The organism is Enemella evansiae, from assembly GCF_002250705.1.
Lineage (GTDB): Bacteria > Actinomycetota > Actinomycetes > Propionibacteriales > Propionibacteriaceae > Enemella > Enemella evansiae.
Genome location: NZ_NMVP01000035.1, coordinates 56,382 through 114,052 on the forward strand (window position 1 = coordinate 56,382; position 57,671 = coordinate 114,052).

The 57,671-nt window shown below is 69.1% G+C and carries 47 protein-coding genes and 2 pseudogenes (1 of these 49 only partly in view); 26 read left to right on the top strand and 23 right to left on the bottom strand.

Annotated features, from left to right (window positions below; translation table 11 throughout):
• Positions 1-9: 9 nt before the first annotated feature.
• From BI335_RS17210 to BI335_RS17225, 4 genes are all read right to left on the bottom strand, one after another.
• Positions 10-1,266, bottom strand: a complete 1,257-nt coding sequence (locus BI335_RS17210) for a hypothetical protein (RefSeq protein WP_094432487.1) — start codon at positions 1,264-1,266, stop codon at positions 10-12.
• Entirely contained in the window at positions 1,263-2,474 is a 1,212-nt protein-coding gene (locus tag BI335_RS17215) for a hypothetical protein (RefSeq protein ID WP_094432489.1), read from the bottom strand. The genes BI335_RS17210 and BI335_RS17215 overlap by 4 nt, the downstream gene beginning before the upstream one ends.
• Before the next feature lie 105 nt (positions 2,475-2,579).
• The gene (locus BI335_RS17220; RefSeq protein ID WP_094359932.1) at positions 2,580-2,852 is read right to left on the bottom strand and encodes a GlsB/YeaQ/YmgE family stress response membrane protein; all 273 of its coding nucleotides are present in this window, start codon (positions 2,850-2,852) and stop codon (positions 2,580-2,582) included.
• A 72-nt stretch (positions 2,853-2,924) separates the two neighbouring features.
• Positions 2,925-4,160, bottom strand: a complete 1,236-nt coding sequence (locus tag BI335_RS17225) for a phospholipase D-like domain-containing protein (RefSeq protein ID WP_094359934.1) — start codon at positions 4,158-4,160, stop codon at positions 2,925-2,927.
• Between the two features lie 78 nt (positions 4,161-4,238).
• Between BI335_RS17225 and BI335_RS17230 the strand changes: the two genes are divergently transcribed.
• The 5 genes from BI335_RS17230 (at position 4,239) to pcrA (ending at position 10,426) form a co-directional block, all read left to right on the top strand.
• Positions 4,239-4,823: a TetR/AcrR family transcriptional regulator gene (locus BI335_RS17230; protein WP_094359936.1), complete on the top strand. Its 585-nt coding sequence runs from the start codon at positions 4,239-4,241 to the stop codon at positions 4,821-4,823.
• A 96-nt stretch (positions 4,824-4,919) separates the two neighbouring features.
• Entirely contained in the window at positions 4,920-6,152 is a 1,233-nt protein-coding gene (locus BI335_RS17235; RefSeq protein ID WP_094432492.1) for an MFS transporter, read from the top strand.
• Complete coding sequence (locus BI335_RS17240; protein WP_094432494.1) at positions 6,145-6,924, top strand: cyclase family protein; 780 nt, start codon at positions 6,145-6,147, stop codon at positions 6,922-6,924. Before BI335_RS17235 ends, BI335_RS17240 begins: the two co-directional genes overlap by 8 nt.
• Positions 6,924-7,871, top strand: a complete 948-nt coding sequence (locus BI335_RS17245) for a fumarylacetoacetate hydrolase family protein (RefSeq protein ID WP_094432498.1) — start codon at positions 6,924-6,926, stop codon at positions 7,869-7,871. Before BI335_RS17240 ends, BI335_RS17245 begins: the two co-directional genes overlap by 1 nt.
• A 68-nt stretch (positions 7,872-7,939) precedes the next feature.
• Complete coding sequence (gene pcrA / locus BI335_RS17250; RefSeq protein ID WP_094432500.1) at positions 7,940-10,426, top strand: DNA helicase PcrA; 2,487 nt, start codon at positions 7,940-7,942, stop codon at positions 10,424-10,426.
• Positions 10,427-10,541: 115 nt separating this feature from the next.
• On the opposite strand, the gene BI335_RS17255 is transcribed toward pcrA, so the two are convergent.
• Together BI335_RS17255 and BI335_RS17260 are read right to left on the bottom strand one after the other, a co-directional pair.
• Entirely contained in the window at positions 10,542-11,270 is a 729-nt protein-coding gene (locus BI335_RS17255) for a YceI family protein (protein ID WP_094432502.1), read from the bottom strand.
• 143 nt (positions 11,271-11,413) lie between these two features.
• Positions 11,414-12,574 carry a M23 family metallopeptidase gene (locus tag BI335_RS17260; protein WP_094359948.1) on the bottom strand — a complete coding sequence of 387 codons (1,161 nt, stop codon included), beginning with the start codon at positions 12,572-12,574 and terminating at the stop codon, positions 11,414-11,416.
• A 276-nt stretch (positions 12,575-12,850) separates the two neighbouring features.
• Here BI335_RS17260 and BI335_RS17265 point away from each other — a divergent pair, with 276 nt between their 5' ends.
• The 3 genes from BI335_RS17265 to sucD all read left to right on the top strand — a co-directional run bounded on the left by BI335_RS17265 (position 12,851) and on the right by sucD (position 15,599).
• Positions 12,851-13,261, top strand: coding sequence for a cobalamin B12-binding domain-containing protein (locus tag BI335_RS17265; protein ID WP_094359950.1), 411 nt, complete (start codon positions 12,851-12,853; stop codon positions 13,259-13,261).
• A gap of 228 nt (positions 13,262-13,489) precedes the next feature.
• Positions 13,490-14,695 carry an ADP-forming succinate--CoA ligase subunit beta gene (gene sucC / locus BI335_RS17270; RefSeq protein ID WP_094359952.1) on the top strand — a complete coding sequence of 402 codons (1,206 nt, stop codon included), beginning with the start codon at positions 13,490-13,492 and terminating at the stop codon, positions 14,693-14,695.
• A gap of 16 nt (positions 14,696-14,711) precedes the next feature.
• Positions 14,712-15,599, top strand: a complete 888-nt coding sequence (gene sucD / locus BI335_RS17275) for a succinate--CoA ligase subunit alpha (protein ID WP_094359954.1) — start codon at positions 14,712-14,714, stop codon at positions 15,597-15,599.
• A 93-nt stretch (positions 15,600-15,692) separates the two neighbouring features.
• Here sucD and BI335_RS17280 read toward each other — a convergent pair whose 3' ends face one another.
• The 3 genes from BI335_RS17280 to BI335_RS17290 all read right to left on the bottom strand — a co-directional run bounded on the left by BI335_RS17280 (position 15,693) and on the right by BI335_RS17290 (position 18,431).
• Complete coding sequence (locus BI335_RS17280) at positions 15,693-16,199, bottom strand: VOC family protein (protein ID WP_229117868.1); 507 nt, start codon at positions 16,197-16,199, stop codon at positions 15,693-15,695.
• 60 nt (positions 16,200-16,259) lie between these two features.
• Entirely contained in the window at positions 16,260-16,649 is a 390-nt protein-coding gene (locus BI335_RS17285; RefSeq protein WP_094359956.1) for a helix-turn-helix transcriptional regulator, read from the bottom strand.
• A gap of 96 nt (positions 16,650-16,745) precedes the next feature.
• On the bottom strand, positions 16,746-18,431 hold the full coding sequence (locus tag BI335_RS17290; protein WP_094432504.1) for a hypothetical protein: 1,686 nt from the start codon (positions 18,429-18,431) through the stop codon (positions 16,746-16,748).
• 130 nt (positions 18,432-18,561) lie between these two features.
• Here BI335_RS17290 and BI335_RS17295 point away from each other — a divergent pair, with 130 nt between their 5' ends.
• Positions 18,562-20,079 (top strand): cell division protein PerM, encoded by a 1,518-nt coding sequence (locus BI335_RS17295; RefSeq protein WP_144009138.1) that lies wholly within the window; start codon positions 18,562-18,564, stop codon positions 20,077-20,079.
• On the opposite strand, the gene BI335_RS17300 is transcribed toward BI335_RS17295, so the two are convergent.
• Both BI335_RS17300 and BI335_RS17305 read right to left on the bottom strand, forming a co-directional pair.
• Positions 20,036-21,283 carry an MFS transporter gene (locus tag BI335_RS17300; protein ID WP_094432508.1) on the bottom strand — a complete coding sequence of 416 codons (1,248 nt, stop codon included), beginning with the start codon at positions 21,281-21,283 and terminating at the stop codon, positions 20,036-20,038. The genes BI335_RS17295 and BI335_RS17300 overlap by 44 nt on opposite strands.
• 4 nt (positions 21,284-21,287) lie before the next feature.
• A complete protein-coding gene (locus tag BI335_RS17305; RefSeq protein ID WP_094432511.1) occupies positions 21,288-21,884 on the bottom strand; it encodes an ArsR/SmtB family transcription factor in 597 nt (198 codons plus the stop codon).
• 161 nt (positions 21,885-22,045) lie between these two features.
• Here BI335_RS17305 and purN point away from each other — a divergent pair, with 161 nt between their 5' ends.
• The 7 genes from purN (at position 22,046) to BI335_RS17340 (ending at position 26,901) form a co-directional block, all read left to right on the top strand.
• The gene (purN, locus tag BI335_RS17310; protein ID WP_229117869.1) at positions 22,046-22,624 is read left to right on the top strand and encodes a phosphoribosylglycinamide formyltransferase; all 579 of its coding nucleotides are present in this window, start codon (positions 22,046-22,048) and stop codon (positions 22,622-22,624) included.
• Positions 22,621-24,177 carry a bifunctional phosphoribosylaminoimidazolecarboxamide formyltransferase/IMP cyclohydrolase gene (purH, locus tag BI335_RS17315; protein ID WP_094432513.1) on the top strand — a complete coding sequence of 519 codons (1,557 nt, stop codon included), beginning with the start codon at positions 22,621-22,623 and terminating at the stop codon, positions 24,175-24,177. The genes purN and purH overlap by 4 nt, the downstream gene beginning before the upstream one ends.
• A 51-nt stretch (positions 24,178-24,228) precedes the next feature.
• Entirely contained in the window at positions 24,229-24,432 is a 204-nt protein-coding gene (locus BI335_RS17320) for a DUF6290 family protein (RefSeq protein WP_172421935.1), read from the top strand.
• Complete coding sequence (locus BI335_RS17325) at positions 24,429-24,803, top strand: type II toxin-antitoxin system death-on-curing family toxin (protein WP_094427455.1); 375 nt, start codon at positions 24,429-24,431, stop codon at positions 24,801-24,803. Before BI335_RS17320 ends, BI335_RS17325 begins: the two co-directional genes overlap by 4 nt.
• Positions 24,804-24,915: 112 nt before the next feature.
• Complete coding sequence (locus BI335_RS17330) at positions 24,916-25,815, top strand: bifunctional methylenetetrahydrofolate dehydrogenase/methenyltetrahydrofolate cyclohydrolase (RefSeq protein WP_094432516.1); 900 nt, start codon at positions 24,916-24,918, stop codon at positions 25,813-25,815.
• Positions 25,816-25,825: 10 nt separating this feature from the next.
• Positions 25,826-26,131, top strand: a complete 306-nt coding sequence (locus BI335_RS17335) for a DUF3017 domain-containing protein (RefSeq protein ID WP_208109368.1) — start codon at positions 25,826-25,828, stop codon at positions 26,129-26,131.
• A gap of 20 nt (positions 26,132-26,151) precedes the next feature.
• Positions 26,152-26,901, top strand: a complete 750-nt coding sequence (locus BI335_RS17340) for a PIG-L deacetylase family protein (RefSeq protein ID WP_229117870.1) — start codon at positions 26,152-26,154, stop codon at positions 26,899-26,901.
• A gap of 30 nt (positions 26,902-26,931) precedes the next feature.
• Here BI335_RS17340 and BI335_RS17345 read toward each other — a convergent pair whose 3' ends face one another.
• The 6 genes from BI335_RS17345 to BI335_RS17370 form a co-directional block, all read right to left on the bottom strand.
• Entirely contained in the window at positions 26,932-27,531 is a 600-nt protein-coding gene (locus BI335_RS17345) for a DUF4190 domain-containing protein (RefSeq protein ID WP_133626476.1), read from the bottom strand.
• A gap of 96 nt (positions 27,532-27,627) precedes the next feature.
• A complete protein-coding gene (locus BI335_RS17350) occupies positions 27,628-29,814 on the bottom strand; it encodes a sialidase family protein (RefSeq protein ID WP_166646869.1) in 2,187 nt (728 codons plus the stop codon).
• Between the two features lie 139 nt (positions 29,815-29,953).
• Positions 29,954-30,943 (bottom strand): malate dehydrogenase, encoded by a 990-nt coding sequence (locus BI335_RS17355; protein WP_094432522.1) that lies wholly within the window; start codon positions 30,941-30,943, stop codon positions 29,954-29,956.
• Between the two features lie 143 nt (positions 30,944-31,086).
• Positions 31,087-32,709, bottom strand: a complete 1,623-nt coding sequence (locus BI335_RS17360; protein WP_094359981.1) for a solute symporter family protein — start codon at positions 32,707-32,709, stop codon at positions 31,087-31,089.
• Entirely contained in the window at positions 32,706-33,032 is a 327-nt protein-coding gene (locus BI335_RS17365) for a DUF485 domain-containing protein (RefSeq protein WP_229119677.1), read from the bottom strand. The genes BI335_RS17360 and BI335_RS17365 overlap by 4 nt, the downstream gene beginning before the upstream one ends.
• A gap of 153 nt (positions 33,033-33,185) precedes the next feature.
• On the bottom strand, positions 33,186-34,463 hold the full coding sequence (locus tag BI335_RS17370) for an MFS transporter (RefSeq protein WP_094405630.1): 1,278 nt from the start codon (positions 34,461-34,463) through the stop codon (positions 33,186-33,188).
• A 98-nt stretch (positions 34,464-34,561) separates the two neighbouring features.
• Here BI335_RS17370 and BI335_RS17375 point away from each other — a divergent pair, with 98 nt between their 5' ends.
• Entirely contained in the window at positions 34,562-34,870 is a 309-nt protein-coding gene (locus BI335_RS17375; protein WP_094359987.1) for an ArsR/SmtB family transcription factor, read from the top strand.
• Positions 34,871-34,880: 10 nt separating this feature from the next.
• On the opposite strand, the gene purU is transcribed toward BI335_RS17375, so the two are convergent.
• Entirely contained in the window at positions 34,881-35,759 is an 879-nt protein-coding gene (gene purU, locus BI335_RS17380) for a formyltetrahydrofolate deformylase (RefSeq protein WP_094405631.1), read from the bottom strand.
• Positions 35,760-35,864: 105 nt separating this feature from the next.
• On the opposite strand from purU, the gene BI335_RS21595 reads away from it, so the two are divergent.
• The gene (locus tag BI335_RS21595; RefSeq protein WP_094432524.1) at positions 35,865-36,680 is read left to right on the top strand and encodes a hypothetical protein; all 816 of its coding nucleotides are present in this window, start codon (positions 35,865-35,867) and stop codon (positions 36,678-36,680) included.
• A 9-nt stretch (positions 36,681-36,689) separates the two neighbouring features.
• Here BI335_RS21595 and BI335_RS17390 read toward each other — a convergent pair whose 3' ends face one another.
• The 3 genes from BI335_RS17390 to BI335_RS17400 all read right to left on the bottom strand — a co-directional run bounded on the left by BI335_RS17390 (position 36,690) and on the right by BI335_RS17400 (position 40,928).
• A complete protein-coding gene (locus BI335_RS17390) occupies positions 36,690-37,277 on the bottom strand; it encodes a hypothetical protein (RefSeq protein ID WP_094359993.1) in 588 nt (195 codons plus the stop codon).
• 138 nt (positions 37,278-37,415) lie between these two features.
• On the bottom strand, positions 37,416-38,606 hold the full coding sequence (locus tag BI335_RS17395) for a nucleotide sugar dehydrogenase (RefSeq protein WP_094432526.1): 1,191 nt from the start codon (positions 38,604-38,606) through the stop codon (positions 37,416-37,418).
• Positions 38,607-39,794: 1,188 nt separating this feature from the next.
• Positions 39,795-40,928 (bottom strand): GNAT family N-acetyltransferase, encoded by a 1,134-nt coding sequence (locus BI335_RS17400; protein ID WP_133626477.1) that lies wholly within the window; start codon positions 40,926-40,928, stop codon positions 39,795-39,797.
• A 117-nt stretch (positions 40,929-41,045) separates the two neighbouring features.
• Here BI335_RS17400 and BI335_RS17405 point away from each other — a divergent pair.
• The 3 genes and pseudogenes from BI335_RS17405 to BI335_RS17415 form a co-directional block, all read left to right on the top strand.
• A pseudogene (locus BI335_RS17405) lies at positions 41,046-42,408 on the top strand (hemolysin family protein); the annotation flags it as partial.
• A 46-nt stretch (positions 42,409-42,454) separates the two neighbouring features.
• Positions 42,455-43,474 carry a tryptophan--tRNA ligase gene (gene trpS, locus BI335_RS17410; RefSeq protein ID WP_324252526.1) on the top strand — a complete coding sequence of 340 codons (1,020 nt, stop codon included), beginning with the start codon at positions 42,455-42,457 and terminating at the stop codon, positions 43,472-43,474.
• Between the two features lie 16 nt (positions 43,475-43,490).
• Positions 43,491-44,729 carry a phosphotransferase gene (locus tag BI335_RS17415; protein ID WP_094405635.1) on the top strand — a complete coding sequence of 413 codons (1,239 nt, stop codon included), beginning with the start codon at positions 43,491-43,493 and terminating at the stop codon, positions 44,727-44,729.
• Positions 44,730-44,919: 190 nt separating this feature from the next.
• On the opposite strand, the gene BI335_RS17420 is transcribed toward BI335_RS17415, so the two are convergent.
• Both BI335_RS17420 and BI335_RS22515 read right to left on the bottom strand, forming a co-directional pair.
• Positions 44,920-45,858: a type IV toxin-antitoxin system AbiEi family antitoxin domain-containing protein gene (locus BI335_RS17420; RefSeq protein WP_094432530.1), complete on the bottom strand. Its 939-nt coding sequence runs from the start codon at positions 45,856-45,858 to the stop codon at positions 44,920-44,922.
• Positions 45,859-46,068: 210 nt separating this feature from the next.
• Positions 46,069-49,512: an ExeM/NucH family extracellular endonuclease gene (locus tag BI335_RS22515; protein WP_094432532.1), complete on the bottom strand. Its 3,444-nt coding sequence runs from the start codon at positions 49,510-49,512 to the stop codon at positions 46,069-46,071.
• Positions 49,513-49,678: 166 nt separating this feature from the next.
• Here BI335_RS22515 and BI335_RS17430 point away from each other — a divergent pair, with 166 nt between their 5' ends.
• The 5 genes and pseudogenes from BI335_RS17430 to BI335_RS17450 all read left to right on the top strand — a co-directional run.
• Positions 49,679-51,259, top strand: coding sequence for an acyl-CoA mutase large subunit family protein (locus BI335_RS17430; protein ID WP_094360007.1), 1,581 nt, complete (start codon positions 49,679-49,681; stop codon positions 51,257-51,259).
• Positions 51,249-52,559 (top strand): amidohydrolase, encoded by a 1,311-nt coding sequence (locus BI335_RS17435; protein WP_094432534.1) that lies wholly within the window; start codon positions 51,249-51,251, stop codon positions 52,557-52,559. Before BI335_RS17430 ends, BI335_RS17435 begins: the two co-directional genes overlap by 11 nt.
• A gap of 1,188 nt (positions 52,560-53,747) precedes the next feature.
• Positions 53,748-55,070, top strand: a pseudogene (locus BI335_RS22160) (LGFP repeat-containing protein); the annotation flags it as partial.
• Positions 55,071-55,272: 202 nt separating this feature from the next.
• Entirely contained in the window at positions 55,273-56,520 is a 1,248-nt protein-coding gene (locus BI335_RS22165) for a hypothetical protein (protein WP_144009139.1), read from the top strand.
• Positions 56,521-56,756: 236 nt separating this feature from the next.
• Positions 56,757-57,671: the 5' portion of a TerC family protein gene (locus BI335_RS17450; RefSeq protein WP_094360015.1), read on the top strand. The gene runs 285 nt beyond the window's last position; only the first 915 of its 1,200 coding nucleotides appear in the window; the start codon lies at positions 56,757-56,759; its stop codon lies beyond the right edge, outside the window.

The window sequence follows — 57,671 nt, forward strand, 5'->3', positions numbered from 1 at the left end:
GCGGGCTGCTCACGACCGCGGCGCGTCCAGCAACTCGGCGATGGTGACGGCCTCCGGCAGCGTCCAGGTCGCTGCCTCGTCGGTGAGCAACTCCTGCCACGACGGGGCGCCGTCGACCGCGCGGGCCCGATCCGCGCGGACCTGCAGCGCCAGCATCCCGATCCGGAGCAGCACCGGCAGGTTGAGATGCCTGATGGCGAAAGCGGTTTCGCCACCCACCGCCGCGGCGGCGGTCCGGGAGACGCTGACCGCGCCAGCGGCGGCATGTGCGGCCAGGAGCATCTCGGTACGCCGGGCCACGCCGGCAGCGCTGAGACGTGCGTTCCCGGTGCTGCGGTACCCCGACAGCTGCGCATGGGTGCGGACGATCACCTCGGTCGCGACCATCCCGAGACCAGGGGTGAGGGCACCCGAGCGCAGGTTCAGACCGTCACCGGGCTTCGTACCGGCATATGCGGCGTGGGCGAACTTCCGCAGTTCGCGGTCGGGCAGTTCGTAGAGCAACGACCAGCCCGGAAGCGGGAGCCCCATCGGAGTGACGAAGTCGGCGGCCCAGTGCTTGAGCAGCAGGGCGATCGCGAGGTGCGGATCGGGAGCCCGGGCGAACGGTGCCCCGCTGCGGGTGGTCGACACCCGCTCGATCATCCGCTGACCGTCCTCCCACCAGGTCCCCTCGAACGTACCGGTTCGGACCTGCTGCAGGGCGGCGAAGAAGCGGCCGATGTCGTGGCCTGGGGAGCGCAGCCGGTGGGCGGGACCGCCGAACTTCGGGCCGGTGGAGTCGATCGACAGGCGCGCCGCGTCCCTCTCCCAACCGCGCAGCAACTCGCTCGTCTTCAACCAGGACAGGCCCTGCAACACGGCCGTGTCGACCTGCGAATCGAAGATCGTCGCGACCGCGCCGAGCGTTCCAGCGAGGCCCACCACCAGGAGATCGGTGCGCTCCCACGGGATCCGCTGGGCCGTCCGCCAGCCGTCCAACTGGCTCAGCGCGCCAGGGTCGAGCAGGTCCGCGAGCTGGGTTTCACTCCACCCCTCGGCCACCCGCCGTTGCCGATGGTGGTCGGTGAGTTCGGCATGGTCGAGCCCACCCGGGGTGTTCGCGATGCGCTCCAGCACCGTCTGGTCCACCGGTTCGCCCGCGAGAGCCGCATCGGCCAATGACTCGATGTCGGTCAGATCGCGGGACAGTGCGTCCAGATTGGTCACGAGGTCATCGTCGACCGGGGAATCTCGCTCGCTGCGATCCTCCCCAGGTCGGGTCATGCCGCCTTCTCCAGGTCGTCCGCCAACCCGGTGACGCCCTTGGCCAGGGTCTCGAAGGTTTCTTTCTCACCCTCCAGCTCGTCCAACTCCGCGAGCAGTTCCTTGACCGCATCGTTGTCGGGACCGGTGACCCGCTGCTTGAGCCGGTCGGTCGCGGCCCGCAACCGGGTGACCCGAGCCTCGGTGTCCAACCGCAGCGCGCGTTCGGCCTCCAGTTCGGCCTGCGTGCTCGCCAACTCCGCCCGCAACCCGTCGATCCGCGCGGCCAGCGTTGCAACAGTTCGGCCGAGGGTGGTCACCCGTTCCCGGAGGCTGACGATGACCGCCTTGGCCGCCTCCTCGTTGCCGTCCACATCCCGCAGCACCAGCTGGGTCACGACATGCAGCTCGATGGCGTCGGCCGCCACTCGAGCCGCGGTGAAACCAGCGAGCCGGCCGCCCAGGGTTGCGGCACCGATACCGGCGGCTCCGCCGACACCGGTGATCAGGGCGGCCCCGCCGGCCATCCCCAGACCCCCGGCGGCGATCGAACCGCCGCCGAGTGCGGCCATCCCGGCCGAGGTGGCGACCGCTCCCGAATAACCGAGAACCAGAGTTCCGTACGCTCCCGCTATGGCTGGTGCCGCCAACCCACCGGTCAGTACTCCGAGACCCAGACCGGCCCCGGCCAGGATGGCGTACCTCGTCCAGCGGCGGGATCGGGCAGTCAGCGACCGGGAAAGTTTCTTGCGGGCGTCCCGATAGGCCCTGTCGACCGCGTCCAGATCCTCCGGGTGCAGCTGATCCAGCGCGCGGTGAGCCTCGGCAAGTGTGTCGGCGCGGGCCGACTTGTCCCACTTGCCCTCGATCCACGGCTCGAAACCGTAGAGGTCGATCAGCAGCAGGAGCGCTCGGGAGCGCTTCCCCACGACCGCGGAGATCTCGGGGCCGGAGTTCTCCAGTTCTTCCAGATCCGGTGGCCCGTCGGCCGGGACGATCCGGCGTACCCGCTCGGCCACAACCGGGGATGACCACTCGGTGCCGGTGCGTGCGGCGAGTGCGGACACCGCGGCGGTCCGGAACGCGTCTCGGACTTCGCGCTTCGCCAGCAGGTGCCGAGTCTTCGACGCGGCGATATCGCGCTGCATCATCCGGTATTCCCAGGCGGTGAGTACGAAATCCTCGTCCGCGGAGAGTTCGAGCTTCTTCTGGATCTGCGCACCGTCCACGCGCCTGACGCTAGCGCCAAACAGCGGTCGGTGGGTGGGAACGGGAATGCGAAAAGGGGCCCGACTCCCGCAGGAGTCAGGCCCTTTTCCGGGTCGGGGGACCGATCAGGCAGCGGTTCCACGCCGCTTGGTGACCAGCCCGTAGATGATCAGGATGATGAGCGCGCCGATGATGGAGGTGATCAGGCCCTGCCAGGAGAAGACACTGGAGTAGCTGACCCCGAACAGGGCGCCGCCAATGAAGCCACCCAACAGGGCACCGACGATGCCCAGGATCATGGTGACGACGATGCCGCCACCCTGCTTGCCCGGCAGGATCGCCTTGGCGATTGCGCCACCGAGGAGTCCGATAACGATGTAAGCGATGATGGTACCCATGTCTCAAATGGTACCCAATGTCGATCTGGACATACGGAGACCACGCGGTGGCCACTGCCCTCAAAAATATGGTCAGAAGAGCGGACCGAGGGGTTTCAGCAGGGCCTCGGAGAACTTCACCATCAGCGGCCGGCGCACCCATTCCTCGAGCGTCAGTTCGCGGCAGTTGGTGAGGTCCAGTTCGAACACCTCGGCCATCTTGGAGTTCATGTCGGCGTCGGTCACCTCGAGGTTGACCTCGTAGTTGCCGATCAACGACAGGTTGTCCAGGTTCGCGGTGCCGACGGTCGACCAGGCGTCATCGATCAGGGCGGTCTTCGCGTGCACCATCGCACCCTGGTAGAGGAACAGGCGTACCCCTCCGGACAGCAGCGCGCGGTAGTAGCCCCGGCTGATCCAGTCGGCGACGATGTGGTTGGAGCGTTCGGGCACGATGATCCGGACATCGACCCCCCGCCGGGCCGCCTCCGTGAGCGCATGCACCATGTCCTCGTCCGGGATCAGGTACGCGTGGGTCATCCAGATCCGCTCGGTCGCCCGGTCGATCGCCTCCAGATACATGTAGCGGATCGGATAGACCAGCTGCCGCGGCACATTGCGGTGCACCTTGATCGGCGAATACCAGGAGCGGGGCGCGATGGACTCCAGCTCGTGACGGTTCCGGCCGACCACCAGATTCCAGTAGTCGACGAAGGCGTTCTCCAGCTCACCGACCGCCTCACCGGTGACCCGGCAGTGGGTGTCGCGCCAGTCGGTGGCGTAGAGCGAGCCGATGTTGTAGCCCCCGATGAAACCGACCTTGGCGTCCACGATCAGCAGCTTGCGGTGATTGCGGCCGGTGTTGCGCGGATGCAGGAAGTCCCAGGTGGGGAAGACCAGCGGGTGCTTCAGCACATGCACCCGGTCGCCGCCGAACCGGTAGAACCGCCGCGGCACGACCAGGTTCGCGAACTCGTCGACCACCACATAGACCTCGACACCGCGCTGCGCCGCGCGCAGCAGTGCCCGACGGAACTCGCGGCCGGTGCGGTCACCCTTGAAGATGAACGACTCGAGGTAGATGTGGTCCTGGGCCGAGTCGATCGCGGCCAGCATGTCGGTGTAGAGGTCCTGGCCGTAGGTGTAGACGGTCAGCTTCGAACCGCCCGCGGTGACCGGTACCGGTGCCGACTTGGGGAAGACCACGGGCTTGCGATCCCGCTTGCGGTGGTTGTCGATCAGCAGCAGCACCAGCATGGTGCCGATCTGTGCTCCGAAGAAGCCGAGAATCGCGCGGCGCGTCCACTGCCTGATTCCCCGCCACCACATGGCACCAATGTATAGGGCGCGACAACGGTGCGGTGGGGGAGCGGGCGACGCCGGCCGGAATGTGGTTACGCTGCTCCGGTGACGGAGGCGAGCAGCAGGCGCGAGGCGATCCTGGCGGCTGCCGAGCGGGTCTTCGCCGAGGTGGGCTACGACGCCGCGACGATGCGCACCATCGCCCGCGAGGCCGGTGTGGGCCTCACCCTGGTCGTCTATCACTTCGAGACCAAGCTGAACCTCTACCGCGAGGTGTTCCTGGCCCACCAGGGCACCAATACCGAACGCCGCCGTCGGGTGAACGCGGTCGACCCGGCCGCCCCGGACGCCGTCGAGCAGATCGTCGACGCCTTCTTGACCATCACCGACCTGAGCACCCCGGTGTACGCCCGGCTGGTGGCCCGGGAGGCGGCCGACCCCTCGGCGGCCGCGCGGGGGATCATCAAGGAGCTCTTCGATCCGATGGCGGTGGACTTCATCACCCAGCTGGAGCGCGCGCTGCCGGACAAACCGGCCGGCTTCCACGCCTGGGCGTACCTGTTCTGCGTCGGCGCGCTGACCGCCACCGCGGCCGACGAACGGGCCCGCGAACTGATGCCGGCCGACCGGCTCGGTGACCATCGGGCATGCCTGCGGGCGTACCTGATCGCCGCCCTGCGGCACGGCTGACCAGCTGTCGATTTTCTCATCGGGGACTTCTTGCCACCCGAGACTGTACGCACGTACAGTCAGGCAAGCCGTTCCGGTATCGAAAGGACGAACCCGATGAAGCGTTCGACCAACCGGTGGGTGATCCTGTTCGGATCGTTCATCGTCTATCTGTTCGACGCGATGGAGATCGTGATCCTCTCCTTCGCACTGCCCGCGGTGCGCCAGGAGTTCGGCGCGACCGCCGTCCAGGCCGGCATGCTGGCCACCGCCACCCTGATCGGGATCGGGGTCAGCGCCCTGGTGATGGGCTGGCTGGCCGATGTCTGGGGCCGCCGGAAGACCCTGATCCTCTGCCTGGCCCTGTTCGGGGTCTTCACCGCGCTGCTGGCGATCGCGCCCAGCCTGCTGGTGATGGGGATGCTGCGGTTCCTGTCCGGGCTCGGCCTGGGTGGTGTCTGGGGGATCGTCTCCGCGCTGGTGGTGGAGAGCTGGCCGCCGCAGTCACGGGCGAAGGCGGTGTCCTTCGTGCTCTCCTCCTTCCCGGTCGGTGCGGCGACCGCCTCGGTGGCCGCCGGCATCTTCCTGCCCGACTGGCGGTTGATGTTCCTGGTCACCGGTGTCAGCGTGCTGCTGCCGCTGGCGATCGTGGTGTTCCTGTTCTCCGAGTCGACCGAATGGCTGCGCACCCGCGACGAGTTGCGCGCGGCCGGTGGGCGGACGAAGGTGCCGCTGGCCCGGATCTTCGAGCGCGGGTACGCCCGGGTCACCGTCCTCGCCTCGATCGTCGCCTCGCTGGCGTTCATCGCCTACTACGGCGCCTCGACCTGGCTGCCCAGTTATCTGATCAACGAACGCGGCCTGTCCAGCCGCACGGTCGGGGTGTTCATGACCGTGCTCAACCTCGGCATGTTCCTCGGCTACTTCGCCTTCGGCTGGCTCGCCGACCGGATCGGCAAGCGGAACGCGCTGGTGCTGTCGTTCTTCGGCACCGGGGTGCTGATGCCGCTCTACGGGCTGGCCACCAACCAGACCATGCTGCTCTGGCTGGGGCCGGCGTACGCCTTCTTCATGACCTTCTCCGGCTTGTTCGGCTCCTATCTCGGCGAGGTCTATCCCACCGAGTTCCGGACCACCGGAGCCAACTTCTGCTTCAACGTCGGCCGCGGTGTCTCCGCGTTCGCCCCGGTCGCGATCGGCTCCTTCGCCGCCAGCCAGGGCCTCTCGTCCGGACTGATCCTCAGCGGTGGCCTGTTCCTGGCCGCCGGTGTGGTGATGATCTTCCTGCCCCGTACCGAACGGGCCGCCCGCGTCCACACCGCCCCCAGCGCCGAGGAGAGCCATGCGTGAGTTCGTCGACCTGTCCGTCCCGCTGATGAGCGGGATCCGCTCCGATCCGCCCGGTCACGAACCGGAGATCGCCTACCTCGATCATCAGCAGACCGCCGATGACATGCTGCAGTTCTTCCCCGGGGCGACCCGCGAGGACCTGCCGGACGGGGAGGGCTGGGCGATCGAGCGGATCCAGCTGACCACCCACAACGGCACCCATCTGGACGCGCCCTACCACTACGCCTCCACGATGGACGGCGGCAAGCGGGCGATCACCATCGACGAGGTGCCGCTGGAATGGTGCTTCGGGCCCGGCGTGAAGCTGGACTTCCGGCATTTCGACGACGGCTACGTGGTCACCGCCGCCGACGTGGCCGCCGAGCTGGATCGGATCGGACACCAGCTCGTACCCGGCGACATCGTGCTGGTGAACACCTCCGCCGGCGAGCGCTACGGCGAGGATGACTACGTCTCGAAGGGCTGCGGGATGGGCCGGGAGGCCACCCTGTATCTGCTGGAGCGTGGGGTGCACGTCACCGGCACCGACGCCTGGAGCTGGGACGCCCCGTTCGTCTACACCGCCCAGCGGTACGCCGCCGAGCACGACCCGTCGATCATCTGGGAGGGCCACCGGGCCGGCCGGGAGCACGGCTACTGCCACATCGAAAAGCTGCACAACCTCGAGTCGCTGCCGGCCGACGGATTCCTGGTCTCCTGTTTCCCGGTGAAGATCCACCGGGCCTCGGCCGGCTGGGCCCGGGTGGTCGCGATCTTCGAGGGGGAGCGCTGATGCGGGTCTTCCGGATCGACCACGGTGGTGGCGCGCGGGTCGGGGTCGCCGATGCTGCCGACGCGGCGGAGGGGGAACTGCTGGCGGCCGGCAGCGACCCGCTCCGGGTGCTCACCGACCGGGCGTACGCCGAGGCCCACCGGAGCGGGGAACGGGTGCCGCTGACCGGGCCGCTGCTGCCCCCGGTGGCGGCGACCTGCGTGCGGGACTTCATCACCTTCGAGCAGCACACCGCCGGCTCGTTGAAGAGCGTCACCGGTGCGGCCGAGGTGCCGCCGATCTGGTACCAGATCCCGGGCTTCTACTTCACCAATCCGCACGCGATCATCGGCAGCGGTGCCGAGGTGCCGATGCCACCGGGGTCGGAGCTGCTCGACTTCGAGTGCGAGGTGGGCATCGTGATCGGCCGCGACGGCTACAACCTCTCGGTCGAGCAGGCCGCCGAACACATCGCCGGGTTGACGATCTTCAACGACTGGTCGGCCCGCGACCTGCAGCGCCGGGAGATGCAGCTCGGTCTCGGGCCGGCCAAGGGCAAGGACACCGCGACCACCCTCGGCCCGGTGCTGGTCTCGGTCGACGAGCTCGCCGATGCCGCGGCGGATGGCTTCTGGGATCTGCGGATGACCGCGCGGGTGAACGGCACCGAGATCGGTGGCGACAGCCTGGCGAACATGGCCTGGAGCTTCGCCGAGCTGATCGCGTACGCCTCCCGCGGGACTTGGGTGCGCCGCGGTGACGTGATCGGCTCGGGCACCTGCGGTGGCGGCTGCCTGGCCGAGCTGTGGGGCTGGCGGGGGACGACCGATCCGCCGCCGCTGGCGGTCGGCGATGTGGTCGAGCTGAGCGTGGAGGGGATCGGCACGATCAGCAACCGGGTCGTCGCCGGCCCGGAGTCGCATCCGATACCCGAGGCTCGCCGCCGGTCCTGGTCGGCGCCGAGTTGAGCGGCACCGGCTGATCCGCGGGTTGGATGCCGGTGCTGTCGGCTCGGGCACGTAGGCTGCCGGGTGAGATGAACGCGTCCGAGATCGAGTCCCTGTTCCCGCAGCTACCGGCTGATCCACAGCAGCAGTCCGAGGCCCCCGCGTCGGTCGCCGAGGGCGGTGAGAAGCGCCGCCGAGGCGTACCCAGGGCCGAGCGTGAGGCCACCCTGCTGGAGGGGCTGAACGAGCCCCAACGGGCCGCTGTGCTGCACACCGGCGCCCCGGTGCTGGTGGTCGCCGGCGCCGGCTCCGGCAAGACCCGGGTGCTGACCCGCCGGATCGCGTACCTGGTCTCGATCCGCGACGTCCATCCCGGCTCGATCCTGGCGATCACCTTCACCAACAAGGCCGCCGCCGAGATGCGGCACCGGGTCAGCGAGATCGTCGGCAACCGGGCCAAGCTGATGTGGGTCTCCACCTTCCACTCGGCCTGCGTCCGGATCCTGCGCGCCGAGATCGGCCGCTTCGGCTACCAGCGGCAGTTCTCGATCTACGACGACACCGACGCCAAGCGGCTGGTGCAGCTGGTCTGCAACGACCTGGAGCTCGATCCCAAGCGGTTCCCGGTGCGGACGGTGATGAACTGGATCTCCGACTGCAAGAACGATCTGGTCGACTTCGAATCCACCGCCTCCCGGGTGAACACCGTCGACGACCAGTCGATGGCCGAGGCGTACGCCGAGTACCAGCGCCGGCTGAAGGCCGCCAACGCCGTCGACTTCGACGACCTGATCATGCTCACGGTGCATCTGCTGCAGGCCTTTCCGGAGGTACGCGAGCAGTACCGGCGGCGCTTTCGGCACGTGCTGGTCGATGAGTACCAGGACACCAACCATGCCCAGTACGCCCTGATCCGCGAGCTCTGCGGGGAGTCCGCCGGGTTCGAGATCGAGGGCCAGGAGGGCCACGAGATCGACCCGCCGGAGCTGATGGTGGTCGGCGACTCCGACCAGTCCATCTACGCCTTCCGCGGTGCCACGATCCGCAACATCCTGGACTTCGAGATCGATTTCCCCGGTGCCGAGACGATCCTGCTGGAGCAGAACTACCGCTCCACCCAGACCGTGCTCAGCGCCGCCAACGCGGTGATCTCGCACAACCCGAACCGGCCGGCGAAGAACCTGTGGTCCGAGGCCGGCGACGGCGATCGGATCGTCGGCTACGTCGCCGACAGTGAGCACGACGAGGCCACCTTCATCGCCTCCGAGATCGACAAGCTCGCCGACGCCGGCGTCTCCCGCTACGGCGACACCGCGGTGTTCTACCGCACCAACAACCAGTCCCGGGCACTGGAGGAGGTGTTCATCCGCGTCGGCCTGCCCTACCGGGTCGTCGGCGGCGTACGTTTCTATGAGCGCAAGGAGATCCGTGATGCGATCTCCTATCTGCGGGCGATCGCGAACCGCGCCGACGACGTGTCGGTACGCCGGATCCTGAACGTGCCGAAGCGGGGCATCGGGGACCGGGCCGAGGCGACCATCGAGGCCCTCGCGCAGCGCGAGCGGATCCCGTTCGCCGACGCCCTGCGGCGCTACGACGAGACGCCGCTGGCGACCCGCTCGGCCAACCAGATCGCGAGCTTCGTCGAGCTGATGGACGAGCACGAGAAGCTGGTCGCCGAGGGCCGGCCCGCCAACGAGGTGCTCGCCTCGATCCTGGAACGCTCCGGCTATCTGGCCGAGCTGCAGGCCTCGGAGGACCCACAGGCCGAAACCCGGTTGGAGAACCTGGCCGAGCTGCTGTCGGTGGCCGAGGAGTTCGTCCGCAGCGCCGCCACCGTCGACCTGGCGCCGGAGACCGGGGCCGCCGACCGCGGCGACGAACTGCTCGGGGCGCCCGAACCGGACCCGTCGCTGCCGGCCTTCCTGGAGCGGATCGCGCTGGTCGCCGACTCCGACCAGATCCCCGACTCACCCGATGCCGAGCATGCCGGCACGGTCACCCTGATGACCCTGCACACCGCGAAGGGGCTGGAGTTCGACACCGTCTTCCTGACCGGTGTCGAGGACGGGGTGTTCCCGCACCAGCGCGCCCTCGGCGACAGCAAGGAGCTGGAGGAGGAACGCCGGCTCGCCTACGTCGGCATCACCCGGGCCCGCAAGCGGCTCCACCTCTCCCGGGCGATGACGCGGACCGTCTGGGGCGCGCCCCAGCAGAATCCGCCGAGTCGATTCCTGGAGGAGATTCCCGCACACCTGCTCGACTGGCGCCGGCTGCCGTCGGCGGTGACCAGCTGGCGGAACACCTCGGCCACCTCGCAGTGGCAGGGGCGCCGTCGGGACCGGGCCGGTTCCGGTGCCTCGGTGGGCGGTTTCGCGCAGCGGGTGGAGTCCACCCGCCGGCCCAAGGAGGTCGGCAACTTCGCGGTCGGCGACAAGGTGCTGCACGACAGCTTCGGGCTGGGCACGGTGATCGCCAGCACCGGCAGCGGCGATGGGGTACGCATCGATGTCGACTTCGGCTCGGCCGGGTTGAAGCGGTTGGCGCCACGGTTCGCCCCGCTCGAGAAGCTCTGACCCGGAACCGCGATCCATCGAACTCTGGGTGCATCCATCGCGTGCTGCAGGGCTCGCTGGATGGCACGAAGGATCGATGGATCGCCGGCCCCGCGCGTACGCCGCCCAGCCGCGCTCAGCCGCGGGCCAATTGCAGCGAGAACTCGATCTGTCCGGCCGGTTCCACCTTCACGAAACCGAGATCAGGTGGTGTGACGCCGAAGTCGGTGAAGGTGATCGGGGCGGTTCCCGCGACCTGGACCCGGCCGTCGGCGTGCGCGGCCTGCAGCTCGAGGGTGACCGGGCGGGTGACCCCGTGGATCGTCAGCTCACCGGGCACCTGGACCCGGCTCGTCCCGCCGCTGGTCATCGCCGCCACGTCGACCGGGGTGGTGCTGGCGAAGGTGGCCTGCGGGAACCGGTCGGTCTGCAGCGCGGTGGAGCGGAAATAGTTGTCGCGGCGCGAGGAGTCGGTGCTGATCGAGGCCATGTCGACGGTGATCCGCGCCGAGGTCAGCTGGGTCCGGTCGACCTGGACCTCGGCGGTCACCTGCTCGGTACGCCCGGTGACGGTGACATCGGCACCGTTGAGCACCTCATCGACCCGGTAGCCGGCGTACGAACCAGGCTGGGCGGTCCAGCGACCCGACAGCGCCTCCACCGAGGCCGGGGTACCGGTCGCCGCATCGGGCGCGACGGTGGGGGAGGCCAGCGAGACCGCCGGGGCGGCCTCGGCGTTGCTGTTCTCGGACGCGGCATAGATGCGCGGGCCGATGATCGCCGCGAGGAGCAGCACCACCAGCAACGGCAGCCCGATCAACAGGGCGGTCCGTGATCGGCGTCGGTTCGGGTTGGACTCGGACATCGGCGCTACCTCCGCGGCGGAAATGGGTCAGGCGTTCAGAAAGTTGAACGCTCAAGTTCCACCGCGAGTTCCGCCGGCAACGCAGCGGGCCCGGAACTCCGCGAAGAGTTCCGGGCCCGTGCTGGGTCCCCGTGGACCGAGGCTCAGAGGCGTACGCCGAGGCGCAGCATCCAGCTGTAGGGGTCGTCGGTCACGTACGGGTTGCCGACGACACCGCCTGGGTAGTGCTCGAAGTGCAGGTGCGGGCCGAAGGTGCGCCCGGTCATGCCGACCGCGCCGATCTGCTGACCGGCCTGGACCATCTGGCCCGGCCGGACCAGGCTGGTGGACATGTGCGCGTAGAGGGTCGCGGAGCCGTCGGCGTGCTTGATCACCACGTGGGTGCCGGCCCAGCCGCCACCGTTCGGGGCGAGCACGACGCCACCGGAGGCGGCGCGGATCGGCGTACCGATCGGGGCGGGCAGGTCCTGACCGGTGTGGTAGCGCGACCAGGAGCCGACGGCACCCCAGCGGGCTCCGAGGGTGTAGCCGGAGGCGATCGGCTTGGCGCCGCCGCCACCGCTGACGCCGGCATCGCCGCCGCCCACCTGCGGTGCCGGGGCCGGGGCGGCAGCCGGAGCCGGCGCCTCGAGGCTGCCCGCGCCGGTGCCGGAAGCGGCATTCGCCGACGCGGCGTCGGCCTCCTGCTTCTTCTTCAGCGCCTCTTCGGCCTTTTTCTTCTCCTCGGCCAGTCGGGCCTGCTCACGCTTGGTGGCCTGCTGGTTGTTCACCAGATTGGTGGAACGGGCATCGGCGATCGCGTTGCCGGAGGCCTCACTGGCCTGCTCGCCGGTGGCGACCAGCTGGTCGCCACGCTCCTTGGCCTTCTGATCGGCGACCGCGCCGTCGATGGCCGCGCGGACCGCGTTGCGGGAGGTGCCGTCGGCCTGGCGGGCGAAGACGTCGAGCGCGCCGTCGACGGACTCGTCGTTCTGCTGGGTGTTGGGCTTCGGGTCGTTGACCGCGGCCGGCTGCTGCTGCTGGGCGGCGACCGGGGCCGGCTGGGCCTGGGTCTGATCCTGACCGGTGGCGGCGGTGGCGCTGGTGGCGGTCTCGACGGCCTGCGCGGACGAGGTCATGGCGACCGATCCGGCCACTGCGAGGCCGAGCGCGGAGATCGCGAGGGCGGCGAGGCCGTGTGTGACGAGGCCCCGGATGGAGAGGTCCTCATCGATCGTCGAGCGGTTGGCTGCGAGTGCGTCCTCTTGGGACTCGACACCCAGTGCCCGACGGGCCTTGGCCCTGCGGAACGAGCGTTGTGACACCGTGTGAACTCCTAGACACCCAGACTTGGTCTGACGCCCAGGGTGATGGACGCCTTCACGAACATAACGGATGGATAACCGGTCCTCAACCTGAAGTTGGGAATTTTCCTTAAGAAATCTCAGCAACTCCCGGTCTGACTGGGGTCATCGGGGCCCTTTGTGAGCAAGGTCACTCAGGAAACCCCCTAATGGTCCTCAGTGAAACCGCTCGGTAGGGAACCCCTCCGATGATCCTTGTGATGGTAGCTCGGCGACCCTGATGAGTACGCTGAGCGGGTGGATAACAACGCCCCGATCCGAGTGGTCGTCGCCAAGCCCGGACTGGATGGGCACGACCGTGGCGCCAAGGTTGTCGCCCGCGCCCTGCGTGATGCCGGCATGGAGGTGATCTACACCGGGCTGCACCAGACCCCGGAGCAGATCGTCCAGACCGCCATCGCGGAGGACGCCGACGCGATCGGCATGTCGGTGCTCTCCGGAGCGCACATGACCCTGTTCGCCAAGGTGCTCGAACTGCTCAAGGCCGAGGACGCCGACGACATCGTCGTCTTCGGCGGCGGCATCATCCCCGAGGACGATCGGGAACCGCTCGCCGCGCTCGGCGTCGCCCAGGTGTTCACCCCCGGTGCGACGATGGCCGACATCGTCGAGTGGGTGCGCGCCAACGTGCGCCGCGCCGCCGTCTGATCCCGGCGTACGCCCGCACCCGCGTCGGCGTACCCGTTCCATGGGCCGGTATGCACCCGACCGCCTCGACCCACTAGGCTCCATCGCGGGTGCGCCACGACGAATCGGGCGGCATCGCCCGGGGTGACGCGCCCGGCCGGGTCGATCCGGCCTACCCATTCCGCAGTTTGCGGGAGTGCACACCCCGTCGGGGAGACCCGGCGGACTGAAACCAAGGATGGAGCCGTCGTGGATCTCTACGAATACCAGGCGCGCGACGTATTCGAGTCGCATGGCGTCCCGGTGCTTCGGGGCATCACTGTCACCACAGCAGAAGAGGCCGGCAAGGCCGCCGAGACCCTGGGTACGCCCGTCGTGGTCGTCAAGGCGCAGGTCAAGACCGGTGGCCGTGGCAAGGCCGGCGGCGTGAAGATCGCCAAGAGCCCCGCCGAGGCCGCGGAGAAGGCCGGCGAGATCCTGGGCATGGACATCAAGGGCCACACGGTCAACAAGGTGATGATCGCCGAGGGTGCGGACATCGCCGAGGAGTACTACTTCTCCATCCTGCTGGACCGCGCGAACCGCTCCTACCTGGCGATGGCCTCCAAGGAGGGTGGCGTCGAGATCGAGCAGCTCGCCGTCGAGCGCCCCGAGGCGCTGGCCCGCATCGAGATCGACCCGGTCAAGGGCCTGGACGAGGCCAAGGCCCGCGAGATCGCCGAGGCCGCCGGCTTCGACGCCGCCGACATCGACCAGCTGGTGACCGTGTTCACCAAGCTCTACGACGTCTACACCGGTGAGGACGCCACCCTGGTCGAGGTCAACCCGCTGGTGAAGACCGGTGAGGGGAAGATCATCGCCCTGGACGGCAAGGTCACCCTGGACGACAACGCCGAGTTCCGGCACCCCGAGCACGCGGAGCTGGACGACAAGTCCGCCACCGATCCGCTGGAGATCAAGGCCCAGGAGAAGGGCCTCAACTACGTGAAGCTGGACGGTTCGGTCGGCATCATCGGCAACGGTGCCGGCCTGGTCATGTCCACCCTGGACGTGGTGGCGTACGCCGGCGAGGAGTTCGCCGGCCAGCCCAAGCCGGCCAACTTCCTCGACATCGGCGGCGGGGCGAACGCCGAGGTGATGGCCGGTGGCCTCGAGGTGATCCTCGGCGATGAGCAGGTGAAGTCGGTGTTCGTGAACGTGTTCGGCGGCATCACCGCCTGTGACGAGGTCGCCAACGGCATCGTGCAGGCCTTCAAGATCCTGTCCGCCGACGGCGTGGACCCGAAACCGCTGGTGGTACGCCTGGACGGCAACAACGCCGAACTCGGCCGCCAGATCCTCGACGACGCCCAGCTGCCGAAGCTGGAGCGGGTCGACACCATGGACGGCGCGGCCAAGCGGGCCGCCGAACTCGCGTCGGCCACAACTGCCCCGGCTGACGCCGACCGGAACTGATAGGGGACGACGAACAATGGCAATCTTCCTGAACAACGATTCCAAGGTCATCGTCCAGGGCATGACCGGCTCCGAGGGCATGAAGCACACCCAGCGGATGCTGAAGTCCGGCACCAACGTGGTCGGCGGGGTGAACCCGCGCAAGGCCGGCCAGACCGTCGACTTCGACGGCGGCGTACAGGTCCCGGTCTTCGGCTCGGTGGCCGAGGCGATGAAGGAGACCGGCGCCAACGTGTCGGTCATCTTCGTGCCGGCCAAGTTCACCAAGGCCGCCGTGGAGGAGGCGATCGAGGCCGAGATGCCGCTGGTGGTCTGCATCACCGAGGGCGTCGCGGTCAAGGACACCGCGGAGTTCTACACCCTCACCAAGGGTTCCAAGACCCGCCTGATCGGCCCGAACTGCCCGGGCCTGATCTCGCCCGAGCAGTCCAACGCCGGCATCATCCCGGCCGACATCGCGCCCAAGGCCGGCAGGATCGGCCTGGTCTCCAAGTCGGGCACGCTGACCTACCAGATGATGTACGAGCTGCGGGACTTCGGCTTCTCCACCGCGGTCGGCATCGGCGGTGACCCGGTCATCGGGACCACCCACATCGACTGCCTGCAGGCCTTCCAGGACGACCCGGAGACCGCGGCGATCGTGATGATCGGCGAGATCGGCGGCGACGCCGAGGAGCGGGCCGCCGAATACATCAAGGCCAACGTGACCAAGCCGGTCGTCGGCTACGTCGCCGGCTTCACCGCCCCCGAGGGCAAGACGATGGGCCACGCCGGCGCCATCGTCTCCGGCTCCTCGGGCACCGCGTCCGCGAAGAAGGAGGCCCTCGAGGCCGCCGGGGTCAAGGTCGGCAAGACGCCGTCGGAGACCGCGGCCCTGATGCGGGAGATCATGCAGGACCTCTGATCGTCCTCGTCCCCGCTCCCTGAGCGAGGAGCGCAGTACGCGGCCCCCACCGGTTTCCGGTGGGGGCCGCGTACGTGTTCCGGGTCGGGGGGGTCACCCCTGCCAGTCGGGCTGGGCCGGTACCTGGTCGGCGGGCAGGTCCTGCTTGAAGCGGACCATGTTGCCGACCGGGTCGCGGAAGGCGCAGTCGCGTACCCCGTAGAACTGGTCGGCCGGTTCCTGCAGCACCTCCGCACCCGAGGACTGCACGTGGTCGAAGACGGCGTCGACGTCCTCGACGTGGAAGATGAGCGCCGAGAGCAGACCCTTGGCGAGCAGATCGTGGAGGGCGTCGGCGTCGCCGTCGGACATCGGCATCGCGCCGCCGCCGGTGTAGTTGTGCAGGGTGATCTCGAGGTTCGGCTGGGCCGGGGGTGTGAGCGTGACCCAGCGGAAGTCGCCGTTGGTGACATCGGTGCGGATGGCGCAGCCGAGGGCGTCGCGGTAGAAGCCGAGCGATGCCTCGGTGTCGTTGGTGAAGACGAAGACATTGGCGATGGCGAGCGAGGCCATCGCGGCCGCGGGAGCGGTGTTGCCGGTGGTGTTCTGTGTGGTGGTCATGGCACCGACGGTAGGGCGCCCGAGCGCCCCGGCGCTTCTCCGATCCTGATCGGTTGCCGATCAGCTCCGGCGTGGCCGGGTGACCTGTTTGGCGATGCACCCGGGAACGCCGACGAGCCCGTCATGGGAGCGTGCCGCGTACGCGCTGGGCGTCTCGCCGACGAGCTCGGTGAAGCGCGAACTGAACGAGCCCAGCGAGGTGCACCCGACCTCCATGCAGGCATCGGTGACGCTCATGCCGCCCCGCAGCAGCCACATGGCCCGCTCGATCCGTCGGGTCATCAGCCAGGCGTACGGTGTCTCGCCGAAGGCGCTCTTGAAGGAGCGCTGGAAGTGGCCGGTCGACATGTGTGCCTCGCGCGCGAGCATCGGCACGTCGAGCGGCTGGGCGTAGTCGCGATCGATCCGGTCCCGGGCCCGCCGCAACCGGACGAGGTCAGCACGGTCCATACCGGCAGTGTCCCATCCGGTTCGGCCGAGCGGAACGACCGCGGCCCCCACCGGAGACCGGTGGGGGCCGCGTACCGCTTCGGCTGCGGGACCGACTCAGCGGACCTGGGTGGCGCGCTCACCGGCGCGCAGGTTCACCCCGATCCAGGAGTCGTCGGTGAAGTCGAAGGTGTCGGTCGGGTTGGCCCGGAGGTAGATGACCTTCTGACCGGCGGAGAAGATGCCGACGCGGTACTTCTGCGTCTTCGTCTGGTCCAGCTTCTGGGTGATGATGTACCAGTTGCCCTTCACCGTGGTGCCCTGTGCCGGGGTCTCCAGGGCGGCCTGCTTGGCCACCTTGGCGGTCAGCACCCGGCTCTCACAGCCGCGGATGTTGGTGGAGATCTTGTCCACCAGCTCGGTCGCGGCACCCGGATTCTCCATCTGCAGCACGATCTGGTCGATGCCGAACTGCGGCGGCGCCTGCGGATCGTTGCGCAGCAGGTAGGTGCGCTGCTGGCGGTTCTCCGCACCGCTCACGGTGCCGAAGTCGATCGCCTCACACCCGGTCCCGTCCTGGATGTCGACGCGGGTGGCGGGGGCATTGCCCCTCCACTGGCCGACACCGGGGGAGACCCGCGGGATGTCGCCGGAGGCCAGCAGACCGGGCTGGTCGCCACCGGGCGGCGGGATGGTGATCGACACCGAGGTGTTCGGTGCGGTGCACAGTCCGACCGCGGGGCCGCACTGCCGGTTGACCACCTGGCTGAGCGCCTTCACCATGCCGTCCATCTCGACCGGCTTGCCCTGCCGGGCGACGTCCAGGATGTTGAGCACGCGGCCGGTGCGGACCAGCACGATCGAGTGGTACTCGTTCACCTTGTCCTGCAGCACCAGGCGTACGCCGATCGCCTGGTCGCCGATCCCGGTCACCTGCATGCCCTTCTCGACATACAGCGGGGAGTCGACGCAGCCGCCGATCTCGGTGCTGCGGAAGTTGAACATCTGCGCCGCCTCTTCCGGGGTGGCGTACGCGTCCGCGCGGTGCAGGGCGGCGGTCTTGTCGTCGCCGCTGGCCGAGATCTGGCGCAGCTCGGTGATCTGCGGGCTGGGCTGGCCGCTCGGCTGCGGGTTGATGCAGGCCGCACCGGGGGAGGAGTCGTTGACGCCCTCCTGGGTCAGACCCTGGGTCCAGGTGCGGGAGGGATCGATGTCCTTGGCCATCCCGTCGGTGAGCAGCCCGTTCTGGGACAGCACCGGTCCGGGGGTGGCGGCGACGCCGGCCATCGGGGTGGACTGCTCGGTGGGCCGGTTCAGTGCCCACAGGGCGTACGACACCAGCACCGCGACCACGCAGATGGCCGAGATCCCGGCGATGGTGAGGGCGGTGGTGTTGCGCCGGTCGAAGCGGCGCTTCGCCTTCGGCTCGGCGGCCCGCCGGCCCACCGGGGCCTCCTCGACGGGCTGCTTGCGGCCCAGGATGCCCTTGCGCTCGGTGCTGGTGGCCTTCGGGGCGAACGGGTTCTCCGGTCGCTCGGCCGGCTCGTCCGCGGTGGACTGCTGCTCGGGCGCCTCCTCGCGGGCGACCAACTGCTCGCGGGAGAAGGACGGCCCGGGGTGGTCGGCCTCCTGGTTCCCGGTCACGGTCTCCGCCGAAGCGTCCTCCGAGGCCCATCCGCGGCGTGCCTGATCGCCCTGCGGTTCGGTCGACGAATCGCCCTCCGGACGGGGGCCCCGATCCGGGGTCTCCTCCTCCGAGGGCAGCGCCGCCCGCTTGGGCCGGTACTCCGCGTCGTTCGACAAACTCTCTCCTCCCGAAACCTGACCGGAATGGTCCCCGAGCCGGTCAGTGGTCACAGATCACCAAACTTTACCTGCTGCTCGCGTGTCTTTGCGATTCGCGAAGGTCGGATGGGGGAGCATGGTCCAGATCATGCCCAGCCTGCTGTCGAGTCGCCGCGCCACATCCGCACTCACCCTGCGGGTGCGCTCCGCCGACGAACTCGACGATCACGACGCCGGGCCGGAGGAGCCGCCGCAGCCCCAGCTGCCGTGGTACGCCGCCGGGGCACTGGCGGGTGCGTTGGCCGCCGTGGGTGGGTGGCTGCTGCTCTGCGGTCTGGTCGTGCTGATCTGGTTCACAGCCCGTGCTGGCGCGGTTCTGGACGCCGTGCGGGCCGGTACCGAGGTCTGGCTGCTGGCCAACGGCGGGGGACTGGAACTCGGCGGACAGCGATGGACCTTGACACCTCTGCTGCTGACCGCTCTGTTGGGAGTGTTGATCGCCCAGGGGGCCGGGCACACGGCCCGGCAGGGGCTGCGCGCGGACGTCGCGGCAGGCGCACAGCACGAACCGCGCGACCTCGCACGAATTGTGCGCAATGTCACGTTCGTGACCGCGGCCGGGTACGCGGTGCTGGTCACGATAACCGGCAGCATCCTCGGCGGTTCCGATCAGGGGGTGCGGGCGCTGGTCGGTTCGGCGGTGCTCGGGGTGCTGGCCGCCTATCTGGGGGCCGCCCGCGCGGTCGGGCATCGGCTCGCCGATGTGCTGCCCGGTTGGGCGAAACCCGTGCCCGGTGCGGTCGGCTGGGCGCTGCTGGTGATGACGGTGGCCGGCATCGCGGTGCTGGTCACCGCACTGGTGCTCGGATTCGACCAGGTGCGCACGATCACGACCGGTCTGGGTGCCGGTGCCGGGATCGGCGCCATCATCGTGCAACTGCTCTATCTGCCCAACCTGGTGCTGTGGGGCGGGTCGTGGGCGCTGGGCGCCGGATTCCGCTTCGGCGAGGGCAGTGTGATCTCGCCGCGGAACACCGACCTCGGACTGCTGCCCTCGATCCCGGTCCTCGGGGCGCTGCCGGCGGAGGGGCCGGGCAGTCCGTGGAGCCTGTGCTGGTTGGCCTCCGGTGCGGTCGCGGGTGCGGTCGCGGCCTGGTGGGTGATGCGCCGTCGCCCCCGGGCGCGGTTCGACGAGACCGCGATCGTCGGCGGGTTGAGCGGCATCCTGGCCGGCTTGGCCTACACCCTGCTGGCGGCCTTCTCCGGTGGCGACCTGGGCACCGACCGGTTGCGCGCGGTCGGGCCCCGATTGACCGAGCTCGCGGTGATGTCGGGTGCGCTGATGGGTATCACCGGACTGGCCGTCGGGCTGGTCTGGGGACTGGTACGCCGCCCCGGTGCCGAACCGGATGCGGATGAGCTGGACGATGACGGGCCCGACGAGACCGACGACGATCCGACCGAGGTGGTCGGTGACGAACCGACCACGCAGTTGGGACGCCCGCGGGCCGCCGAGCGGCCGGCGACCGACGTGATCGATCCGGATGACGACCTCGACCCCGACGATGAACCCACCGAGGTGGTCGAGGAGGAGACAGTGGTCGTCGACGAGGAGACCGAGGTCATCGCACCACGGAAGCGCTGGAATCCTTTTTCTCGGCGCTGAGTGCCGGCAGGTAGCAGAGCGCGCCGAGAACGCTGAACAGGCCGCCGGCCACCATCGCGACCTGGGTCCCGGCGTACGCCGCCAGCTGGCCGAGCAGCGGGCCGATGGCGGCACTGGCGCCGAGGGCGACCAATGAGTTGAGCGAGAGCACGGTGGCCCGGCTGCCCTGCGGGGCGCGGCGGTGCAGCAGCGCCCGGTGCACCGGACCGCAGGCGCCGTGCAGGCCGTAGGTGACCAGGTAGGCGCCGATCAGCCCGGCCGGTCCGTACGCCAACCCCATCACCGCGGCACCCAGCCCGTTCAGGATCCGGGCGAGAATCGCGGCGCGGGCCACCCCGATCCGTCGGGCCGACCGGCCCACCAGCGCCGCACCGATCGCGAAGCAGCCCCAGCCGGCGGCCGCGGTCGGCCCGACCCAGGCACCGGCCCGTGCCGCGCCACCCAACAACTCCGCGAGTCGGATCGGCTGGAAGGTCTCGAAGACCGACATCGCAGCCACCCAGAACAGCTCCACCGCGACGATCCCGGCCAGCACCCGGTCGGTGCGCAGCAACCGCAGGCAGGACGCGACCGCTGCCGGCGTACCCCGCACCGAGGCCAGGGCGGCACCGGGTTGCACCGAACGATCGGTGGGCAGCAGCAGCCAGGTCGCGAGCAGGTGCACGACCGTGGTGCCCAGCAGCACCAGCATCGGCAGCAGCAGCGCACTCTGCGCGGTGAACGGATGCCAGGCGGCGAGCAGGCCCGCGGCCAGGGCGCTGCCGGCGATCGCCAGGCCGACCAGCGTCGACTCCTTCGCCAGCAACTGGTCCGCGTCGGCCCGCGGATCCAGCTCGTGCAGCCGGTCCACCGCCCAGGCCTCCAACGGCCCGGAGTCCAGGGCCCGGTAGACACCCATCGAGAACGCCGCCAGTGCGAAGCCGGTGAAGCTGTCGGCGCGCAGATAGAGCAGGGCGGTACCGACGTTGATGACCGCCGCCACCAGCAGCACCGGCTTGTAGCCGAAGCCGTCGGCGAATCCGCTGGTCGGCAGTTCCAGCAGCAGCACACCGATGCCCTGGAAGGCCAGGTACGCGGTGATCTGGGCGGGGGAGAGGCCGCGCTCCAGGGCCCAGAGGGTGAAGACGCCGATGCCCATCCCGGACGGCAGCCAGCGGGTCACGGTGAGGATCAGGAAGATCCGCGTGACCTGGTGGGTGGTCATCTGCTCAGCTCCAGCGCGGGTCGGCGGGGGTGAAGATCAGATTCACCCGCACCCTGCGGGCCCGCGGGGTGTCGCTCGCGCTGCGGTAGCGGGCGACCACCTCGTCCAGCTCGGCGTGCATGGCCCGGAGCTGCTCGGGCTCGACGACCACCGCGTCGTCGTTGACCGAGAGTGCGTCCCGCCAGTCCTGTGGCCAGTCCTCCTCGCGGTCCAGATAGCGCTCGTGCCCGTCGGCGGCCTGCCGCAGGTAGTGCCGGCCCAGCCAGGCGACCGCGGCCTGGGTCTGTTCGTCGGCCGGGTAGTCACCCCCGGTGAAGGAGTGGCTGCGCGAGGCGGCCCGCCACTGCCGCCGCCGGCCCTCGCCCTCCCCGGTATCGGTGACCAGCCCGACCTCCGCCAGCTTGCGCAGGTGGTAGGAGGTGGCGCCGGTGTTGGTGTCGAGTGCCTCGGCCAGCTCGGTCGCGGTCGCCGGCCCCTCCCCGCGCAACCGGGAGAGCAGTAGCGAACGCATCGGATGGGCGAGTACGCGGACAGCGGTCGCGTCGAGCCGCACGTTCTCCGGCCGCCCGTCGGGATCGGCCCGGTTCTGATCATCAGTCATGCGTACACAATTATCATGCACAACTTCTATGCACAATAGTTATGCATCCCATCCCGCGAAGATGTCAGCAGTTATGCACCCTTGCGCGCGCCGGAACTGGCACATCTCCCCCAAGAGTTCGGTTTGGGGGAGGACCGGTCGCCGTCGGTAGAGTCTTGGCCGTGACCTTCCGCCTCGCCGTGCTCGTCTCCGGTTCGGGCACCCTGTTGCAGGCGCTGCTGGACGCGATCGCCGCGGGGGAGTGCGCGGGTGAGGTGGTCGTCGTCGGCTCCGACCGGGCCGGCATCGAGGGGCTCGCGCGGGCCGAGCGCGCCGGCGTACCGACCTTCACCCACCCCTACGCCAAGGGTTCCGATCGGGCCGCCTGGGATCAGCAGCTCACCGCCCTGATCGCCGCCCACGAGCCCGACCTGGTCGTCAGCGCAGGCTTCATGAAGCTCGTCGGCCCGGCCTTCCTGGACCGCTTCGCCGGCGCGATGATCAACACCCACCCCGCGCTGCTGCCCAGCTTTCCCGGCATGCACGGCGTCCGCGACGCGCTCGCCTACGGGGTGAAGGTCACCGGTGCCACCGTCTTCACCGTCGACGCCGGTGTGGACACCGGCCGGATCCTCGCCCAGGCACCGGTCGAGGTCCACCCGGGGGACACCGAGGAATCCCTCCACGAACGGATCAAGGTCGCCGAACGGCGGCTGCTGATCGACACCGTCAACCACCTGGCAACCAAGGAGCAGCAGTGACCGAAGCGCAGAGCCGACAGCCGATCCGGCGCGCCCTCGTCTCCGTCTATGACAAGACCGGACTGGAAGACCTCGGCCGGGCGCTGGTCGCGGCCGGTGTCGAGCTGGTCTCCACCGGTTCCACCGCCAAGCGGCTGGCCGACGCCGGTCTGCCGGTCACCGCGGTCGAGCAGGTCACCGGTTTCCCCGAATGCCTGGACGGCCGGGTGAAGACCCTGCATCCGATGGTGCATGCCGGCATCCTCGCCGACCGGCGACTGCCCGCCCACGTCGAGCAGCTCGAGCAGCTCGGGGTCGCGCCCTTCGACCTGGTGGTCTCCAACCTCTACCCGTTCGCCGAGACCGTCGCCTCCGGTGCCAGCACCGACGAGGCCATCGAGCAGATCGACATCGGCGGCCCCTCGATGGTCCGCGCCGCGGCCAAGAACCACCCGTCGGTGGCGATCATCACCGCGCCGGAGCAGTACGCCGAGCTGATCGACGCGCTGGACGCCGGCGGCACCACGCTGGCCCAGCGGCAGCGGCTCGCCACCGACGCCTTCCGGCACACCGCCGCCTACGATGTCGCGGTCGCGTCCTGGATGGGGCGTACGCTCGCCGGTGACGAGGGTGCCCCGGCCTGGGCCGGCGCCACCTGGGACAAGGTCGCCGACCTGCGCTACGGCGAGAACAGCCACCAGTCCGCGACCCTCTACCGCGGCGCGAGCGGTGGCCTGGCCGGTGCGGAACAGCTGCACGGCAAGGAGATGTCCTACAACAACTACGTCGACACCGACGCCGCCCGCCGGGCCGCCTTCGACTTCGACGAGCCGGCGGTGGCGATCGTCAAGCACGCCAACCCGTGCGGGATCGCGGTCGACGACGACATCGCGGTGGCGTACGCCAAGGCGCACGCCAGCGACCCGGTGAGCGCCTTCGGTGGCGTGATCGCCGCGAACCGCGAGGTCACCACCCAGATGGCCGAGGCGGTCAGCGAGGTCTTCACCGAGGTGATCGTCGCGCCCTCGTACGCCGAGGGTGCGGTGGAGATCCTGCAGGGCAAGAAGAACATCCGGATCCTGGTCTGCCCGGCCGACGAGCATCCCGACCCGGTCGAGTTCACGATGATCTCCGGCGGCGTACTGATGCAGGACGTCGACCGCTTCCAGGCCGAGGGTGACGACCCCGCCACCTGGACGCTGGCCGCCGGTGAGGCCGCCGACGAGCAGACGATGGCCGATCTGGCGTTCGCCTGGAAGGCCTGCCGGGCCGTGAAATCCAACGCGATCCTGCTCGCCCACGACGGCGCCTCGGTCGGTGTCGGCATGGGTCAGGTGAACCGCGTCGACTCCTGCCGGCTGGCCGTCGAGCGGGCCGGGGAGCGGGCCGCCGGATCGGTGGCCGCCTCCGATGCCTTCTTCCCGTTCTCCGACGGCCCGCAGATCCTGCTCGATGCCGGTATCAAGGCGATCGTGCAGCCGGGTGGTTCGGTACGCGACGAGGAGACCATCGAGGCCTGCCGGAAGGCCGGCGTGACGATGTACTTCACCGGTACCAGGCACTTCTTCCACTGATCACCCGCAAATCCACGTGCGGCCTGGTATCAGACTCGGTATCATGGGTTCATGGCCATGACACTTCGCCTGACCGAGGCCGAGACCGAAGCGCTCCGCAAGCGTGCTGAGCTTGAGCGCCGCTCGATGCAGGAGGTCGCTCGGGCCGCGGTGACCGAGTACATCGAGACCCACAGCCGGCGTGACCTGCTGGACCAGGTTCTGGATCGGGAGTTGCCGCGCTACGCCGAGGCGCTCGAACGTCTCGGCCAATGACGCTCTTTCTCACCACCGAGGAACTGATCCATATCGCGAACCGGGCGACCGGGATGACGGTCGCGGTCCGCGACATCGGTCTGCTCGAGTCGGCGGCAGCCCGCCCCCAGACCGAGGTCTTCGGCCAGGTCGCGTACCCGGATCTGGTCACCCAGGCCGCGGCGTTGACGCAGTCGATCGTGGGGAACCATGCCTTGGTGGACGGCAACAAACGGCTGGGACTGGCTGCCCTGCTGGCATTTCTCGGCCTCAACGGTCATCGACTCACGTTCAGCAATGATGAGGCCTACGAGTTCATCCTCGCCATCGCTGATGGATCGTTGGCAGAGGTGGAGAGCATCGCGGAGCAACTGCGCCGGGGAGTGCAGTGATCCGCTGCTCGTATCGGGAGTGATTCCGCCGAGTGGAATGCAGGTGTCGGGCGGGCGGCGCCGACGGTGCAAGAATGGCGGAGCCCTCAGGCGTACCCGCGAAAGGACTTCGATGACGGCGCAGACACTCGACGGCAAGGCCTGTGCGGCCGAGATCAAGGCGGAGCTCACCGAGCGTGTCGCCGCCCTGGCCGAACACGGGGTCACCCCCGGACTCGGCACCGTGCTGGTCGGCGACGACCCCGGTTCGCAGATCTATGTCAACGGCAAGCACCGCGACTGCGCCCAGGTCGGCATCGCCTCGATCCGGGTCGATCTGCCCGCCGAGACCAGCCAGGAGCGGCTCCGCGAGGAGATCGCCAGGCTGAACGCCGATGCCACCTGCACCGGCTACATCGTCCAGCTGCCGCTGCCCAGGCAGCTCGACGAGCACGAGGCGCTCGGCCTGATCGACCCGGCCAAGGACGTTGACGGGCTCACCCCGACCAACCTCGGCAAGCTGGTGCTGAACGAGCCCGGGCTGCTGCCGTGCACCCCGCGCGGCATCGTCGAACTGCTGCGCCGCAGCGGTGTCGAACTGGCCGGCGCCGAGGCCTGCATCGTCGGCCGCGGCACCACGGTCGGCCGCCCGCTCGGGCTGCTGCTCACCCGGCGCTCGGAGAACTCCACGGTCACCCTGTGCCACACCGGCACCAAGGACCTCGCCGCGCACACCAGGGCTGCCGACATCGTGATCGGCGCCGCCGGCGTACCCGGGCTGATCACCGCCGAGATGATCAAGCCCGGCGCCGCCCTGGTCGATGTCGGGATCACCCGCAACGACGAGGGGAAGCAGGTCGGCGACTTCACCCCCGAGGTCTGGGAGGTGGCCGGTGCGGTCACCCCGAACCCCGGTGGTGTCGGCCCGATGACCCGCGCGATGCTGCTCGAGAACGTCGTCGAGGCCGCCGAGCGGCAGCTCGCCGACGCGCTGTCGGGCACCCGGTTCGTCCAGGACCCGGCGCGGGGCTGAGGCGTACCCGATGGGAGTCCGCGACCAGGGCATCCGGATGGCCGCCCGGGCCAAGGCGCGGTCGCTGAACCAGTGGCCGCTGCTGGTGGTGGTGGCGATCACCGCGATCGCGCTGATCGTCGTCGCCCGCGGCCACTGGCGCTGGGGCAGCGGCCTCTTCGGTGCCGCGCTCTGCCTCGGCGGGCTCGCCCGGCTCGTGCTCCCGCGCCGGATGGCCGGCCTGCTGCAGGTCCGGGGCCGCGCCTTCGACGTCACCGTCCTGCTGGGTGCCGGGATCGCGATCATCGTGCTCGCCCTGGCGGTGCCGCCCGGCTGAACCGGCACTACGGTGGTCGGGTGACGAGCCCCGTACCGGCCGGTGGATTCCCGGCGATCGAACCCCGCCCCGACGACCAGATCGAACGCGCCCTGGTGGTCGTCGCCCATCCCGACGACGCCGACTTCGGGGTGGCCGGCACGATCGCCGGTTGGACCGACGCCGGCATCGAGGTCACCGTGCTGTGCTGCACCCGTGGCGAACAGGGCGCCCGGCCCGATGCCGACATCGACGCCATCCCGGCGCTCCGCGAGACGGAGCAGCGGGCGGCCAGCGCCGAGCTCGGGGTGAGCGACGTACGCTTCCTCGACGGCCACCGCGACGGCTGGCTGGTGCCTGGCTTCGACCTGCAGCGCGACATCCTCCGGGTGCTCCGCGAGGTGCGCCCGCAGCGGGTGGTGACCCAGTCACCGGACCGCAACTGGGACCGGTTGCAGTCCAGCCACCCCGACCATCTGGCCGCCGGCGAGGCCGCCGTCCGTGCCTGCTATCCCGCCTCGGAGAACCCGTTCGCCTGGCCTGAGCTCGGCCTGGACCCGTGGCACGTCGGCGAGATCTGGGTGATGGGCCATCCCGAACCGAATCACGCGGTGGACATCACCGACCGGTTCGACCGCAAGCTGGCGGCGCTGAAGCAGCACGTCTCGCAGACCGGTCATCGCGCCGAACTGGAGACCTTCCTGCGTCGCGGGTCGGGGATGATGGCCGCCCGGATGGGGCTGCCCGAGGGCCGGCTGGCCGAACTCTTCCGGGTCTGTCCGCTGAACTGACCGGACGGGCTCACCCCACCGGCCACGGCCTCAGGACGCGAGCGCCAGAACCAGGTAGTAGACCAGCCACATCGAACCGAAGATGCCGGTGATCAGGCCGCCGATCGCCTGACCCCGACCGCCGTAGACCTGGGGTTCACGGCTGATCTGGCGCAGCGCTGCGACGGCGAAACCGATCGCCAGCGGCCCGGTGATCCCGCAGAAGAAGCCGATGATGCCGGTCACCAGCGAGACCGTCGCATACGGCGAGGTCGACAGCACCAGGCCATAGGTCTGGTACGGGTTGTAGGGGGCCGGATACGACGCCCCGGGATAGGGCTGCATCGACTGGCCCACCTGGTACGGCTGCGGCGGGTGGGGCTGCAGCACCGGCGGCTGCGGTTCGCCGTAGGGATAGCTCGGGAAGGCCTCGCCGGCGGGTTCGGCGTACGCCCGGTCCGGCGGGCCGCCGGCCTCGGACCACTGCCCTTGCGGCTGGGGTTGGGCCTGGGCCTGGGGCGGCTCGGTGGCGGGTACGCCGGATGCCTGCGGGGTGGCACCGTCGGCCAGCGTCTCGAACCGGTTCACCTCACCCAGCCCGTCACCGGGACGGGAGCCCTCACGGCTGAAGGGATTCGGTCCGACCGTCATCTCGACCACCTCGTGTTCGTAGTGCAGCAGCGTACGCCCACCACGACGGCATCCGGGGTGGCACCGGTTCCCCCCGGCCCTGACCCGGATGCCCGGTCAGCGGATCCGCACGTTGTCGAAGTAGAACGAGCTGCCCTTCGGGGCCGTCCCCGCGGAGCTGAACGCCAGGGCGTTCAACGCGGTCGGGGCGCCGGTCGGGGGCCTGGTGGTGAAGCTGGTGTCGCCGATCTTCAACGTCCCGCCGGCGGTGTCCGCGGTGATCTGCACCGCCGCCCAGACGTTCGGGTTGATCGGGGCCGGCAGCTGGCCGAGCGAGTTCCACGCCCGGCCGTCGTACTGGCGGATCTCCCGGCTGATCGGGTCGATCAGGAAGTGGTAGGCGTCCACCGAACGACCCGACGCGTCGGTGCCCTTCACCGTGACGATCGTGCCCGTCTGCCGGTTGACGCCCATCATCTGGTAGTCGATCGAGACCTGCTGGCGGGCCGGGAAGGCCCGCTGGGCGGTCGCGATGTCGTCGGTGGCGAAGTCGAGCAGCCGCAGCGCCCGCCGGGAACCGAAACCGGCGGTCCGCGGCGTACCGGTCTGCGGGGCGGTGTCGACGACCTGGGCGAGCGAGTTGCGCACCCAACCGCGCGGCGGCGCGTTCACCGGGTCGTTCTCGAAGGTGTCGGTGTCGGCGGCGTACGCCTCCAGCTCGGTCACCGCATCCAGCGGGGCGTTGCCGTCGGGGCCGATCTTGATGAACTTCGCCTCGGTCGGCTGGATCTCGGTGTAGGCGAGGGCGCTGTCCACCCGGTCCCGCAGCTTGACCTCCGGCTTCCCCCAGGCCCGGCCGTCGGTCGACAACTGGATGTTGGCGCTCTGCTTCACCCCGGGCGCCATCAGCAGCCCGAGCTTGTTCAACCGATAGACCTGATCGAGTTCGACGACCACGCTCGAACCGGGCCGGATCCGGGCGGCGGCGTGCTTGTCCGATGAACCGTCGACCGCGCCGGCGGCGCTGGTCTGCGGGAACAGCGGGTCGGTGAGCACGTCGGCGGTGATCCGGGCCCGCCCCTCGGCGAGCATCGTGGTCAGATCCAGCTTCCCGGTACCCGGGCCGACCGCGTCGATCTGCCGGGCCCAGATGGCGTAGGTCTCGTTGTAGGGCTGGCAGCCCCACGGGGCGCAGGTGTCGCCGGCGACCAGCGACCGGTTGCCGTCCAGCGGGACCATCGTCATGTTGGCGCTGGAGCCCCAGGTCGGTTCGGCATTGCGCGGCGGCACGTTGTTCTGCAGCAGCTGGTAGTTGCCCCAGTCGTCGCCGTTGCCGGAGGCACTGACCAGCGCATGGTTGCCCGGGCGGCCGTAGGCCAGCACCAGCTGACCGTTCGGTTGCAGCACCACCGAGGGCTCCACCGCGCCGCTCACCGTCGGGGTCGGCGCCTGCAGCCTGGTCGGGGCGGTCCAGGTCCGGCCGTCGTCGCTGGAGTACGCCTGCATCAGCCCGGCGGATTCGGGGCTGCCGCGCAGCACCGCGATCAACCGGCCGTCGACGGTCCGGGAGAAGCTGGGCTCGGAGGCGCCGACGGAGTTGTCGCCGTTGATCACCCCCCACACCGACCAGGACGAACCGCCGTCGGTGCTGGTGATCAGCATTGCGCTCCACCGCTGGTCCTCGGTGAACTTGCCGTAGGCGCCGACGATCAGCCGCCCGTCGGGCAGCTCCATGATGTTCTTGTGCACCCGGATGCCGCGGTCGAACCCGGTGCTGGCGAAGGTCTTGCCGGGTGGGGGAGTGACCACCGCCCGCCGTTCCTGCCAGGTGGCGCCCCGGTCGGCGGAGACCTTGGTGATCACCGCCGGCCCGCGATCGGTCCACTCCGGGATGAACTTCGGGGCGATGTATTCGCCGTTGCTGCGCCGCATCATCGCCAGGGTCTCGACACCGGAGTCGTCGCGGCGGTCGGTGTAGGTGGCGCCACCGTCGCGGGAGACCAGCACCCCGGACGGCACCGTATTGGTCACCGCGTCCGGGCCCTGGGCGAAGCTGAGCCAGACCTCCGGCGTACGCTGCCCGGTCCGGTTCACCTGGTCGATCAGCGCCAGGTGCGGGAAGGAGGCCTGCAGTCCCGGTGCCGGGCTGAACGGATAGAACATGTTGCCCAGGCCGATCGCGGCCCGATCCCCGGGTTGGCCGTCGATCGGCTGCGCCTGGGCCCGCATCGGGATGCTGGCCGGGACCACGAGTGCGACCGCGGCGGCGGTCGCCACCAGCGTCGATGTTCTGCGGAACTTCACGATGGCTCCTTCGCCGGACGTGGTGGAACGACGTTTCATCTAACCGCGAATGTCGACTCCTTGACAAGAGTCGGGCCCCGCCCTCGTGATGAGGACGGGGCCTGGGTCTTCCCGGGGTGTGGGGGAGCCCCCACGGTGCTCAGAGCAGGCCGAGGCTCTTCACGGTGTCGCGCTCCTCGGTGAGCTCGGCCACCGAGGCGTCGATCTTCCCGCGCGAGAATTCGTTGATCTCCAGGCCCTGGACGATCTGGTAGCTGCCACCGGAAACCGTGCACGGGAAGGAGGAGATCAGGCCCTCGGGGACGCCGTAGGAGCCGTCCGAGGGCACCGACATGGAGACCCAGTCGTTGCTCGGCGTACCGGCCACCCAGTCCCGCATGTGGTCGATGGTCGCCGAGGCGGCCGAGGCGGCCGAGGAGGCGCCGCGGGCCTCGATGATCGCCGCACCGCGCTTGGCCACGGTCGGGATGAAGGTGTTCTCGGTCCACTCCTGGTCGTTGACCTTCTCCGCGGCATTCTCACCGCCGACCTTGGCGTTGTAGAGATCCGGGTACTGGGTGGCCGAGTGGTTGCCCCAGATGGTCATGTTGGTGATCTCGGTGACCGGCACGTCGAGCTTCTCGGCCAGCTGCGAGATCGCCCGGTTGTGATCCAGCCGGGTCAGCGCGTTGAACCGCTCGCGGGGGATGTCCGGGGCGTTGTTCATCGCGATCAGCGCATTGGTGTTGGCCGGGTTGCCGGTCACCAGCACCTTGATGTCGTCCGCGGCGTTGTCGTTCAGGGCCTTGCCCTGCGGGCCGAAGATGCCACCGTTGTCCTTGAGCAGGTCGCCCCGCTCCATCCCCTTGCCGCGCGGCTTGGCGCCGACCAGCAGGGCGAGGTTGACCCCGTCGAAGACCTGGTTCGCGTCATCGCCGGTGACGATGTTGTTCAGCAGCGGGAAGGCGGAGTCGTTGAGCTCCATCACGACACCCTCCAGCGCCTTCAGCGCCGGGGTGACCTCGAGCAGGTGCAGGTCGACCGGCTGGTCCTTGCCCAGCAGGTCGCCGGCGGCGATGCGGAACAGCAGGCTGTAGCAGATCTGACCGGCGGCACCGGTGACCGCTACCTTCACGGGGGTCTTGCTCACGTTTTCTCCTTCTGGCGAACGGATGACTCGACCGACGCTATCAGTGTCGGTGCCCGGGTGTTCGTGGCGTACGCCACAGCGGAACCGACGCGAACGACCCCGCCCGGCGTGGCCGGACGGGGTCGTTGCGGACTACCGAGTGGTCAGTGGTCAAGCGCCTTGTGGGCGCCGGCACCGGTCATCGAGCGGACCTCCATCTCCGCCGACAGTGCGGTGTTGTCCTCCTTCGACAGCACCGAACCCAGCCAGCCGAGGAAGAAGCCGATCGGCACCGACACCAGGGCCGGGTTGTCCAGCGGGAACCAGGCGAAGTGCGCGTTCGGGAACATCGCGCTGGACAGCGGCTTGGTGCTGCCGATCATGCCGGACACGGCCGGGGAGAAGATGATCAGCACCAGCGAGGAGATCAACCCGCCGTAGATCGACCAGACCGAACCCTGGGTCTTGAATCCCCGCCAGTACAGGGAATACAGGATCGAGGGCAGGTTCGCGCTGGCTGCGATCGCGAAGGCGAGCGAGACCAGGAAGGCCACGTTCATGCTCTTCGCCGCGATGCCGCCGACGATCGCCAGGACCCCGATCACCAGCACGGTGATCCGGGCCACCCGGACCTCGGCGGCCGGGGTGGCCTGACCGTGCTTGATCACCGAGTTGTAGATGTCGTGCGCCAGCGAGGCCGAGGCGGTGATTGTCAGACCGGCCACCACCGCCAGGATGGTGGCGAACGCGACGCCGGCGATCAACGCCAGCAGGACGGTGCCACCGAGGGCGAAGGCCAATGCGGGGGCGGCGGCGTTCGCCTTGCCGGGCAGGGCGTTGATGGCGTCCGCGCCGACCATCGCGGCGGCACCGTAGCCGATCACGATCGTCATCAGGTAGAAGGCGCCGATCAGACCGATCGCCCAGGTCACCGAACGCCGGGCCTCCTTGGCGGTCGGCACGGTGTAGAAGCGCATCAGCACGTGCGGCAGGCCCGCCGCGCCGAGCACCAGCGCGATCGACAGCGAGATGAAGCCGAGCTTGTTGGTGCCGTAACGGCCCATCGGCTGGATCAGCTTCTCCCCGGTCCCGGGCTGGGTGGCATTGGCCCGGTCGATCGCGGCCTGGATGACCTGGCCGAGGTCGAAACCGTTCAGGGCCATCACCCAGATGGTCATCACCAGCACCCCGCCGACCAGCAGGATCGCCTTGATCATCTGCACCCAGGTGGTGCCCTTCATGCCGCCGATCAGCACGTAGGCGATCATCAGCAGGCCGACGATGCCGATCACGATGCTCTGCGCGGTGTCGCCCTGGACGCCGAGCAGCAGGTTGACCAGCGCGCCGGCGCCGGCCATCTGGGCGAGCAGATAGAAGAAGGAGACCAGCAGCGTGGAGATCGCCGCGGCCAGGCGTACCGGGCGCTGCTTCATCCGGAAGGACAGCACGTCGGCCATCGTGTAGCGACCGGTGTTGCGCAGCGGCTCGGCGACCAGCAGCAGGGCGACCAGCCAGGCCACCAGGAAGCCGATCGAATAGAGCAGGCCGTCGTAGCCGTAGAGGGCCACCGCTCCGGCGATGCCGAGGAACGAGGCCGCGGACAGGTAGTCACCGGCGATCGCGAAACCGTTCTGCCGGCCGCTGAACTGGGCGCCGCCGGTGTAGAAGTCACCGGCGCGCTTCTTGCCACCGGTGGACACCCGGATCACGATGGCCAGGGTGACCACGACGAAGGCGGCGAAGATCGCGATGTTGACCACCGGGTTGCCGAGCGAGGTCGGGTTCATGCCTTGCCCTCCGTCTCCAGCTGCTGCTTCAGCTCGTTCGCGACCGGGTCCAGCGACTTGTTGGCGTGCCGGATGTAGAGCCAGGTGATCACGAAGGTGGTGAGGAACTGGCCGAGGCCCAGCACCAGGCCGTAGGTGATCGCCGATCCGCCGATCCGGGTCGACATGAAGCCCTCCGCGTAGCAGGAGAGCAGCACGTAGACCAGGTACCAGAGGATGAAGAAGATCGTCATCGGGAACGCGAACCGGCGGAACCGGCTGCGCAGATCGGTGAATTCACTGCTGCGGGCCACCTCCAGGAAAGCTTCCGAGGTGGGCCCCACACGGGTGCCTCCCGGTGGCTGGCCAGTGGCTTCGGGGTCAGGCATTGGCATCCTCCCATTGGCATCGTTGCGCTCGGGCAGAGCTGCGCTGCTCACATGACACAGAACACAGTGACTCGGCAGCAGCAGATTCCATACCCGATCAAATCGTTATCAACCGGCCGGGGCTTCACCCCGGTGGCGGAACAGCAGCAGGCTGGCTGCCCCCAGGAGGAACACCACGGCGGCCGCGATCAGTGCGACGGTGTGCAGGGCGTCGGCGTACGCCGCAGCGCCACCGGAACCGCCGGCGGCCACCCGGTCGGCCAGCCCGGGATCGGCGATCCGGCCGCGGACCAGCCCGGCCAGCGCGGCGGCGTACGCGGCGACGGCGACCGCTTCGGAACCGATCCGGGCCAGGTTCAGCAACCCGGCCGCGGTCCCGCTGGAGCTCACCGGCACCTGGCTCAGCGCCTCCCCGTCGACGATGCCGAGCGGGAGCCCGAAACCCAGGCCGATCAGGATCATCGGGGCGATGATCAGCGCGACCGGTCGGCCGGGGGCGAGCGCCAGCATCCCCACCGCGCCGAGCACCAGGCAGCCGATCGAGACGGCGATCACCGTGCCGATGCCGATCCGCCGGTGCCGCATCGCCGCCGCGGTGAGGCTCGGGGAGAAGATCACCGGCAGGGTGGCCAGCAGCATGGTGGCCCCGGCCCGTCCGGGTGACCACCCGTGGATCGCGGCGAAGGCGGCCGGCAGATAGGTCAGGAAGGTCACGAAACCGACGGCACCGGCGACCGGGACGAGCACCATCGCGGTGAACCCGGGATTGCGCAGCAGCCCCGGATCGAACAACCGGCGGTCGGTGCCGCCGACCCGGACCCGGGGCAGCGTGCGCGAGCCGAGCAGGGCGACGGCCAGCACCGCCGCCGGGAACCAGAAGGTGCCGCGCCAGCCCGCCAGTTGCACGATGATTCCGCAGACCGTCGGGCCGAGGGCCAGGCCGAGACCGTTGATGGTGCCGAAGAGGGCGAACGCCCGGGCCCGTGCGGTGCCCTGCCAGGCGTTGGACAGGATCGCCGTCGCCCCGGTGAGGACCGCCGCGGCGCCCACCCCGGCCAGCACTCGGGCGGCGTCGAGCAGCAGCAGGGTCGGGGCGAGCGCGCTGCCGACCGAGGCGACCAGCACGATCGTGATCCCGGCGGTGAAGATCCGGTCCTGACCGAACCGGTCGGCCAGCGCACCCCAGACGATGGTCAGCAGGGCGAAGGCGACGTTGAACCCATTGACCACCCATTGCAGCGGCCCGGGGGAGCTGCCGAGTTCACCGGCGATCTGCGGCAGGGCCACCGCGGTACCGGCGATGGACAGCGGGATGACGAGTTGCGCGGCGAGGATCACCGGCAGGGCGAGTCGGGACCGGGCAGGGGTCGCGGTGGCGGTGGTCATGCTCCTCCTAGGTACGATAGGTGTCGTACCTAGGGTGTGGTCGCTGTTGGTACGATGTCAACCGTACCTAGGGATCTGCCTGATCAGGAGGTGTATCGATGACCGACGCCGAGGGGCACCCGGAGACCGCGGAGATGGAACTCGCCGAGGTGCTCGGCGCACTCGCCGATCCGCTGCGCCGCCGGGTGGTGACCACACTGATCGACGAACCCATCGACACCGAACGGACCTGCGCCAGTTTCGAGCTGGGGGTGTCGAAGTCGACCCTGACGCATCATTTCCGGATCCTGCGCGAGGCGGGGCTGGTACGCCAGGTCGACCGCGGCAACAGCCGCAAGGTCCGGTTGCGCCGGGCGGAGCTGGAGGAGCGCTTCCCGGGGCTGCTCGAGCTGCTGGCGAAGGGCTGAACCGAAACCGTCAGCGGAAGATGATCGTCCGCGCACCGTCCAGCAGGACGCGGTTCTCGGCGTACAGCTTGACCGCCTGGGTGAGGGTGCGGGATTCCTCGTCCTGACCGATCGCGACCAGTTGCTTCGGTGAGCGGGTGTGGTCGACGCGGACCACGTTCTGCTCGATGATCGGCCCCTCGTCCAGGTCGGAGGTGACGAAGTGCGCGGTCGCGCCGATCAGTTTGACCCCGCGCTCATGCGCCTGCCGATAGGGGTTGGCACCCTTGAAGCCTGGCAGGAACGAATGGTGGATGTTGATCGCCCGCCCGGCCAGCGCCTCGCAGAGCTCGGGGGAGAGGATCTGCATGTAGCGGGCCAGCACCACCAGCTCGATGTCGTGCTCGGCGACCGCCTCCAGCACCCGCCGTTCGAAGTCCGGTTTCGTCTCCGGGGTGACCGGGTGGTGTTCCAGCGGTACGCCGTAGAAGCGGGCCAGGTCGCCCAGGTCGGGGTGGTTGGCCAGCACCAGCGGGATCTGCACCGGCAGCCAGCCCGAGTGCTGCCGGAACAACAGGTCGTTCAGGCAGTGCGCCGCCTTCGAGGCCAGCACCAGGGTGCGCACCGGCCGGCCCACCACGTCGAGCTGCCAGTCGGCATCCAGCTCGGCGCCGAGCGGGGTCAGCGCCTGCTCGATCTCCGGCCGGTCGGCCTCGGTCTCCACCTGCAGGCGCAGGAAGAACCGGCCCTCGGCGTTCGCGAACTGCTGCAGTTCGGTGATGTTGCCCCGGGCCGCCAGCACCGCCGCCGAGACGGCGTTCACGATGCCGGGCCGGTCGTTGCAGACGAGGGTGATCACCCACTGGTCGTTCTGGTCGCCCGGGTGCCGACTGGTCGTTCCTGTGCTCACGACGCCCAACCATAGGGCCGGACCCGAACCGGCCCCGCCACGTCCGGACGTGGGCCCGGTGCCGCGATAACCTCGGCGCAGTGCCGTCGAGCCGAGGAGACAGCGATGAGCATGCCGCCGCAGGGCCCACCGTGGCCGCCCGGACCGAACGGACCGCAGGGACCGCAGGGACCGCAGGGGCCGTATCCGCCGGGCGGTGGCTACGGGCCACAGGGCCCGCCCCCCTCAGGCGGCTACCAGGGCCCGCCCCCGGGCTACCCGCAGCCGGGTCATCCGCCGCAGGCCGGCGGGCCGGCGTACCCGCCGTCACCGGCACCGAGGAAGAAGTCGAAGCTGCCGCTGATCCTCGGGATCGTGCTCGGCGCGATCGCCCTGGTGGTGATCGTGATCGTCGTCCTCACCATGACCGTGTTCAAGACGCCGACCCTGCCCGCCGACCGGACCCGCGACCTCGGTTCCGGGTTGTCGGTCGGGTCGGATCAGATGACCAAGGTCAACGAGACCTCCGCGCAGAAAGCTTTTCCTGGCAGCGATTCCTGCAGCGCGCCGAGCCGGGAGGCGCTGACCGCGGCCGCCCCGGTGGTGACCGCCGGCGGCAACGATTCGGTGATCACCGTCGCCCGCTACGCCGACGAGAAGAGCGCTGGTGCGGCGTACCAGACCCTCACCGGTGCGCTGAAGGACTGCAGCGCCAAGAACTACCGGATCAACCAGCCGAACCTGAACCGGGCGAACTCCAACGGTGCCAGCTACCAGACCTTCAGGCTCACCCCGGTCGGTGGCAGCTCGACCACGCCGCGGGACATCCTGATCATCGACTACGGCAACACCGTCGCCATCGCCACCAGCAACGCGCTCGGCGACCCGAAGACCACCGTCGACGGTTACACGAGGCGCTACAAGGAGGTCGCGAAGGGCTGACCGGCGGGGTCAGTCCGCCGGCGCCGGCAGCGAGACGACGGCGACCCGGTTGCCGAGCTCGTCGTTCAGCACCACGGTGACCGGCCCGGGCGGGGTGTCGAAGGCCACGATGCCGCCGACGGATTCGCCGGGTTTGAGCGTCTTGGAGGCCAGCACCGGTTCATTGCCGTCGGCGCCCATCGTCGGCACCATCACCTGCTGGTCCGCGGTCAGGGTGACGAAATAGAGCGGGTTGACCAGCACGGTGCCCTCGCGTGCGGTGAGCAGCACATCCAGCACCAGATAGCGCTGTTTGGGCGGCGCGGAGCCCTGCCCGTTGCCGGTGCGCTGCCAGGAGAACGTCTTCACCGCGAGCGTCCCCGCGCCCTCCTGCAGCCGGTAGTCGACCGGCGCCGGGCCGGGCAGCAGGACCCGGTTCTCGGTCGGCGTCGCGGTCGGGGTCGCGGTGCGCTGCTTCGGTGTCGGCGGGGCGACCGAGGCCCGGTTCGCCGAGGCCACCGAGGTCGGCCGTCCGGTCGCGGTGGCACCCGAGCCGCACCCACCGAGCAGCAGTACGCCGATCAGCGCGGTGGCGATGGTGGGCAGTCGGCGAGGCACCCATCGAGTCTGCCATCCACCGGCCACCGATCGCAGCCGACGAGCCGATGGTGCCCGGATCGGTACGCCCATCGAGTGGGCAGCCATGCGCAGCGGAGCGGAGCGGTGGCTGCCGTGTCGAGCTGAGTCGCGGGCCGCTCAGTCGTGGCCGAACAGGTCGCGGGTGTAGACCTTCTCGGCCACCTCCGCGAGCTCGGCCGCGGGCCGGTTCGCCACGATCACATCGGCGCGGTCCTTGAAGTCGGCCAGATCGCGGACCACCTCCGAGTGGAAGAACTCGGCCGACTCCAGGGTCGGTTCATAGACGATCACCGGGATGCCCTTGGCCTTGATCCGCTTCATCACCCCCTGCACCGAGGAGGAGCGGAAGTTGTCCGAGCCGGCCTTCATCGTCAACCGGTAGATGCCGACCACCCGCGGGTTCCGGGCCAGGATGTCGGAGGCGATGAAGTCCTTGCGGGTGGTGTTGGAGTCCACGATCGCGCGGATCAGGTTCTGCGGCACATCGGAATAGTTGGCCAGCAGCTGCCGCGTGTCCTTGGGCAGGCAGTAGCCGCCGTAGCCGAACGAGGGATTGTTGTAGTGGCTGCCGATCCGCGGATCGAGACCCACCCCGTCGATGATCTGGCGGGTGTCCAGGCCGTGGTTCACCGCATACGAGTCGAGTTCGTTGAAGAACGCCACCCGCATCGCCAGATAGGTGTTGGCGAACAGTTTGATCGCCTCCGCCTCGGTGGAGCCGGTGAACAGCACCGGCACCTCGTCGTCCTCCGCGGCCTCGATGAGCAGCTCCGCGAACCGGTGGGCCGACTCGGTGTCGGAGCCGACCACGATCCTGGAGGGGTGCAGGTTGTCGTGCAGCGCCCGACCCTCGCGCAGGAACTCGGGGGAGAAGATCAGGTCCTGGTCGGGATGCGCCTCCCGCAGCCGACGGGTGTGCCCGACCGGAACCGTCGACTTGATCACCACGGTCGCGTGCGGCGCGGCCTCGGCCACCTCGGCGACCACCTTGTCCACGCTCGAGGTGTCGAAGTAGTCGGCATCCGGGTCGTAGTTCGTCGGCGTCGCCACGATCACCAGCTCGGCATCGGCGTACGCCGCAGCGGCGTCGGTGGTGGCGCTCAGCCGCAGCTCGCCACCGGCCAGCAACTCGGCCAGCTCGGCATCCACGATCGGGGACCGGCCCGCGGCCACCGCGGCCACCCGCTCGGCGTCGATGTCCAATGCCGTCACCTCGTGCCGCTGCGCCAGCAGGGTTGCCAGGGACAGTCCGACATAGCCGAGCCCGACTACGGTGATGTTGAGCGGTGACCCGCCGACGATCCGCATGGTGCCGACACTATCCAACGCTCGGTGAACAGACGGTTACGCATCCGCCGATGATGCCCAATGCGCTGGGGTGCCGATCACTTAAATATCCGGATTCTTGATCCTGGTTTTGCGAAAGTTCCAGCTGTGACGCCCGCGGCGACTGCCGCTACAATTCCAAAGGCCCCGAAACGGATCATTGAATTCGCCAATTCACCTGAGGCGACTCCAATCACGACAGCAAGCAAGAAGAAGAAGGAGAGAAAGGCAACGGTGGCAGTCAAGAAGCGTCTAGTGAAACTATTTGGCCATGTAAAGCTTCGATGCTTTGATTTGTTTAGATCATTCACATGAATCCTCCTCTCAATGCTTGTGTATATAGATGATATTCTAATTGCAAGCCCTGGTCCAATCTACTGCCTGGCCTGCGGTCCAGGCGAAGCCTGCGCAGGCAAATCCTGCCATGAAGGTGGCAAGGGAGACTGCCCCACAAATCGCTCCTGACCCAATGTAGTACAGGTATGCAGCCACCCAAGCTTTCGGGCACTGCAGGCCGGGGCCAGACTCGAGAGTGGCTGACGACATGTCGGTAGCAGGCAGGATGTTGATAGCTATATCATCGCCCCCGCCGCGAATCTCAAACCTTTTCCCTTCCGTGTTCGATTTGAACTGAGCGGCACTCTCGTTCGTTGTCACAGCTGCCAGTTGCTCAATCTGTTGAGAGACATTCGCTTTGCCATAGATCTGTGAGAGTCCGTCGACCAATGCGCTTGACTCATTGAGTGTGCGCACTCGGTAGTCGAATGCATCTGGGTTGTCAGACTTTGCCTTTTAGATTGCTTGGCCAAGTGTCGATTTGTATCCTGCTTATTGACCACGTTAGGTGGTGTCTCGGTGGCCGTCAAGGCATGGATGAAAAGTTGCTAATTCATGAGATTCTCATCGAAACAAGGAGGGGGTGCACCTACGTATGGGGTGTGCGATCACGTTGCGCTCGTTGATCGGTTGGGTGCCAATACGCCGTGCCAGCAAGGTTGCCAGCCGACAGCCGAATAGCCGATGGTTGGCTGCCCCCTCGACACGCGGCCATTGCTCCGAAGGGTCCGCATGGTCGCTACTCGGGGGTCAAGAGGTGCGTTCATCTCGACACGCCCGGCGCTGCCTTGGTTCGCGGCGGCACCGCCGGGCTACTCGATGAACGTATCGCGCTCACCCCGCGTACCGGGAGAACACCAGCAGGTCATCGCGGCTGCCGTCGCGGAACCGTTCGGCACCCGTCAGCCAACCGGTCTCGGCGAAACCGGCGGCCAGGGCCACCCGTTGGGAGCCGGCATTGCCGCGGGCGCAGCGGATCGTCAGCGCCTGGTGCGGGCCGTCCGGGCCCAGGGCATAGGTGGCGACCGCATCCACTGCGGCGGCGGTCAACCGTCGACCGCGCGCATCCGGGTGGGTCCAGTAACCGAGCTCGCCGTGTGCCGCGTCGTCGCGCAGCCGGAACAGCGTGACCGCACCCAGGCAGCGATCCGTGCCGGTGTCGGCGACGCACCAGGTCCACTGGTCCTGCCGCGACTCACCCTCCCGGCACCAGTCCAGGAAATGCTCGGCCGCCGGCATTTCGTACGGGTACGGCAATTGCGGCATCCAGTGCTGGGTCTGCGGATCGCTGTTCGCCTCGACGATCCGCGGCAGATCGGCCTCGCTGAACGGTCGCAACCGCAGCCCGCGCTCGGCCAGGTCGAGCGTCGGCATCCGCGGTACGCCGCCCCGCGGATCGCCGGCGCGCAGGATCGCGATCCAGCTGTCGACCAGCTCACCACGCTGCCCGCAGTACCCGGGCAGCGTGCCCATCACCCGGAAGCCGAGCGACTCCGCCAGCCAGCGCGAGGGCCAGTTGCCGACGAACGCCAGCCAGGTCGCGGTCCGCGCCCCGGCTTCGTCGAACGCCCAGTCCAGCACCAGCCGGCAGCCGGCAGCCATGATCCCGCGGCCGCGGGCCGAGGGGTGCGCGGCCAGCCCGAGTGCCACCCGCCCCGGTACCTCGAAGCGCACGTCGATCGTGCCGCAGTAGCGGCGTACCCCCTCGATCTCCGCCTCCACCGCCCAACTCATCGTCCCGCCCGCGTCGACCCGGGTGGCGATGACCCCGAAGACGAAGTCCCGGGCGTCGGAATCGGCGTACGGCGTGGGCACCGTCGTCCAGCGCACCGTCTCCGGATCCCGGGACTGCTCGACCATCCCGGGCAGATCGGCCTCGGTGTGGGCGCGCAGCGTGACCCCGCGCTCGGTGTCGATCAGCGTCGGTACGGTGTCCGGCCAACCCTGGGGTGCCTGTTCGGTTGCCATGCTGTGATTCAATCGCACGCCGCCAGCGGTTATTCTTGGCGCCATGATCAGCGACCAGGAGTGTCATAGACCCGGTTCCGCCCAGAGCCTGACCGATGACGGGCCCGGGGTGGCCGCGTGCTGACCGATATCCTGCTGATCTTCGTCTTCATCGTCATCGGCGGCATCTTCGCCGGTGCCGAGATGGCGCTGGTCTCGCTGCGGGACAGCCAGATCAAACAGCTCGCCCATCGCGGCAAGCGGGGTGCCACGGTCGCCCGGTTGGCGGCGAATCCGAACACCTTCCTCTCCGCGGTCCAGATCGGGGTGACGCTGTCGGGTTTCCTGTCCTCGGCCTTCGGCGGCGCGACCCTGGCGAGTTCGTTGGCTCCCCAGCTGGTACGCCTCGGCCTGCCGGACAGTGCGGCGGACCTGACCGCGCTGGTGCTGATCACGATCGTCATCTCCTACTTCTCCATCGTGCTCTCCGAGCTGACCGCGAAACGGCTGGCGATGCAGCGCGCCGAGGGGTTCTCCCTCGCCCTGGCGCCGATGGTGAACGGCATCGCGACCGTGCTGAGGCCGGTGATCTGGTTCCTCGGCGTCTCCACCAACGTCGTCGTGCGGGTGCTCGGCGGTGACCCGCGGGCCGCCCGCGAGGAGGTCACCGACGAGGAGATCCGCTCGATGCTCGCCACCTCGCAGACGCTGGGCCCGGAGGAGCGACGGATCGTCGACGACGTCTTCGATGCGGGGGAGCGGTCGCTGCGCGAGGTGATGATCCCGCGCACCGAGGTCGACTTCATCGAAGGTGACCTGCCGGCGTACAAGGCGGTCCGGCTGATGGCCGACGCACCGCACAGCCGGTACCCGGTGATGCGCGATTCCGCCGACGACATCGCCGGTTTCGTGCACGTCCGCGACCTCTTCGACCCCGATGTCGCGACCCGCTCCACCCCGGTGATCGAGTACGCCCGGCCGGTGCTCGCCTTCCCCGAGACGGTCAAGGTGCTCTACGCGCTCAGCGAGATGCGCCGCAACGCCGCCCATCTGGCGATCGTCCGCGACGAATACGGCGGCACCGCCGGCATCGTCACCATGGAGGACCTGGTCGAGGAACTGGTCGGCGACATCACCGACGAATACGACGTGGTCACCCAGGAGGTGCCGGCCCCGGTGCACGAGCGCGTCGTCGACGGGTTGCTGTCGCTGGAGGACTTCGCCGACCAGACCGGGCTGCGGCTGGAGGAGGGCCCCTACGACACATTGGCCGGCTGGTTCATGGCCCGCCGCGGCCAGCTGCCGACCCTGGGCGCCGAACTCGAGACCGAGCTGATCCCGCTGGAGGACGCCGAGGTCGAGGAGCCGACCCCGCGGCGCTACCTGTTCACCGTCACCGACCTGGACGGCCGCCGGGCCGCCCGGATCCGGGTGAAGCGGCTGGAGAGCCCGCGCACCGACGCCCCGCGCACCGACCACCCGCGGACCGAGGGCTCGGCGACGAACTGATTGGCGACCCGGGCGGCGTACCCAGCAGAATGAGCAGCATGCAGAACGCCAAGCCCCGCGCCCTCTCCCTGGCCCAGCCCAGTGCCGACTCGATGCACCTGGGGAACTACCTGGGGGCGCTGCGGCAGTGGGTGGACATGCAGGACGAGTTCGAGGCGTTCTTCGGGGTGGCGAACCTGCACGCACTGAACGAGAACCCGAAGCCGGAGGTGCTGCGCGAACGCAGCCTGGTCACCGCCGCACAGATCATCGGCGCCGGGATCGACCCTGAGCGCTCGGTGGTGTTCGTGCAGTCGCAGGTGCCCGAGCACACCCAGCTGATGTGGGCGCTGGCCCCGCTGACCGGCTTCGGCCGCGCCGAGCGGATGACCCAGTTCAAGGACAAGGCGGCCCGGCACGGTGCCGACTCGGCGAATGTCGGGTTGTTCATCTATCCGATCCTGATGGCCGCCGACATCCTGCTCTACCAGGCCGACAAGGTGCCGGTGGGGGAGGACCAGCGCCAGCATCTGGAGCTGACCCGGGATCTGGCGGAGAAGTTCAACGGCAGCTACGGCGAGACCTTCGTGGTACCGGGCCCGCACATCCTCAAGTCGGTCGGCAAGATCCAGGATCTGCAGGACCCGCTGATCAAGATGTCCAAGTCCACCCCGTCGGTGAACGGCCGGATCGATCTGCTCGACGAGCCGAAGGTGATCACCAAGCGGTTCAAGTCCGCGGTCACCGATTCCGGTACCGAGATCCGTTTCGATGAGGCCACCAAGCCGGGGGTGTCGAATCTGCTGAACATCCAGGCGGCCATCACCGGTACGCCGATCGCGGAGCTGGAGCGGGACTACGAGGGCAAGATGTACGGCCATCTGAAGGTGGGTGTCGCCGAGGCCGTGCTCGATGTGCTGGGCCCGATCCGGGCCCGGACGATGGAGCTGCTCGACGACCGGGCCGAGCTGGAGCGGCTGCTCGACCGTGGTGCGGAGAAGGCACGCGAGGTCGCCGCCGCCACGTTGACCGATGTCTATGACAAGATCGGGCTGCTGCAGCCCCCGGCCCGGGGGTGAACGACCCGGAGAACAGATGAGCGCCACCCTGCACGACCCCGACGGCTCGCGGTTGTTGACCACCGATCAGGTGGCCCCACTGCTGGCCGCGGCGGTCTCGCACGCCGGCGGCACGCTGGTCAGCTGGTCGCTGGATCATGTGGACGCCAACCCCAGCCAGTCCACCACCGCGACCTACACCGCGGTCGTCGACTGGCCGTTCGGGCGGCGCAACGAGCTGCTCGGGGTGAGCGCCCGGGCGCATGGGCGTACGCCGACCGACGAGCGCGCGGAGATCTTCGCCGACGGTGATCGCGAGGCGGTGGTCTGGTTGTATCCGCGCGACCCGGATCTGCCGGGACTGGCGCGGGCGGCGTACCCGGAGGAGATGGCGAAGCTGCTGTCCGGTGTCGTCGGCGTACCGCTGCCCCCCGAACGCGTGCGGCTGGACATGATCGGTTATCGGCCCAGGCGGCGGGCGGTGCTGCGCGCCACCACCGAACTGCCCACCCCGCAGGGCCCGCGGCGCACCGTGTTCTATGTCAAGGTGCTGCGCGAGGCGCTGTTCGGCGAGGTGCGCCACCGCCACGAGATGCTGCGCGCGGCCGGGGTACCGGCACCGCGGGTCGCGGCCGCCACCGGTGACTGCCTGCTGGTGCTCGACGAACTGCCGGGAATCCCGCTGAGCAAGGCGATCTTCGATCCCGAACCGCCCTGCACCGCCGAGCAGCTGATCTGGGTGCTGGACTCGATGCCCCGGCAGGTCGCGGCGTTGCCGCGGCGGGCGCCCTGGTCGGATTCGGTGCGGCACTACGCCGAGATGGTCACCCAGGCGATGCCGACCCTGGAGCACCGGCTGCGCTGGCTGGCCGATGAGATCAGCAACGGGCTGGCCTCGGTGCCGCTCGGTGACGAACCCACCCACGGCGACTTCCACGAGGGGCAGATCCATGTGGCCGGTGGGCAGATCTGTGGGCTGCTCGATGTGGACACAATCGGCCCCGGTCGGCGCGCCGACGACCTGGCCTGCCTGGTCGCGCACCTGTCGACCGTGCAGCGGATGAACGCCCAGCAGGCCGCCCGGGTCCGGCACCTGCTCGCCACCTGGGTACCGGTCTTCGACGAGCGCGTCGACCCCACCGAACTGCGGCTGCGCGCCGCCGCCGTGGTGATCTCGCTCGCCACCGGCCCCTATCGCGGCCAGGAGCAGAACTGGCAGGCCGAGACCGTCGGCATCGTTGACGCCGCCGAGACCCTGGTCTCCCAGGTCCTCTGAGTTCGGGACCCCCGCTCATCGAGTAGCCCGCCATGCGGAGCGCCAGCGGAGCAATGGCGGGCGTGTCGAGATGAGGCGGCTGGTCGAGCGCAGCGATCTTGCACCCGTTCGGTCCACTGTGCACCCGTTCCTTGCGGGTGCAGTGGGTGCACGATGAACCGAACGGGTGCAAGATCGGCGATGCGGCTTTTCACGCCCCGGCGCGGAAGCCCAGCTGGCGGCCGCGGGTGAGCAGTTTGCGGAAGGCCTCGCGATCGTCGAGGTCGCGCCAGATCCACCGGATCACCCAGTACCCCTGGCGGCGCAGAGCTTCTTCGCGCTGCTTCTCGGACAGGATCACCTCGGAGATGTCCTGGCCCGGTTTCAGCATCCGGCCATACTTGATCTGTCCGTCGAACTCACCGACCACGCGGCAGTCGTCCCAGAGGAAGTCGGGGCGGGCCACGTAGTCGCCCTCCTCGTTGTAGATCTTCACCTGCAACCGTGGCGCGGGCACCCCGAGCTCATGCATCAGCCAGCGCGAGTGTGACTCACCGACCGACTCACTGGCCGCGTCCCCGAAGCGCACCACCTCGCGGGCCGTCACATTGCCGGGTGCCCGGTGCTCATCGAGGAGTTCGAGCACCTCGGCGCGGTCCAGCCCACGGGCCAGTGCCCTGTCGACGGCGGCAACGGCATGGATCGGAGGGAGTACGCGCGCCAGATCCATCACGGTCCAGGCGAGCGAGGTGATCGGTCCGTGCTCACCGGCCACGACATGGTCGGTCGGCACCCTGCCGCGGTGCAGATGCAGGGAGCCACCGACCTTGCCGCTGGCCCCCGGGCGGGTGATCTGCACCGGGCCGAGCATCGTGTCGGGCACCGGGAGATCGTGGGCCAGCGCCGCAGAGAGGTGGCTGAGACAGGCGCCCGGTCGTAATCGGGGCACCGTCGCTTCGATGCGCTGCAGGTGCTCGAGTTCCTTGGCGGTTCGGGCACCTGGCCCGGCATCGGACGAGCTGGCACCGTCCGACTCGGGGGTGCGATAGACACCGCGGCGCACCTGGATGAGCCTGCCCGCGGCGACCTCGATCCTGATCTCATGGGGTCGAAGCCCCTTGGCCGCGAGCTCTTTGCTGGTGATGAACATCCACCCAGCCCAGCGCAACTCCGGCGCCGATGGGGCGGTGGGACGGGTTTCGGCCCGAAATCTGTGGACAACTTCTGATCTTGCACCCGTTGGGTCCACTGTGCACCCAATCCTCGCGCGTGCAGTGGGTGCACGATGAACCGAACGGGTGCAGGAACGAACGGGCCCCGGAACCGATTGGTCCCGGGGCCCGCTCAGCGCGTCAACGGTTCAGCCGCTGATCCCGCGTGCGGAGTTCCAGGTGATCGTGCCGCCCTGGAAGTTCTGCTTGCACTCCCAGGCGCCGTTCACCGGCCCGCAGACCTCCCGGAAGGTCGGGTAGCCGTAGCGGCCGGTCTCCCAGCCGGTGGAGCCCCAGTAGTCACCGATCAGGCCCCAGGTCGCCCAGGCGCCGGAGTAGGGCGAGTAGTGGATCATCCCGCCCTGGAAGCGCTGGGCGCAGCCGCCGTCACGCAGGCCGCAGAACTCGCCCTCGATCGGGTAGCCGAGCTGGCTGGTCTCCCAGCCCAGCTGGGCGTACCGGTCGTAGATCGCGCCGTAGACCGGCTGCGCACCGGTGGCCGGGCTCCAGGCGATCAGCCCGCCCTGGAAGCGCTGGGTGCAACCACCATCGCGCAGCCCGCAGATCTCATCGCCGGTCGGGTAGCCGAGGATGCTGGTCTCCCAGCGCATGCTCGCGTACCGCTCCCCGATGGCACCCCAGACCGGATGCGCACCGGTCGCCTGGGTGAAGTAGATCAATCCGCCCTGGAAACGCTGCGCGCAGCCACCATCACGCAGCCCGCAGAACTCGTCCGAGGTCGGGTAGCCGAGCTGGCCGGTCTCCCAGCCGAGGCTGGCCCACTTGTCCAGGATCGCGCCCCGCACCCACTGCGGAGCGGTGGAGTTCGAGTCGTAGATCCCGCCGCCCGCGAAGTAGCGGAAGCAGCCGCCGTCGCGGAGCCCGCAGTTCTCCGGTCCCCGGGCCGGACCGACCGGTCCCTGCTCGCCGCCGAGCGACTTCCACTTGGCGGTGATCGGCGAGTCCGGCGTGGGCGTCGGCGTCGGGGAGGGCGTCGGAGTCGGCGTGGGCGTCGGGGTCGGTGTCGGCGTGGGTGTCGGGTTCGGACCACCGGCCGCCTGCAACCCGACCAGCGCCGGGTCGTGATCGGAGGCCGCCCAGACATCGGGGGTGTAGAAGTCGGTCACGTTGTAGTTGCGCCGCGAATACTGCATCGCCACCGACTCCGCGGCGTTGATCGCCCAGATCCCGGCACCGGAGACCAGTTTCTGGGCCTCGGCATTGGCGAAGATGTGGTCCAGCGAACCGACCCGGCCACCGAACTGGTAGGTCGGCTCATCGGGGTTCTCGACGTTCTTGTATCCCGCCGCCTCGATGATCTGGACCGGTTCCTCCTTGCTGTAGGAGTTGAAGTCACCGATCAGCAGCACCGGCTTGCCGGCGAAGGTCTGCTCCGCCCAGCCGGTCACCGCGGTCGCCTGCTCCTTGCGGGCCGGGTTGGAGTTGCCCTGCCCGGTGCCGTCGTCGGGGCCGGAGCCCTTGGACTTGAAGTGGTTCGCGATCGCGACGAAGTTCAGCGAGGTGCTGGTCGAGCGGAACTCCTGCGCCAGCGGGTAACGGGCGTTGGCGAACGCATCGTCCAGCTGGATCTGCGAGGCCCCGACCGGGGCCACCTTGCCCTTGTTGTAGATGAACGCGGTCCGGATCACGTCCTCACCGCTGGGAGTGACCAGCGGGCTCGGTACCGCGGCCCAGTTGCCACCGGCGGCGTTCAGCTGCTCCACCAGGTGGTTCAGGGTGTAGTCCCGGTCGCGCTTGATCCAGGTCAGCCCGGCCGAGTTCTCCACCTCCATCAGCCCGATGACATCGGCCCCGGAGGTGTTGATCGCCTTCACCACCTTGTTCTGCTGATCGGTGAACGCGCTCGGGGTCCAGGCGCCACGCACCTCGCAGTCCCGCGCGGTGACCGGCGTACCGTTCCGGTCGGTGTAGGCGTTGCACGGCTTGACCGCGTTCTCCTGCTCACCCAGATCGGTGAAGTAGTTGAGGATGTTGAAGGTGGCGACCTTCAGCTCGCCGGGAACCTGCGGCGGCGCGGCCGGCCGGTCGTTCTCGCTGGTGATCGGGATCAGGTCCGAGCCACTGCCGACGACCTGCCCGGTCGGCTGGAAGTTCCACTGGAAGCGATAGTCCAGGATCACCGGTTTGGTGAACTCCAGCTGCGAGCCGACCCGGCGCGGGGTCTCCTGCGACAGGTAGGGCAGCGGCGATCCCTTCGCGGTGGCATTGGTCTGGTAGTTCCAGCTGGAGCCGTCGTCGAGGGTGATCAGCTTCTTCACCTGCTCGGCCTCGTACGCCGCCGCCTGCTGGTAGGGCACCCGGTCGGTCGGGGTGTAGAGCGGCTTGTCGCCGAACGCCATCCCGAGCTGGCCGAACTGGTTCAGCTGGTAGTTGTCGGAGATCGTGTACGTCCCGGCGGGCTGCACCAGCATCCCCTCGTACGCCTCCTTGTCGGCATCGGTGACCGGCAGGGTGGCCAGCGGCGTCGGTACCACCGGCGCACAGCCCTCCACCGCGGACAGCGTGATCCCGGTCAGCTCGGTCAGCGACTGGGCGCCGCTGGTCGCGCTCCCCGGGTATTCGGTCACCTTGCCGGTGACGTCGTAGCAGCGGCCGACCGCGACCGAGGTGTTGCCGAACGCGAACACTCCGTCCGAGGCCTGGCCGGCGGCCTTCGGCGTACCGCCGGAACCCGGGGTCTGCAGATAGAAGCCGTTGAAGCCACCGGTCGGGTAGTTGGCGGTGACCACCCCGCGCACGGTGACGGTCTGGTCCACCAGCGGCGAACGGTCACCGGGGCCCTGTACCTCGGCGATCGGCACCGGTGCACCCGGGGTGACCGGGGCCGTCGGGGTGGCGGTCGGGCTGGCCGTCGGTGTCGGGGTGGTGGTCGGCGGGGGCGTGCTGCCACCGCCGTTGGTCGGGCTCGGGTCACCGGTCCGGAAGTCGGCGGCATTGTTGTCGGTGTCCTCACCCGGGACGGTCCGGAACGCCGAGGTGGAGTTGGTCAGCGCCGGGGTGGCCGCACCCTCGAACCGGCTGGCGGTGCCGTAACCGACCAGGTCCACCACCGCACCGGCGGCATCGGTCAGCTGCACCGCGCCACTGGACGCCGACATCGCGAGCCCACAGGTCACCTCCGGGGTCGGCAGCGCCGCACCCCCACCGGTGCCGGCGGCCTGCTGGGTGAGGAAGTACGCCGTCGGCTGCACGGTGCCGGTCAGCGTGCAGGTGCCACCGGAGCCGCCGCTGGCGGAGAAGTATTCGAGCTTCCACCCGGTGACGTCGATGGCGGCGGCCGTCGGGTTGTAGAGCTCGATGAAGTCGTTCTTCAGCGGGGCACCGGAGTTGCCGCCGCCGCCGTAGACCTCGTTGATCACCAGGTGATCGCTGGCCTTCGGGGCTGCCGGGGCCGCCGGGGCCGCAGCGGTGCCGCCGGTCGAGGTCGGGTTCGGAGTGGGCTGTGGCGCGACCGGTGCGGCGTACGCCGGTGTCGCGACCAGGGCCGAACCGGCACAGAGCAGGCTGGCCACCGCCGCGAGCGCCGCGCGCGGTCTGATCCGCGTCGTGGGTCGGATCCGTGACTTGGTCATGGGTGAGGGCTCCCCGGGTCTGGTGGATGGGCGTGGAACAACCTGAAGCTATCGGCTCGGCGCCGGTCTGGGGACCCCGCAAGTTCCACGCTGCCAAAGATTCACCGGCGGTCCGTCAGGCCGTTACCTGAGTTCAACCGCCGGGGGCGCGAGTATGGTGCTCCCCATGAGCGGTCAGACCGAATCCGGAACCGAGTTCAAGTCCGTCTATGACGCGGACTCGCTCGCCGACTTCGATCCCGCGACCCAGCTCGGCGAGCCGGGCTCCTACCCCTACACCCGCGGTGTCTATCCGACGATGTACACCCAGCGGCCCTGGACGATGCGGCAGTACGCCGGTTTCGGCACCGCGACCGAATCCAATGCCCGCTACAAAGAACTGATCGCCAACGGCACCATGGGCCTGTCGGTCGCCTTCGATCTGCCCACCCAGATGGGCCACGACTCCGACGCCCCGCTCAGCGCCGGCGAGGTCGGCAAGGTCGGGGTGGCGATCGACTCGATCGAGGACATGCGGATCCTCTTCGACGGCATCGATCTGGGCGAGGTGTCCACCTCGATGACCATCAACGCGCCGGCCGCGGTGCTGCTGCTGCTCTACCAGCTGGTGGCCGAGGAGCAGGGTACGCCGGCCGCCCGGCTCACCGGCACGATCCAGAACGATGTGCTCAAGGAGTACATCGCCCGCGGCACCTACATCTTCCCGCCGGAACCCTCGCTGCGGCTGATCTCGGACATCTTCGCCTACTGCAAGGCCGAGATCCCGCGCTGGAACACCATCTCGATCTCCGGCTACCACATGGCCGAGGCCGGTGCCACACCGGCGGAGGAGATCGCGTTCACCCTGGCCGACGGCATCGCCTATGTGCAGGCCGCGATCGACGCCGGACTGGCGGTCGACGACTTCGCGCCCCGGCTCTCCTTCTTCTTCGTCTCCCGCACCTCGATCCTGGAGGAGGTGGCCAAGTTCCGCGCCGCCCGCCGGATCTGGGCGAAGATCATGACCGAACGCTTCGGTGCGAAGAACCCCAAGTCGCAGATGCTGCGCTTCCACACCCAGACCGCGGGGGTGCAGCTGACCGCGCAGCAGCCCGAGGTGAACATGGTGCGGGTGGCGGTGCAGGCACTGGCCGCGGTGCTCGGTGGCACCCAGTCGCTGCACACCAACTCCTTCGACGAGGCGATCGCGCTGCCGACCACCAAGTCGGCGCGGCTGGCGCTGCGCACCCAGCAGGTGATCGCCTACGAATCCGATATCGCCAAGACCGTCGACCCGTTCGCCGGGTCCTATGTGGTGGAGTCGCTGACCGACGACGTGGAGGCCCAGGCCTGGCAGCTGATCGAGCGGGTCGATGAGCTCGGCGGCGCGGTGAAGGCGATCGAACAGGGTTTCCAGAAGAACGAGATCGAGACCTCGGCGTACCGGATCGCGCAGGAGATCGATTCCGGCGAACGGGTTGTGGTCGGGGTGAATCGGTACACCATGGAAGAAGAGGACCGTTACGAGCCGTTGCGCGTCGACCCGGCGATCGGGGAGCAGCAGGCGGCCCGGTTGGCGACCCTGCGCGCCGGCCGCGACGACGCCGCGGTGAAGGCCGCGCTGGTGGCCGTCCAGGAGGCGGCCCGGGGGAGCGACAATGTGCTCTACCCGATGAAGGAGGCGTTGCGGCTGTCGGCCACCGTCGGCGAGGTCTGCAATGCGTTACGAGAAGTCTGGGGAGTCTACGAACCGAATGATGCGTTCTGAACAGGAGGCGGCCGCACCGGCCGGTGGCGGGGTGATCGAGGACCAGCAACCTCCGCGCGCCGGCCGGGAACGGACCGACCCCACGGCGGTGGCCGCCCGGATCGACGAGGTGGTCGCCGAGCTGGAACCACGGCTGATCGCCTACCGCCGGGACATGCACGCCCACCCCGAGCCGAGCCGCGAGGAGCACCGCACCACCGCCCGGATCCGCGGCGTACTCGAATCCCTCGACCTGGAACCCCAGGGGTTGGACGTGTCCACCGGGCTCTACGTCGACGTGCTGCCGCGTGGCCAGCGCCGGACCCCGCGGATCGGGCTGCGCGCCGACATCGACGCCCTGCAGCTGCTGGACACCAAGGACGTGCCCTACCGCTCGACCCACGAGGGTGTGGCGCACGCCTGCGGTCACGATGTGCACACCACCGTGCTGCTCGGTACCGCCGCGGTGCTGGCCCGGCTGCGTGACGAGGGGCTGCTGCAGCGCGGGGTACGCCTGCTCTTCCAGCCCGCGGAGGAGACCATCGGCGGCGCCAGCGACATGGTCGCCCAGGGTCTGCTCGACGAGCTCCGCGAGGTGTACGCGCTGCACTGCGATCCGCGCACCGAGGTCGGCCGGGTCGCGCTGCGCACCGGTGCGATCACCTCGGCCTGCGACCGGTTCTCGGTCCGCTTCATCGGCCCCGGCGGGCACAGCTCCCGGCCGCACCTGTCGGCCGATCTGGTGATGGCGATCGGTGCGGTGATCACCGAGGTGCCCACCCTGCTGTCGCGGCGGATCGACCCGCGGGTCGGTGCCTCGATGGTCTGGGGTCAGGTGCGGGCCGGCAATGCCGCGAACGCGATCCCGGCCACCGGTGAGCTGTCCGGCACGCTGCGCTGCCTGCAGCTGGAGGGCTGGCAGCGGGCCCGGGATCTGGTCCCCGAACTGATCGCCCAGGTGGCCGTGCCCTACGGCGTCGAGGTCGAGGTGGACCGCTCCGAGGGCATCCCGCCGACGGTCAACCATCCCGGTGGCACGGCCCGGCTCGCCGAGGCGGTGCGCACCATGCTCGGTGTCGACGGGGTGGGGGAGACCGAGCAGTCGCTGGGCGGGGAGGACTTCTCCGAGATGCTGCTGCGGGTGCCGGGTGCGCTCGGCCGGCTCGGCGTACGCCCCCTCGGCCAGCAGGACTGGCCCGATCTGCACCGCCCGGAGTTCGACGTCGACGAGCAGTGCCTGGCGATCGGGGTACGCGTGCTGTCCGCGCTGGTCGCGCTGCGCGGCGATCCGGCACCCCCGCGCAAGCGGCCCGCGAGCTGACCCCCGGCTGAGCGCACTCTCACCGACGGGTCGAGGTCAGGCCTCGCCAGTCGACGAAACCCGGCTCTAGGCTGTGGGTGACACCACCCCCCGCTTCCCGAGGAGTCACCCATGTCCCGCTGGTTCGCCCGCGGCCTGCTCAGTCTGGCCGCCGCCGGCGCCCTCGCCGCCGGTCTCGCCGGTCAGGCGTACGCCGCACCCCCGACCCCCGAACCGACCGACCGCCCGGACCCGGCCCTGCAGCAGGCGGTCCGCCGCGATCTGGGCATCAGCTGGGAGGAATACCTGACGCGTGGCGCCCAGGCCGAACGGGCCAGCGAGCTGGACCGGCAACTGGCCGGCACCCCCGGGTATCGCGGGGTGGTGCTGCAGGGCAGCCAGATCGTGGTCACCGGTGACGGCAGCAAGGTCGACGGTGCGGCCCGCGCCAAGGGGGCCCGGGTGACCGCCGCCGGTCGGCGCGCCGCCAGCGCGGACCCGATGCTGCAGAAGTACCTCACCGAGGTGGGCCCGGACGGGCTGGCCGCGCTGCAGGTCACCGCCGACGGCTGGACGGTCACCGTCGACCAGCCGGACCGGGCCCGGACCAACCGGTCCGGTCGTGCGGTCACCCCGCAGCAGTTCGCCGAGCAGAACCCGGGGGTCGAGGTGCGCGCGGGCCGGCCCGCCGAACGCCGCGCCGTGGTGCTCGGCGGCCAGGGCTGGGTCGGTACCCCGGCGGGGGTGCTCTGTTCGGTCGGTTTCGCCGGATTCGACACCAGCGGTCGGCAGGAGATGCTGACCGCCGGGCACTGCACCCGCGACAACAGCGTCGATCAGGCCTGGTTGGAGGCCGACCGCAGCCAGTTCCTGGGCAACCGCACCTTCTCCCAGTTCGGCGGGCCCAACAACGCCACCAACACCCAGTCCACCGCGGGCACCGACATCTCGATCTTCGGCGGCGCCCAGCAGGACCTCCGGCCGCTGGTGGACACCTACGGCGGCCAGTCCAAGGTCACCGGGGTGGTCACCCCGGTCGTCGGCGCCCCGGTCTGCGACTCCGGGCGGACCAGCCGATCCTGGCGCTGCAGCACGATCACCGGTGTCGGGCCGTTCGCGGTCTACGGCTTCCGCGGTGACGACGATGTCCGCTGGGTGAACGGCTTCGAGACCCCGATGACCACCCTGGGCGGTGATTCCGGCGGTTCGATGGTCAGCGGGCTGAAGGCCGTCGGGGTGCTCAGCGCCGGCGGCAACTACGGCGGTGTCGAATACTCCTTCGGCTCCGATCTGGCCGTCTACCGGCAGCAGCTGGGCCGCCAGATCGAGATCTATCTGGGTACGCCGTCCGCGCCGCCCGCCGCGCCGGGCAGCACGGTCACCGGCCGGGTGCCGGTGGATCGCGGGGACACCATCGCCCCGGGTACCACCGTGCGGGTGGACGGTGCGAACGGGACCGTCGCCCAGGTGGCCGCCGACGGCAGCTTCACCTTCACCGCGCCGAGCAACGGCACCGCGGTCACGCTGACCGTGCAGAACGGTTTCAGCCGCTCCGGCAGCTTCACCTGGGACCCGCGCTACGGTTCGGCGACCGGCCCGCGCAACTGCGGGCTGCGCGACGGCGGCTGCTTCCAGAACTTCGTCACCGGGGCGGTCTACTCGTCGCCGAACTCCGGTGAGCACCAGGTCAGGGGCCGGATCTATGACAAGTGGGGTTCGCTCGGCTGGGAGAACGGCCGGCTCGGCTACCCGACCGGTGACGAACAGTGCGGACTCGCCGGTGGCGGCTGCTACCAGCAGTTCCAGGGCGGGCGGATCTACTGGAGCCTGCCGACCGATGCGCACCCGGTCTGGGGCGAGATCGGCAAGGAATACCAGGCCGTCGGCGCCGAACAGAGCACCCTGAAGTATCCGACCGGTGATGAGATCTGCGGCCTGCGCGACGGCGGCTGCCGGCAGGAGTTCACCGGCGGCAGCATCGGTTGGAGCGCGAAGACCGGCGCGCACGCGGTCTGGGGCCGGATCGCCGAGCGGTGGAACAACCTCGGCGCCCAGAACGGCATGCTCGGCTGGCCCACCAGCGGCGAGATGTGCGGGTTGAGCGAGGGTGGTTGCTGGCAGCGGTTCAGCGAGGGCCGGATGTACTACACCCCGCAGCTCGGCGCCAACCCGATCAAGGGCGCCATCGGGCAGAAGTGGGATGCGACCGGTTTCGAGAACGGCACCCTCGGTTATCCGACCGGGCAGGAATACTGCGGACTCGCCGGAAACGGTTGCCTGCAACGATTCCAGCGCGGCTCGATCTATTGGAGCCCGGCCACCGGGGCGTACTGGATCCGCGGCGCGATCCGGGACACCTGGGGTGCCAACGGCTGGGAGGCCGGCCGGCTCGGTTACCCGACCAGCGATGAGCAGTGCTGGATCGCCGGCGGCTGCTTCCAGACCTTCACCGGCGGCTCGATCTATTGGAGCGGCCCCTCGGGTGCCTGGCCGGTCTGGGGCGCGATCCGCGAATACTGGGGTGCGAACGGCTGGGAGGCCGGTCGCTTCGGCTACCCGACCTCCGGGGAGAGCTGCACCAACTCCGGTACGCCCCAGGCGGTCTGCCGGCAGAGTTTCCAGAAGGGCACCATCACCGACCCCGTCCCCGACGCCCACGCCGACCCCGCTGCATCCGGTCGACCAGAAGTACGCCGACCTGGGCGGTGCCGCTGGTTTCCTCGGCCAGCCCACCATGGGCCTGGCCTGCGGGCTGAAGGACGGCGGCTGTTTCCGGCACTACCAGGGCGGCTCGATCTATTGGACCCAGGCCACCGGGGCACATTTCACCCGCGGTCTGATCAAGGATCTCTGGGCCCGGCAGGGCTGGGAGACCGGTGAGCTCGGCTATCCGACCATCGACGAGTTCTGCATGAAGGACGGCTGCTTCCAGGGATTCCAGGGCGGGGACATCTACTATTCGCCCGCCGGTGGCACCCATGTGGTGCCCCAACGGGTCTGGGGCACTTATGTCTCGGCCGGGGGAGCCAGCGGGCTCCTCGGTTACCCGACCGGTGACCTCAACTGCGGCCTGGTCCGCGGCGGTTGTTTCCAGACTTTCCAGAAGGGATCGATCTACTGGTCGCCGGAGACCGGGGCGCAGTGGATCCGCGGCGCGATCGCCCAGAAGTGGGGTTCGCTCGGCTGGGAGACCGGTTTCCTGGGTTACCCGACCAGCAATGAGCAGTGCTGGATCGCCGGCGGCTGCTTCCAGAACTTCCAGGGCGGCAAGATCTATTGGAGCCTGAGCAGCGGTGCGCACTTCGTCCGCGGCTCCATCTTCGACCGCTGGGGTCAGCTCGGCTGGGAGAACGGCTTCGGCTTCCCGACCAGTGATGAGAACTGCGGGCTGCGCGACGGCGGTTGCTTCCAGACCTTCGGCAAGGGTTCGATCTACTGGTCCCCGCGGACCGGCGCCCAGGAGGTACGCGGGGCGATCGCCGACAAGTGGGGATCGCTCGGCTGGGAGACCGGCTTCCTCGGCTACCCGACCAGCGGCGAGTTCTGCGGCCTGCGGGCCGGTGGCTGCGGCCAGCGGTTCCAGAACGGCTCGATCTACTGGTCGCCCAACACCGGTGCGCACTTCGTCAAGGGCGCGATCCGCGAGGAGTGGGGTCGCTACGGTTGGGAGCAGGACTTCGGCTACCCGACCACCGACGAGATCTGCGGGATGAAGAACGGTGGCTGCCGACAGGTCTTCGAGGGCAACGACCACATCTACTGGTCGCCGCAGACCCCTGCCTCGGCCGTGCCCCAGGAGTTCATGGAGCCCTGGGGACGCTACGGCTGGGAGACCGGCCGGCTCGGCTACCCGCTGAACCCCTATGTCCAGGATCTGCCGGACGGGCGCACCGAGTTCGGGGTCCAGTACCAGGGTGGCTGGATCTTCTACCAGTTCCGGGACTGGAACAACCTCGGCCCGGCGCAGGTCCAGTGGCGCTGACCTGCTGAACCGACAGCGACGGGCCACCGGGGCGTACGCCTCCCGGCGGCCCGTCTCGCTGTTCGGGGAATATTCCCTCATGATTTGCCCGTTCCCGGCATGACCCGCGTATGATTGACAGGTCAACATCCGCTGCAACTTCACGCTGAAGGCAGCGGCCCCCATCCGGACGGCCGACCAACGAACTCAAGACACACCGGTGGCGTACTGCCTCTGCGCGCCGGTCGAGGAGAGCTGTGGTCCCCACCTGGGTCTGGATCGCGACCATCGTCGGCATCGTCGCGCTCCTGCTTTTCGACTTCTTCTTCCATGTCCGCAAGGCGCACACCCCGACGCTGCGTGAGGCCTCGATCTGGTCGGCGCTCTATGTCGGCATCGCGATCCTCTTCGGTATCGGCGTCTGGATCTTCGGCGGCACCGACATGGGCCAGGAGTACTTCGCCGGCTACGTGACCGAGAAGGCGTTGTCGGTGGACAACCTGTTCGTCTTCCTGATCATCATGGCGAGCTTCAAGGTGCCGCGCGCGGACCAGCAGAAGGTGCTGCTGTTCGGCATCGTGTTCTCCCTGATCGCCCGGACCGCGTTCATCGCCGTCGGCGCCGCGCTGATCAACAGCTTCGCCTGGATCTTCTACCTCTTCGGGCTGATCCTGATCCTGACCGCCGGCAATCTGCTGAAGAAGGAGGCGCAGGACGAGGACGACGACGATGAGGCCAACAACTTCATCATCCGGATCGCGCGCCGCTTCCTGCACACCTCCGACGAGTACGACGGCGACAAGCTCTTCACCGTCAAGGACGGCAAGAAGATGCTCACCCCGATGCTGCTGGTGATGGTGGCGATCGGTGGCACCGACATCCTCTTCGCGCTGGACTCGATCCCGGCGATCTTCGGGCTCACCCAGAACGTCTTCATCGTGTTCACCGCGACCGCGTTCTCGCTGCTCGGCCTGCGCCAGCTGTACTTCCTGATCGACGGACTGCTGGACCGGCTCATCTACCTGTCCTACGGGCTGGCCGCGATCCTGGGCTTCATCGGCGTCAAGCTGATCCTGCACGCCCTGCACGAGAACAACGTGCCGTTCATCAACGACGGCGAGAAGGTCAACGTCGTCGAGATCACCACCGGCCTGTCGCTGAGCGTGATCATC

Bases quoted from the DNA above. Each gene is read 5' to 3' on its own strand.
- BI335_RS17295 (WP_144009138.1), top strand. From the start codon at position 18,562: ATGCCCAGCCTGCTGTCGAGTCGCCGCGCCACATCCGCACTCACCCTG.
- BI335_RS17300 (WP_094432508.1), bottom strand. From the start codon at position 21,283: ATGACCACCCACCAGGTCACGCGGATCTTCCTGATCCTCACCGTGACC.
- BI335_RS17305 (WP_094432511.1), bottom strand. From the start codon at position 21,884: ATGACTGATGATCAGAACCGGGCCGATCCCGACGGGCGGCCGGAGAAC.
- BI335_RS17345 (WP_133626476.1), bottom strand. From the start codon at position 27,531: ATGACGGTCGGACCGAATCCCTTCAGCCGTGAGGGCTCCCGTCCCGGT.
- BI335_RS17285 (WP_094359956.1), bottom strand. From the start codon at position 16,649: ATGGACCGTGCTGACCTCGTCCGGTTGCGGCGGGCCCGGGACCGGATC.
- BI335_RS17375 (WP_094359987.1), top strand. From the start codon at position 34,562: ATGACCGACGCCGAGGGGCACCCGGAGACCGCGGAGATGGAACTCGCC.
- BI335_RS17255 (WP_094432502.1), bottom strand. From the start codon at position 11,270: ATGTCCGAGTCCAACCCGAACCGACGCCGATCACGGACCGCCCTGTTG.
- BI335_RS17245 (WP_094432498.1), top strand. From the start codon at position 6,924: ATGCGGGTCTTCCGGATCGACCACGGTGGTGGCGCGCGGGTCGGGGTC.
- BI335_RS22515 (WP_094432532.1), bottom strand. From the start codon at position 49,512: ATGACCAAGTCACGGATCCGACCCACGACGCGGATCAGACCGCGCGCG.
- BI335_RS17320 (WP_172421935.1), top strand. From the start codon at position 24,229: ATGGCCATGACACTTCGCCTGACCGAGGCCGAGACCGAAGCGCTCCGC.
- BI335_RS17280 (WP_229117868.1), bottom strand. From the start codon at position 16,199: ATGACCACCACACAGAACACCACCGGCAACACCGCTCCCGCGGCCGCG.
- BI335_RS17240 (WP_094432494.1), top strand. From the start codon at position 6,145: ATGCGTGAGTTCGTCGACCTGTCCGTCCCGCTGATGAGCGGGATCCGC.
- BI335_RS17335 (WP_208109368.1), top strand. From the start codon at position 25,826: ATGGGAGTCCGCGACCAGGGCATCCGGATGGCCGCCCGGGCCAAGGCG.
- BI335_RS17360 (WP_094359981.1), bottom strand. From the start codon at position 32,709: ATGAACCCGACCTCGCTCGGCAACCCGGTGGTCAACATCGCGATCTTC.
- BI335_RS17330 (WP_094432516.1), top strand. From the start codon at position 24,916: ATGACGGCGCAGACACTCGACGGCAAGGCCTGTGCGGCCGAGATCAAG.
- BI335_RS17225 (WP_094359934.1), bottom strand. From the start codon at position 4,160: ATGTGGTGGCGGGGAATCAGGCAGTGGACGCGCCGCGCGATTCTCGGC.
- BI335_RS17435 (WP_094432534.1), top strand. From the start codon at position 51,249: ATGCGTTCTGAACAGGAGGCGGCCGCACCGGCCGGTGGCGGGGTGATC.
- BI335_RS17420 (WP_094432530.1), bottom strand. From the start codon at position 45,858: ATGTTCATCACCAGCAAAGAGCTCGCGGCCAAGGGGCTTCGACCCCAT.
- BI335_RS17415 (WP_094405635.1), top strand. From the start codon at position 43,491: ATGAGCGCCACCCTGCACGACCCCGACGGCTCGCGGTTGTTGACCACC.
- BI335_RS17210 (WP_094432487.1), bottom strand. From the start codon at position 1,266: ATGACCCGACCTGGGGAGGATCGCAGCGAGCGAGATTCCCCGGTCGAC.
- BI335_RS17220 (WP_094359932.1), bottom strand. From the start codon at position 2,852: ATGGGTACCATCATCGCTTACATCGTTATCGGACTCCTCGGTGGCGCA.
- BI335_RS22165 (WP_144009139.1), top strand. From the start codon at position 55,273: ATGGGCCTGGCCTGCGGGCTGAAGGACGGCGGCTGTTTCCGGCACTAC.
- pcrA (WP_094432500.1), top strand. From the start codon at position 7,940: ATGAACGCGTCCGAGATCGAGTCCCTGTTCCCGCAGCTACCGGCTGAT.
- BI335_RS17370 (WP_094405630.1), bottom strand. From the start codon at position 34,463: ATGACCACCGCCACCGCGACCCCTGCCCGGTCCCGACTCGCCCTGCCG.
- BI335_RS17430 (WP_094360007.1), top strand. From the start codon at position 49,679: ATGAGCGGTCAGACCGAATCCGGAACCGAGTTCAAGTCCGTCTATGAC.
- sucD (WP_094359954.1), top strand. From the start codon at position 14,712: ATGGCAATCTTCCTGAACAACGATTCCAAGGTCATCGTCCAGGGCATG.
- BI335_RS17325 (WP_094427455.1), top strand. From the start codon at position 24,429: ATGACGCTCTTTCTCACCACCGAGGAACTGATCCATATCGCGAACCGG.
- trpS (WP_324252526.1), top strand. From the start codon at position 42,455: ATGCAGAACGCCAAGCCCCGCGCCCTCTCCCTGGCCCAGCCCAGTGCC.
- BI335_RS17235 (WP_094432492.1), top strand. From the start codon at position 4,920: ATGAAGCGTTCGACCAACCGGTGGGTGATCCTGTTCGGATCGTTCATC.
- BI335_RS17395 (WP_094432526.1), bottom strand. From the start codon at position 38,606: ATGCGGATCGTCGGCGGGTCACCGCTCAACATCACCGTAGTCGGGCTC.
- BI335_RS21595 (WP_094432524.1), top strand. From the start codon at position 35,865: ATGAGCATGCCGCCGCAGGGCCCACCGTGGCCGCCCGGACCGAACGGA.
- BI335_RS17400 (WP_133626477.1), bottom strand. From the start codon at position 40,928: ATGGCAACCGAACAGGCACCCCAGGGTTGGCCGGACACCGTACCGACG.